The organism is Anaerorhabdus sp. (assembly GCF_036641015.1).
In the GTDB taxonomy this organism is placed as follows: domain Bacteria; phylum Bacillota_I; class Bacilli_A; order Erysipelotrichales; family Erysipelotrichaceae; genus Anaerorhabdus.
On the sequence record NZ_JAVWFO010000003.1, the window covers coordinates 1 to 57,671 of the forward strand.

Consider the following 57,671-nt stretch of genomic DNA (forward strand, 5'->3'; position numbering starts at 1 on the left):
TCCGGATTCTGTAAATCATTTTGTACGCATAGTTTAGTGCAAACACTCATAACTAAATTACGAATAATATATACAGCTTCATGTCCTTCATCTAGGCTTGGAGTGTGTTTAATTGCTTGTCGTAGACACAATCCCTTGAAACAAGATTCGAATTCTAAAATGAAAAAATTATAAGCTTGCTCATCGGGATAATGAGTTATTTGATATTTAAATAAAACTGATATTTCTTGAAGACTAAATACTTGTTTCATAATACAAATTACTACAAGATATGCTAAGTGCTTGTTAGAGTATCTTTTGTTTTGTGGAGCTTCAATAATACCTTGATTAACATAATTATTAATCATTGTTTTCGTGATATAACTGTCTTGTCCAGCTATCATAACAACACCTAGTATTTGTTGTAGGTAATCTACTACTTGATCCATATATAAATTCAAACTTGGCAGTTCGTTCCATCGAGGTAGATGTAAATCGGATATCTCTTTTTCATTTAAGTACATAGTTTGTTACCACCTTTATATATATTATAGTAAACAACATGAAGTATAGTCAAACATTGCTTGGGTAATTATTCTAATTGGTGTATAGTAATTTAAAAGAAGTGAGGGTGAACATGGAAAGATTAACTAAAAAAGAAAATGATAAATATGTTGTCACGGGATTAAATGAGGTGAATGGTAGTTTCTATGGTGATGCGATTGAAAGACTAGCATTGTTTGAAAATATGCTAGAAACTATTGAAACTCAACAACAGGAGTATGATAAACAAATAAATCAATTACGTGATCCCTCTTCTGGTAAAATACATTGGCGCATTAAAGAGTTAATGGGTAAAAAGTTAACAAATAAAGGAATATTACTAGCATTAAAATATCATGGAATAGATGTAGGTGAAGAAGATGAAGCTGAATGAAAAAACATTGAAACAAGAACTTAAGTTTAAAGGCAAACTAATCAATGTAAGGCATGATGAGGTTGAATTACCAAACAATGAAATTGCACTTAGAGAAGTTGTGGAACATCCAGGTGGAGTTGCTGTTGCAATGATTAATAATGAAGGAAAATTCTTTATGGTTGAACAATATCGTTATGCTCAGCAAAAAGTTTTATTGGAATTTCCAGCTGGAAAGATGGAAAAAGGAGAAGACCCATTAGAAACAGCTAAAAGAGAAGTGATAGAAGAAACAGGATATAGTGGAAAAGATTATGTGTATCTAGGAAGAATGGTACCAACAGGAGCATATTTAGAAGAGAAGATTGAAATGTATATGGCAACAACTGATCAATACATGGGTCAAAAGCTGGATGAAGATGAATTTGTTAAGGTAAGTACTAAGTCAATAGATGAACTTGTAGATATGATTATGAATAGAGAAATAGAAGATGGAAAAACAATTGCCATGACATTTATGATTAAGGAAATTATGGCAAGAAATAAAAAATAATGGTACACTAATAGGCAGTCAGTCGCAATTCCCTGACTTAAAATAAAACAAGGAGGATTTTTGTGAACGCAAGATTAAAAAAATTTACGATTATTGCAATGATAGCTGCGCTGTATACGGCGGTGTCACTTGCACTAGCACCAATTACTTACGGAAGCATTCAAGTAAGAGTTGCTGAAGCATTAACATTACTACCGATTATTTACCCGCCGGCAATTTGGGGTGTAACATTAGGGTGCGCTCTAACAAATTTAGTGGGAGCCATGATGGGTATCAATGTTTTGGGATTTATGGATGTATTTGTAGGAACTTTTGCAACATTTCTAGCAGCGGTATGCACTTATAAACTGAGAAAAATTGAATTTAAAGGGTTACCACTTTTAGCGGCAAGTATGCCTGTATTATTTAATGCAGTAATTATTGGATTTGAACTCGCTTTTGTTTATTTTCCACTAGAAAGTATGATGTTTGGATTTATGATTAGTGCAATTGAAGTTGGACTTGGAGAGTTAGTTTCTTGTTTTGTATTTGGAATACCACTTATAAAGATTTTGAATAAAACAAAAATATTTGAAAAAATCTAAATATTACTTACCAGTAAAATGGTTTGTGTAAATAAATCTCATCTATTTGAAAGGTGAGATTTTTTATATGTTTTACCAAACAATAGTTAGATATAAAACTTATAGGATACGACAATAAAAAACCTTGTGTAAAGGATGGTTAGTAACCAACAGGATACACAAGGATGACATGTAATAGTAATTATTAATTTCCATATAGTTGTTCATGGGTATAAATGTTTTTTTCGATTATTTCATGATCAATATTTTGTTTAATAATAGTAGTTCCAGTTATTAGATGAGCATCAATTAATTTTTCATAACCATTATCAACTTGAGTATTTATGGAAGTTGGTTCGCCTAAAGTTGCAATGTTAAATGCTTCAATTATTGCTGTATTAGCTAAGGATCGCAAATCCATATTAATAGTTAAATCTTGAGTGCCATTTACAATTCGTTTAAGTGCGTCTAATTCTGCATCAGTTCCAGTAATAGCAACATGATGTTCTATACCCATTTCGGATACTACATCAGCGCAAGCTCCTGCAAGTTTATCGTTAGGAGCTAAAATGGCATCAACATTTCCATGATTTTCAATTGTTTCTTTCACTATTCGTTTTGCTTCGTCAACAGACCATCCAGGAACGTATTCATTCAAAATAATATTTATATTGTCACCAAGGGGTTCAATATATCTCATTGCTCCTTCATAAAGTGCCTCTGTATTGCTATCACTAGGATCACCCTTAAGAATAATGTAATCACCTTCATATACCAATTCAGATAAATATTGTCCTGCTGCTTGACCGATTCGGTTACTGTCATAACCTACTACTAAATCTATAGGCTGATTCAATATTGTTCTTGAATAACTGATTACAGGAACATTTTTACTTTTAGCATAGCTAATAATTTCTTCGGTATTTGTTGCATCTCTTGGGGCGATAATTAAAACATCAATTCCACTATCAATCATTTCTATACAGTCTTCTGTTTGAGTTAAAGGTTTGTCAGTTTTATTTAAACGAACTTCAATCTTTGCTCCAAGTTCAGAAGCCTTTTCTTCCATGTATTTCTTTTCATTAACCCAACGAGTTGCTTCTCCAACACCCAAAGAAACGCCAATAAAAACTTTTTTATCTTTTTTAGAACAACCACTGAGTGTAAGTATGCAAGACAATACTAATATAGGTATGAGAATTTTTTTTATCATATTTTACCATCTCCATATATTTTAAAGAACTCATCTTGTGGCATTGGTTTTGCGTAATAATAACCTTGAGCTACAGCTAATCCATACTCTTTCATAAGCATAACATTTTCTTCTGTTTCAACACCCTCTACAACAATTTTAATATTTAAATCTCTAGCCATTGTAGTAATAGCTGATAGAATACTTTTTTGTCGATCGCTTTTCTTGGTATTTTGCAAAAATCCTCGATCAAACTTAATGACATCAACCTCAACATCTTTAAGCATATTGAGTGATGAATATCCACTTCCAAAATCGTCCATGGATACGTGTAATCCACTTTCATGTAATTTACGTATAAATTGATCCATTAATTGATAGTTATCAAAAATTACAGTTTCGGTTAATTCAATTTCGATTAAACTAGTTGGAACATTATAATGCTTAATCTTAGCAAGTATGAAATGTATTAAATCAGGATTTATTAAATGCACTCTTGAAAAGTTAATTGATATTGGGACACATTCGATATTGTTATCAAGGCAAGTGCGTAAAAATTTTAAAGTCTTCTCGAAAATAATAAAATCAATATCTTTAATTAAACCTGTTTTTTCTGATAATGATATGAATTCACTTGGTGGTAGTATAGCACCTGATTTTGTACACCATCTTGCTAGTGCTTCAGCACCAACTATCTTATTAGTATTAATATCTACTTTAGGTTGGAAGAATGGTGTAATTTCATCATCTTGAATAGCTTTTTCTATAGAACGTTTAGATTGTTCGTTTTGTATTAATTGTTTATTTAATTCCTTGTCAAAGAAAGCTACTGCTTTGCGATGGGTACCCTTAGTGCTCTTAGATGCCATGTTCGCTTTATCTACCATTAGATTTACATTTTCATCAAAATTAGTAATTTCATAAATACCAGCAGATAAATAAACTAAAATATTATTAACAGTGATTTCTGAACTAAAAATAGAGTTTAAACGAGATTCACTTGCATCAGTTAATAACATAACAAAGTGATCACTGTAGATACGAGCACACAATTCATTCTCTTTTAGTACACTAGCATATAGTTGATGTATTATTGATAGAATTTCATCACCTGTAGAGTAACCATAATAATTATTTATATACTTGAAATTATCGACATCAAATGTAAAGATATAAAACTTTTTATTAGGATTTTTTTGTAAAATATCTAGTAAATTAAATTGGAACTTTGTAAAAGTATCACGCCCTGTAACAGGGTCGATAAAGGCTAAACGAGATAATTTCTTTTCTTGTAATTTACGAGAGTATAGGAAATAAGATGATGATAATAAGAATCCGATAAATAGTACGCATAATACAGCATAGAATATTTTAACAACAGTTTGCACATTTGGTAATACTGCATCTTTTTGAATACTAGATACTAAATACCAATCATAAACTTTATCTAGAGGTGTATAGGTAGCGAATAGTTTAGCGTTCTTATAGTTAAGTTCCATAAACCCAGTTGCGTTATTTTCGATATCAGTCTTTAATGTTTTAGTTTCGTCAGGATTTTTTGGGTAAAGTAATCTAAATAAGTTATCTGATTCAGGGGTGTAGTTTTCATCTTGAGAGCTGATGATAATATAGCCATCTCCATTAATAATGTAGGTATATCCTATATCGGAGTAAAGAGATGCTGCACATAGGTTATACATTTGTTCAATTGAATATTGTCTTTGAATTGTACCAACAATTTCATTATCAATTGTAACAGGTGAACTTATTACGAATATTGGTTCGCCAGTAGCTCTAGATATTAGACGATCAGATATATTACTTTCATCTGCCATGGCTATACGGAAGTAATTCCTTCCTGTTATATCGAGGGTGGCACCGTTAGGGAAATATGCTGTACCATTAGGTAATGAAAAAAACAATTGAAATTCATTCTTTTCATTAGCATATTGTACAAAAACATCTTGTAAAGTACTGTTTTGTTGACTAAATCTTTCGGTTAATTGATTAGCGATAACAGCTAAATTATTAACTTCATTAGATAGATTTAGGTTAATTGCATCTTTATTTTGTTCGACAATTTCAGTTAAATTAGTTTGAATATCAGATTTAAGAAGGTTTTGTGCGTAACTCATTAAGGAAATGATTGTCATAACTAAAACAGTATTAATGAAGATCATTAATAGAAGTGGTATATTTTTAGTTAGCTTTGATTTATGCATATTACGAATAAACTCCTGTGTTTAATTAATTATAGCAAAAAATGATGAAATAAAAAAGTTAAGAGATGTATCGCAATCTTTATGCAAGCTTAAAACCATGATATAATTGATAAGAAATGATGGTGAATTTATGAATAAAGGAATATTTATAACATTTGAAGGACCTGATGGTAGTGGAAAGACTACTGTTTCAACAGGTGTATATAAAAAACTTCAAGCTAATGGAATTGATGCGATTTATACGCGTGAACCAGGTGGAATTGAAATTGCCGAGGAAATACGTAAGATTATTTTAGATCCAAAAAATACTGCGATGGATGCTAAAACAGAAGCTTTGCTTTACGCAGCTAGTCGTCGTCAACATTTAGTTGAAAAAGTAAAACCAGCATTAGATGCAGGTAAAGTAGTAATTTGTGATCGTTTTGTTGATAGTTCATTAGCATATCAAGGGTGTGGACGTCATTTAGGGATAGATGCGGTATGGGCAATTAATAATTTTGCAATTGAAGGATTTATGCCAACCAAAACAATTTATTTGGATTTAAGTGCTGAAGAAGGATTAAAACGAATAGAAAATAGAGAATTCAAGGATCGCCTTGATCAAGAAACTATTCAATTTCATTTGGATGTACAAGCAGGATACAAAGAAATTGTAGAACGCTTTAAAGAACGTATGGTTATAGTAGATGCATCTTTAAGTGTGGAACAAGTTATTGAGAATGCGACAAAGAAAGTGTTGGAAATAATCCATGATCAAGGATAAACTTGAGACTACACAACCCATAGTATTTAAAACACTAAGCAATGCCATAACTAATAGAAAGTTTGCTCATGCTTATCTTTTTACTGGGGTTCGAGGAACTCCTAAAAAAGAAGCGGCAACATGGTTTGCTCAGAATCTGGTGTGTGAACATAAAATAGATGGATTTGCGTGTGAAGTTTGCGATGAATGCAGAAGAATAAGTGAAAATAAATATGCTGATTTAATCTATTTAGATGGAACAGATGCAACAATTAAAAAAGATAGTATCCTACACTTGCAAGAGCAATTTTCTAAAACAGCTCTTGAAAAAAGTGGTAAGAAATTCTATATATTAGATATGGCAGAAAATGCCACAACTGAGGCATTAAATAGTTTATTAAAATTCTTAGAAGAACCTAATGGGCAAGACACTCAAGCGATATTGATAGTTGATAGTATTGATCGATTATTGCCTACAATCATATCAAGGTGCCAAATTATTCCGTTTAAACCGTTAAATGTAGAACACTATTATGAAGATGGAATAGCTAGTGGATTAGATCCATTAGACAGTTATATATTAAGTCATATTGTGAAAGATGTTGATCACATGAAAGATACAAGTGAAACCGAAGAGTATCAAACAGGGAGAGTAGTAGCAGAAAGATTTGTATCGTTATTCGATGTTGATATCCACCGGTTCTTGGTTTGGTTTGAAACGGAGATACTAGGTAGTAAAGAAAAAGACAAAGAAATAGTAAAAATGATGTTAGAAATATTACTTATTTTCTTTAGAGATGTAGTATCGTGTCACGAGGGACAAACAAGTTGGTTTGAAAGAGAAGTAATACGCATTAGAGACAAGAATTATCCAATTGAAAAGATTATATTAATACTTCTAGAGAGTAAAGATAAATGTAATCGTAGTTACAATTTGCAATTAGTCATTGAACAAATGATATATGAGATAAAGGAGGTTATGTAATGGAAGAAACAGTTGTTAGTGAAATAATAGAAAGTTTTAAATATGTAATTTCAATACGTTTTAGAAATGGTAATAAATGTTATTCATTTGGTACTAATGATGAAACAATTGAATATGGAGATTATGTAGTTGTAGAAACAGCAAGAGGAGTTGAATTAGGTGAGGTTGTTAGTTCACTTAGGGAATTCAATCCAGAAGAAATTAGAACGCCACTTAAACCGGTCTTAAATAAGGCTACACCAGAGGACAAAAAACAATATGCTGAAAATATTGAGCTTGCTAAAGAGGCATATAATTATTGTCAAAGTGAAATAACTAATTTGGAATTAGATATGAATTTAATAAGTGCTGAATATACTTTAGATCGTAGTAAAGTGTTATTTGTTTATGTAGCAGATGAAAGAGTAGACTTTAGGGAACTACTTAAACGCTTAGCTGGAGGTTTACATTGTCGTATTGAATTAAGACAAATAGGATCAAGAGATAAAGCTAAAATCATAGGTGGAATTGGTCCTTGTGGAATGGAAACTTGTTGTTCACGATTTATGGAAGAATTTGATGTTGTTTCTATAAACATGGCAAAAAATCAATTGCTAGCATTAAATATTCAGAAATTATCAGGGCAATGTGGAAAACTTATGTGCTGTTTGAAATTTGAAGATGATGCTTATAAAGAATTAAGACAAGGATTACCTAAATTAAATGCTCAAGTAGAGTATGAGGGTTCAACTTATCGAGTAACATCAATGAATGTAATCGCAAAACAAGCTAAATTAGAAAATCGTGAAGCAGTTCAATTTATTTCTTTAGATGATTTAAAAGCAAAAGCTAAAGTAAAGAAAGTTGAACCACCTCAACCTAAGAAAGGGGCTGAATAGCCTTGGTTCATCGTCAAAAAAGTTTTGAAAATGAAATGCCTACATTATATCTAGTTCCTACTCCTATAGGGAATCTAGAAGAGATGACACCACGTGCAATTGAAATATTAAAATCGGTTGATGTAATTGCGTGTGAGGATACAAGAAATTCACTAAAGTTGTTACAACATTTTGATATACATACACGTTTTGTGCAATATCATAACTTTAATGAACAAGAGTCATCGAAGGGGTTATTACAATTTTTAAAACAAGGGAAAAATATTGCGATTATATCAGATGCAGGATATCCATTAATTAGTGATCCAGGACAAGTGATTGTAAATAAAGCGATTGGGCTTGGATATAATGTTGTTCCATTATCAGGGTGCAATGCAATGTTAAATGGATTAGTAGCTTCAGGATTAATTACTCAACCATTTGCATTCATTGGATTTTTGCCTGCTAATCAAAAAGAATGTGTTAAAACATTAAATCAATACAAGGGTTATCCAATGACTTTAATATTTTATGAAGCACCACATCGTATTGAAAAAATGCTGACAAGTGTACTTGAAGTATTTGGAGATAGACAAGTATGTGTAGCGCGAGAATTAACAAAAAAACATGAAGAATTTATACGTGGTCTTTGTAGCGAAGTAATCGAAGAAGTTAAAACTGCCAAAGGTGAAATGGTAGTTGTGATTGAAGGATGTAGTAATGATCCAAAACCTGCTATTGATATGGGCGAAATTGCAAAACTTGTAGAGGAAGCAATTGCAGGAGGATTGAGTAAATCCGATGCGATAAAATCAGTAGCTAAATTAACGGGTATGTCCAAAAATGAGATATATAATTATATCCATCAAAATTAATATAGAAATCATATTATAAAGACTTAAATTCTTATAATATGATTTTTTCTATATTTATCAATAGTTATTGACTGAATAGTAAAGAAAAACCATATTAGTCTATTACTCTAGTTGATAATTGACTATAATAATACGTATAAGAACATAATTTAATCAAAGGAGAATACGATATGTGGGGATTAATTGCAACTTGGAGAATGTCCAAAGATGGTGTTGAAAAAGGCATTGAAACACTTAAGAGAAATGGTTCAGCTGGAGAAGCGATTGAGATTGCAATTCAAGAAGTAGAAAATTATCCGTTATTCAAATCCGTAGGATTTGGTGGTCTTCCTAATGAGGAAATGGAGGTTGAACTAGATGCAGCGTATATGGATGGGGATACTCTTGATGTAGGTTCAATTATGGCAATTAAAGATTTTGCAAATCCTATTAGTATCGCTAAAAAATTAAGTAAAGAAAAAGTGAATTGTGTTTTGGTTTCTAGTGGTGCGGAGAAATATGCACAAAAAGCAGGTTTTGAAAGAAAAAATATGTTAACAAATCGTGCGCAAGCATTCTATAATGAAAAGAAACATCTTATTGATAGAAATGATCTAAAAGCATACGATGGTCATGACACAGTGGGTATGGTATGTTTAGACAATGATAACAAAATAGTTTCTGCAACTAGTACTAGTGGCTTATTCATGAAGAAGAAAGGTCGTGTGGGAGATTCTCCGTTAATTGGATCAGGGTTTTATGCTGATTCTCAAATTGGTGGTGCTACAGCTACAGGGCTTGGGGAAGATTTAATGAAGGGATGTATTTCATATGAGATTGTGCGTTTAATGAAAGATGGTTACTCTCCACAAGAAGCATGTGAAAAAGCAGTATTAGATCTTGATTATGAATTGAGAACTCGAAGAAAAGAAGCGGGAGATTTATCGGTAGTTGCAATGAACTGTAATGGTGAATGGGGAGCAGCGACAAATATTAGTGAATTCTCCTGTGTAGTACAAACGGAAAAAGAAAATCTTGAAGTATATGTTATTAAAAATAATAATGGAATTATTGAAAAGATTGTTGCGGATGAAGCTTGGACAGAAGAATATATGAAAAATGAAATCGGTTATGTCGATGAAGAAAAGTGGGGTAAATAAATGACTACTATTGAAATATGTTGTGGAAGTTATGAAGACTGTTTAGCAGCTTATAAAGGTGGAGCGGAACGCGTAGAATTAAATTGTGCATTACATTTAGGAGGATTAACACCAAGTGTAGGTAGCTTAATTAAATCTAAACAAGATACGAATTTAAAAATCATAACAATGGTTAGACCGCGATCGGCAGGTTTTTGTTATAGTAAGGAAGATATTGAAGTCATGTTGATGGATGCCAAAATTCTATTAGAAAATGGAGCAGATGGAATAGCATTCGGGTTTTTAAATAATGATGGAACAATTGATATTGCTAATACCAAAAAAATGATTGATGTGATTCGTTTGTACCCAAATAAAGAAGTGGTATTTCACCGTGCTTTTGATTGTACCAAGGATCCATATGCTGCAATAGAAACCTGCATTGAACTTGGAATTGATCGCATACTTACTAGTGGGCTACAAGCTAAAGCAGTAGATGGAATAGAATTAATAAAAGATTTAATGCTAAAGTATGGAGAAAAGATTGAAATACTTGCAGGAAGTGGAATAAATAATACAAACGCAAAAAAATTCATTGAAGATTCAAATGTTAAACAAATTCACTCATCTTGTAAAGACTGGAAAATAGATAATACAACAACAATGAATGGTGTAAGTTATGCGTATCATCTGGAGAATGATTATGAAGTCGTGAGTGAAGAAAAGGTAAGGCAATTAATTCAAGGAATATAGTGGAATCGTAATGATTTCACTTTTTGTTTGACAAATACGTAACTAGTTACTATAATATTGGTAACTAGTTACGTATGAGGTGTAAAATGAAATTAAATCAACTTGCAAGAAAATTTGAAAACAATAGACTAAATCAATCAAAAGGGGCTTTTGCACAATTGTGTATAGTTCAAAATTTATTACAAACAATATTTGATAAGAGCTATGGTGTAATAACATTGAAACAATTCATGTTAATGATTATGGTTAAACAAAGTTCAGAGTTTAATGAAGAATTAACGTTAACAGAGTATGGTAAGTTATTAGGGTGTTCAAGACAAAATGTTAAGAAACTAGCAGTTCAACTTGAAAGTAAAAACTTTGTTGTACTCAAGAAAAGTAAGCACGATCCTAGAGCATTAGCAATTGTAGCTAAAAATGAACTTCTTGATTATTTTAAAGAAATTGATGAGATAAACAATAACCAGTTGTTAAAACTATTTTCAGTATTGAGTGATTCTGAACTAACAGAATTATATAAAACGTTGGAAAAACTTCATGAAGGAATAGCGATATTAGATGAAGAGTAAAATTATAGTTACGATGATTTGTATGATAATTATAGGATTTGTAGTAATTAACATACTAGCACAGACTGCAATAAATAAAGTAGAGATTAATGATATTAACTTAGTTGATGTGGCAAATGGTGAATACCAAGGGTATGCAGAGGTGGGACCGGTAAAAGTTGATGCAACAGTACTAGTTGATGATAGTGAGGTTGTTAGTATTGTGCTGAACAAACATTTAAATGGTTTAGGAAAAAAAGCAGAAAGTATTATAACTAAAATTATTGATCAACAGTCAATAAATGTAGATTCAATTTCTGGTGCAACCGCAAGTAGTGTATGCATAAAAAAAGCAATTGAAAATGCAATAGAGGGAGAATAATGAAAAAAGGAATAGTTATTTATGGTTCACAATATGGAGCAACAGAAAAATATGCAAAAGAAATTGCAGGTCAATTAGGGTTTGATTGTGTAAGTCATACAGAAATAAAATCAATTGACTCATATCAAATAGTGATACTTGGTGGTGGACACTATGCAGGAAGTATTACAGGGTTTAAGAAAACATTAGAAAAAATCAACATAGATAACACTGATTTAATTGTATTCACGGTTGGTTTATCTAGTAAAACAGCGGAAAATATAGATGCGATAAATACTGCAGTAAGAAATGTAATTTCAAAAGAAAAAGTAGATGATTCAAGAATATTCTATTATCGCGGGAATATGGATTTTAAAAAACTAAGTATGGTTCATCGCTTAATGATGAAGTTTATGATAGGCCAATGTAAAAAAGTTCCTGAAGCTAATAAAACAGACGATCAAAAAGGAATTGCAAATTTAGAGAAGCAAAGCGTGGACTTTATTAATGTTAATGAAGTGAATGAATTAGTAGAATTAGTAAAAACATTATAAAACCCTCATATAGAGGGTTTTATAATATCTAGTCAATATTTAAAATTTAGATGCAGGTTTGCTTGTTAATTCACCTAGATAACTATTCCATAAATCAACATTGAAATTCATTTCCTTAAGGTTTCCAGTAGAAATAGATTTCATTAGAGTCTCATGTATTCTATTCGTTTTAACTAGATGAAATTTTTCTTTTTTATATTCAGAATCTGTAGTGTAAATAATACTTAATCCATTAGCGTGAATAATTGATACTTTAGGTAAATCGCAATTCAATACATTTAGTTTGTTTTTCTTTGTTTCGCTTATTGCTGGGTCATAACGTTTAAAGAAATTCAATCGATCTTTTTGATTAATAATAACTGTACCAAGCAATGGCACAATTAATTTTCCATTATTATAGAAACTTGTAAGTGAATCAATATTAAGATAAAATGCAGAGTCACCATACATGGTAGTATTTAACATATTTAAAATACTGTCAGTTAGTTTTCTGTCTTCAAATGACTTGTGTAATTCTTCTTTTGTTAAGAAAAATCCAAAAGGTACAAAGTTGTAGGATGCAACAATACCTCTATTAATAAATTTATCTATTAATTTTGGATGATTAAGTAATGTAGCTTGTGCCTCTTTTCGTGAGAAACTTAACTTACGAGCGTTTTTACTCATCATTGAATTGTAGAAAGAAGATAAATAAGTTTTATGTCTTATATAAGTCATTATTGGGGTACCATCTAATTGAACTGAAAATGTAATTAGAAAATGTCCCTTAAGTAATAGAAAAGAATTAGTGATAGTGTCATCGATTGTCCACAAATTAAAATCGCCAACACGTTGCATAAGTTCAATAGCACGTAAAAAATTCAAACAGAAATCATCATTCGCAGAGTCTAGATAGTCATAGTTAATTAAGTGATTAAAAGACATCTTAGGATAATGGAAAGCACTTAATATTTCAACTTTAGGGAAAATTTCAAAGTAAAATTTATTATAAAATGGAGTAGTGCTATAAAATTCTAGATTTTCATTTTTATAGGTAGTCAAGTAATCTGAACCTAAAATGCAGTACATATTTTGTGTGGCTTTAGCGCCAAGATAACAATGTTCTGTAGTAGGATAATCATTGTTGCGATTATTTACATATGCAAAGTCTTGGTCAAGTGCATATTCAACAGCACAAGTAAGAAACTCTTCTAAATCATTTTTAGTAGAAAAGTTATAAATTATAGGAAAAATATTTTGAAATTTAAAGTAACAATTGTATTCAAAAGTCGCATCAGCTATAAGTTTAGCAACGCGATAACTAAATTCACTTTTTTCTTTTTCAAAGGGCAGCCGATTTCCTGATAAGATTTTACTTAAGCCACTAGGTGACATATCCATTTTCAAAGCAAAATCAGACTTTGAAATCTGAGTTATATTAATTAACTCATCTAATAAATGTCCAGTTTTCATGTTTCTCCTTTAATTATATATAACTTATCTTTATGCCATAATTATATAACATTTTCACTGAAAATAAATTATTATATGAAACTCATGAAAATGTTTTAAAATAGTAAATCGTTTAAAAGTATAGTAAAATTAAATAGATTTATTATAAATGTTAGTCGATAAATCATATGGGGAAGATAAATTATGTATTTAAATGAAAAAGGTATTGCAAAAGATAAAATGAATGCTATAATGATAACAGTTATCAATAAGGAGGTGAAATTATGGTCTATAGACAAACTAAGCAAAGAGAAGAAGTTTTACAAATAGTTCAAGGTGTTAATAAACACATGACAGCAGAAGAAGTTTTTCAAGAAATTTCAAAAAATAACCCGAATATGGGTATCGCAACAGTTTATCGCAACTTGAATCGTTTAGTAGAAATGAACATTATCGCTAGGATAGTAGATAAAGAAATTTGTTACTATGATGGCAATAGCGTTCCTCACTATCATTTGCATTGTGCTCAATGTGGTAAATTTCAAGATGCACCAGTTCAGTATAATAAGCAATTGGATACTGATTTAGAAAAACAGCTTGGTATTGAAATACTTGGCCATAATGTAACCTTTGAATGCATATGTGAAGAATGCACAAAGAAAACTAAAAAAAATTAGGAGGAAAACACACATGGAATTAAAAGGATCTAAAACAGAACAAAACTTACAAACTGCATTTGCTGGAGAAAGCCAAGCTAGAAACAAATATACATTCTTTGCTGCTACAGCACGCAAAGAAGGAATGGAACAAATTGCTTCAATTTTTGAAGAAACAGCACGTAACGAACAAGAACATGCTCGTTTATGGTTCCAAGCATTACATGGTGATAAAATGCCAGATGGTGCAGAAAGTTTAAAACTTGCTGCTGAAGGTGAACATTATGAATGGACTGATATGTATGCAGAATTTGCTGCTACAGCTCGTGAAGAAGGTTTCACTAGAATTGCTGCTCAAATGGACATGGTAGCTAAAATTGAAAAAGAACATGAAGAAAGATATTTAGCTCTTCTTAAGAACGTTGAAGATAATACAGTGTTCAGCAAAACAGAAGATGTTGCTTGGCAATGTGAAATCTGCGGATACACAATGGTAGGAAAAAATGCTCCAGGAGCTTGTCCTCTTTGCGGATATCCAAAGTCATTCTTTGAAGTTAAAAAAACTAATTATTAAGATTTAAATCAAACCTCGTAAAGATATCTATGTAAAGAGAATTTCTTACGAGGTTTTATTATGCTTATTGAGATAGTCAATAAAAGTATAAAGTGATATAATTCAATATATCAAACTATTTATGAGGTGATGATATTGAACGAGATAGTTGTTGAATTGAAAACTAAAGTAATGACCAACAATTTTTTATCACGCGAAGAACATCTAGAAACTTGTAATACTTTACTTAAATATGTTTTAGAAGAAAATAATAATGATGACATTGCATTTGCATATCTTGCACTAGCAAGCTATTACGCTAACATTGCACATGATACAAATGAATTAAATTATTATATGAAAAAAGCTAAAACGGTTTTATCTATGGAACCCAGTGAAAACTTAATAATGTACTATACACTAAAAGCATTAAATGATGGTACAACATTTGATTTGTTAGGTAGGCTTGATTCATATCTTGAAATAATAAGAATTGCAGGTATTCTAGGAATTGAGAGTAGAGCGTATTTTGCATATGGAAATATTGCAGAGTTGTTTAGGCTATGTCAAGATTATGAAACAGCACTTGATTATAGTATTGGAACTTATGAAAAATATAAGTCTTACACAGAGGATTACACAAATAACAAAGTAATAACATTAACGAACATCGTTGAGCTATTAAATTATATTGGCAAGATAGATGATGTTCCTTTTTACATCGAAGAAATTGAAAAGTTAAATTGGAATTCAAAAGTATATCCAATTTTATTAAATATTTGTTACTTAAGATTATATTCAATGTCAAATGATAGTGATAAATCAATTAAATTGAATAATAATTTACTTAATATTCTTTCCGATTTTTCTTCAAGTAAGAGTTTTAAATATGATTGTTTAGCAATCATGGTTGATGCAATGATGCACGTATGTGCGTATGATGAAGTAAACAAATTAATTGTTTACATGGAAGAACTATTTAAGTGCGATGATAAAAGTGAATGGATGCAAATTCAAAAACTAAAAATAGAATATTATGAAAAAACACATAATGATGAAGCATTAAAATATCAATATTTAAAATTCTTAAAAGCATACGAAATAGTTGAAAGCGAAAATAATTTAACTAAGATTGCAGGCATACGAGCACATATAGAAATTCAAAATATTATTAAGAGTGAAGAGAAGTTAATTGATGATAATGCATCGCTGAAGAATGATTCAATGATGGATGTAATGACACAAATATATAATAGAAGATATTTAAATACATTTATTGCAAGTTTGTCTAATGGTAAAATTAAAACTGTTGGATTCGCAATTTTTGATGTAGATTATTTTAAAGAGTATAACGATACATATGGTCATTTATCAGGTGACAAGGTATTGATTGAAATCGCTAATATTTTAAGGAATACTGACAATAATAATATTAAGCCATGTCGTTTTGGTGGGGATGAGTTTATTTGTATATTTATTGATATGAGAGATGAAGAAGTTGAAGCATATATTAAAAAAGTATTGAAGGAACTAAATGAAAAAGCATTACCACACGAATCTAGTAAGTGTTCAAATCATGTAACATTATCTATTGGTTATGGAGTTAGCTCTGTTAATAAAAATCTAAATATAAAAGATCTATTAATGGAGATAGATAATGTTTTATATAACTCAAAGCGTAAAGGTAGAAATACATATACTAAATATGTAAGTGAGGAGTGCAATCATGAGTAAAGTAAATATTCATACAAAACTTCTCGAATATTATTTGCGTATAGATGATAATAAATCAAAAGATTATGAACAAATGAAAATTGATGCAGAGGAATTGTTGAAAAAAGCTTATCAATTGGATGTTCAACATGGACTAGCATACGCCTTTATTCATTTGGCGATTTATTACATAGCTTATCGTAAATTTGATTCTGCTGAGTTTAATTTAAAAAAAGCACATGCAATTTGTGAGAAGAATAATTTTAATGATTTATTAATTCTTTGTTATCGAAACGAAGGCGTATTATGTCAACTTAAAGGTGATAACTTTGGAGCGACTAATGCTTATGATGCAACTTTAGCAATTGCCGAAGAAGAAAATGATTCTGCTACTATTGGAGTTCTATACAATAATATGGCTTACATATTAATGCAATTAAAAGATTTAGAATTTGCCAAAGATTACTTTATAAAAGCATTGGACAAAGTAAGTAAAGTTGATAATCAAGAAATGAACATACTTCAAATATATTTAAACTTAGTAAGAGTAAGTTGTGATATGGATGATGTTGATGGTGCTCGTGAGTATTATGAAAAGGCAAAAAAAATAGAAACTGAAAATAGCTACATAAAATTTATGATGATTACATCGCTTATTAGAATTTATGTTTTAGAAAATAATATTGATGAAATTGAAAAGTTATTAGCTTTCTGTAAATATAAGGCAGAAATATTTGAAGGTAATAAAAATATATTTATTTCGGAATTAATTTTTTTAGCGGAAAGTTTACTGTTAACAGATTTAAGAGAAGAGTGTCGTTCTATACTTACTGATTTGTTTGATGTTATAGATAACGATGATTTGCATTTAAAACTAAGTTATCAAAAATTATTGGTTGATTTTGAAGAAAAATACGATGAAGTGCGAATGGAGACTAGTGCAAATTATTATTATTCACTTATGACTCGTGAGAAACAAGATAATAATAGTATTGCCGAGACATTAAGAAATAGGATTAAACTATTTGAAGTTAGTCAAAAACATTCATTACTTGTAAGGGAAAATGAAAATCTTGAAAAAGAAGCACATTTGGATGAGCTAACAGGGTTATATAATCGCCGGTATTGTGAAAAGCTATTGTTGAAAATCGAAAGTGATAAGAGATTTAAGACTTTTGGCTGTATCATGATCGATGTTGATCATTTTAAAGAATATAATGATACATATGGACATTTAATTGGAGATAAAATCTTAAAACTTATTTCTAGTATATTAGAAAGCCATGCATTCGATGGTATAAGTGTTGGTCGGTATGGAGGGGATGAGTATTATTGCTTATGCTCTGGGAAATCAGATGAAGAAATAAATGGATACTTAAGTGCAGTACTTAATGATGTAAGAGAAAGAAATATCGCTCATATAAAAAATGATAGCGAAATAGTGACAATTACAGCAGGTTTCTGTAATGATGATAAATCGGTCATCGATATTAATGAGATCATGAAAAATGCAGATAAAGCATTGTATTTCGCAAAGGAAAATGGGCGTAATCAGTTTGTTAACTACAAAGATATAAAGTAAGAAAAGCAATCCTTTAGGTATTCACTTAAGGGATTGCTTTATTGTTAGATAACATTACTTGAATTTTTTCTAGTTTGATTATAATGTATAAATGTAGAAGCAGTTAACAGTTTCTATAGATGACAAACTGGGCGAGATTGTTTGCTCCATTGACACACTTATCTAATGATAATGTGTGAGTGGAGCAAAACTAAACCTTGTTCCGTGAAGTTAAGATTTCGATATACAGAATTGAGTATAAGTATTACCCAAATACCTAGTTATTAACCAACTCCCCGTAATATGTCTAGCTAATGAATATCTAGACTCTCCCTTTAGATATTCGAATTAATTGTTTAATGATGTCCTAAATACGTTAAATCTTGACTTCATAAATTGGGACAATATCATTAAGATTTCTTTTGACAAATAAGGTTTATAATCTAGGTGCACCTCATAAAAGTATGAGGTGCATTTTTCTATTCAACAGATACAGCAGTTCCAGACGCAGTAACCATTAACATAGCGTTATCTGCTCCTAATACTTCATAATCAAAGTCAACACCTACAACGGCATTTGCTCCAAGCTTGGATGCGTTGGCTTGTAGTTCATCTAATGCTTGTTGGCGAGCTAAGATAAGTTCGTTTTCATACCCTTCTGAACGGCCACCGAAGAAGTTTCTAAATCCTGCTCCAATATCAGTAATGAAATTTACCCCTGTAATAACTTCGCCAAATACGATTCCGTGATATGTTTTAATAATTTTTCCTTCTATTGAAGGAGTAGTTGTTGTAATCATAATAGATACCTCCTACTACTATTGTACTTGATTTATACAAAAAAATACAAAAAGAAAGAGTATATTATATACTCTTTCTAATTAGCAATTAGCAGTTAAATTAGATTTTTGCTACGTTTGTTGCTTGAGGACCACGGTCACTAGTTGTAACGTCGAAGCTTACTGCTTGACCTTCATCTAATGATTTGAATCCTTCAGTTTGAATTGCAGAGAAATGTACGAAGATGTCTTGACCATCATCACCAGTGATGAATCCGTAACCTTTCTCAGCGTTGAACCATTTTACTTTACCTGTACTCATTTTGTACCTCCATAATTTGTATCGCAAATCTTAAAAAAAAACACATCTCAATCAACACTGACCTCGATGCGAAATCTCTGATATTGCTTGAATACTTGTTTATCATAGCATGGTAAAAGACAAGTGTCAAACGAATAAATGCATAAATAAGGGATTTTAGATACATATTGGAACTATTTAGACATAAAAGTAAATAAATAAAAATAAAAAGCATAAATATAACCAAGGAGTATGGAAGAGTATTAGACAGAATAGTAATAAATAGAAGGATACTTAGTAGAATGTCTTTACACAATAAGACTTCAAATATATAATATCGGTACAGGCAAAGAATAGAAGAGTAACTTATTTTAGAAAGCAAGAGAGTATGTGGTAGGTGTAAACATACATGATAGAATAGGTGAACATGGTCTAGGAGCTGTTCATTTGATATGTAAAATGAAACGTATCTTCGCGTTAAGAGGTTGAGTGTATACTAGTAATAGTATAAATTAAGGTGGTACCGCGTGAATGACGTCCTTATTTAATAAGGGCGTTTTTATATTTTAAGGAGGAAAATAAGATGGAAAACAAAGGAAAGTATTATATAACAACGGCGATTGCTTATACTTCAGGTAAACCTCATATAGGAAATGTCTATGAGATAGTTTTAGCTGATGCAATTGCACGCTACAAACGTTTGGTGGGTTTTGATGTACGTTTCCAAACAGGAACTGATGAACATGGACAAAAGATTGAAGACAAAGCTAAGGCAGCAAACAAAACACCTCAAGAGTTTGTGGATGGAGTGGCAGCGATAATTCGCGAACAGTTCGATGGTATGAATGTATCATATGATAAATTCATGAGAACGACAGACCCATATCATGAAAAACAAGTACAAAAAATATTTAAGAAACTTTATGAAAAAGGGGATATTTATAAATCAGAATATGAAGGACTATATTGTAAGGATTGTGAATCCTTCTTTACTGAGTCACAATTAGTAGATGGAAAGTGTCCAGATTGTGGTAGGGCAGTTCAACCAGCAAAAGAAGAAGCCTATTTCTTTAAAATGAGTAAATATGCTGATCGTTTAATGAAGCATATTGAAGATAATCCTCACTTTATTCAACCAGAATCAAGAAAGAATGAAATGGTAAATAACTTTATTAAGCCAGGTCTTCAAGATTTATGTGTTTCTCGTACATCATTTAAATGGGGAATTCCAGTAGACTTTGATCCTAAACATGTTGTTTATGTATGGATTGATGCACTTACAAACTATATTACAGGATTAGGATTTGATTTGGATGGTAACCATGATCCATTGTTTAATCAATACTGGCCTGCAGATGTACATTTAATTGGTAAAGACATATTACGCTTCCATACAATTTATTGGCCAATTATGTTGATGGCTTTAGATATTGAACTTCCTAAACAAGTTTTTGGACATCCTTGGTTACTTGTGGGAGAAGGGAAGATGAGTAAATCAAAAGGTAATGTAATTTATGCAGATGATTTATGTAGATACTTTGGTGTAGATGCGGTTCGTTATATCATGTTACATGAAATGCCATTTGCACAAGATGGTACAGTAACTTATGAGCTAATGATTGAACGTATCAACTCAGATCTTGCGAATATCTTTGGTAATTTAGTAAATAGAACTGTATCAATGACAAATAAATACTTTGGCGGTTTAGTTGAAAATACAAACTGCAAAGGTGATTTTGATGATGAGTTAATTCAAACTGCAAAAGATACTGTTCTAGCAGTAGATAAAAAAATGGATGAATTAAAGGTTGCGGATGCAATAGATGAAGTCATCACATTGTTAAGAAGAAGTAATAAATATATTGATGAAACAACACCATGGTCATTAGGCAAAGATGAAGCTCAACATGAACGTTTAAAAACAGTGTTATATAATTTGTTAGAAAGTATTCGCTATGCAGCTATTCTATTGAAACCATTCTTACCAGAAACTGCAGAAAAGGTACTTGATCAATTAAATACTCAAAAACGTGATTACGATTCAATTCAAGAGTTTGGATTATTGGAAAGTGGTATCCATGTAACAGATAAACCAGAAATCTTATTTGCTCGTCTTGATGAAAAAGAAACACTTGAGAAGATTGAAGCTGAAACGGTAAAACCACAAGTTAAAGTTTCTAAACTACCAGAAATTACAATTGATGATTTTGCTAAAATTGAAATGGTAGTTGGACAAGTAATTTCATGTGAAAAACATCCAAAGGCGGATAAACTACTTGTATCGCAAATTGATATTGGTGGAGAAGTAAGACAAATTGTATCGGGAATTGCACTAAGTTATACACCGGAAACAATGGTAGGCAAAAAAGTAGTAGTTATTATTAACTTAAAACCTGCAAACTTAAGAGGTGTAGAGTCACAAGGTATGATACTTGCGGGCGCAACAGATAAACAAATAGAAGTACTAAACATTCAAGATTTACCAATTGGAACACAAGTAAAGTAAAGCCTGACAAAATCAGGCTTTCATTATATAAAAGGGGAATAGTTATGAAAACATGTGCAGTAGTAGGAGCAGGACTTAGAGGACAATTTGCTTATCCTCCATACGTGAAAGAATATGGAGGTTTAAAGTTTGTGGCAGTGGCGGATTTAATACCAGGTAGAATTGAATCTTTTAAAAAAGAATATAACATAAGTGATGATATGTGTTTTGAAACAGCGGAGGAATTACTTCAACAACCTAAACTTGCGGATGCGATAATAATCGCAACAATGGATCAAGACCATTATCAAGAAGCAATTTCCGCAATTAAACTTGGTTATGATATTTTATTAGAAAAACCGATATCACCTAGTTTAAAAGAATGTTTAGAAATTGAAAGATTAGCTAAAGAATACAATACAAAAATTATTGTGTGTCATGTTTTACGTTATACTCCATTTTATAAAAAATTAAAAGAATTATTAGATAATAAAATACTTGGGCAAATTATAAATGTGGAAGCAATGGAAAATGTAGGACATTGGCATCAAGCCCATTCATTTGTAAGAGGTAATTGGCGCAATGAAGCAACATCGTCACCAATGATTTTACAAAAATGTTGTCATGATTTAGATATCTATACTTGGTTGATAAACAGTGAAGCTGAGTATTTATCAAGCTTTGGTGATTTAGCTTATTTTAATGAAAGTAATGCACCTAAAGATTCTCCAAAATGTTGTTTAGATAATTGCCCAAATAGAAATAATTGCAGATATGATGTTTATAAAACATATCTAACTGATGATATTGGCTGGCCAACTAATGCAATAGGTACTGATATGAGTATTGAAGGTCGTACTAAGAGTCTAAGAGAAACATCTTATGGTAATTGTGTATTTCATTCAGATAATACAGTTGTTGATCATCAAACGATTAACATAAAATATAAAAATGGTGTAACAATGGTATTCACAATGACAGCATTTACTGAAGACTGTAATCGTACTTTAAGAATTATGGGTACAAAGGGTGAAATCAAAGCGGATATGAATAAGAATTATATAGAATTTATAGATTTCTTAGAGGGCAGGAAAGAAGTGTTTGAAATTGAGAAACAAAGTAAAGGACATGGCGGTGGAGATTTTGGTATCATGCATGACTTTATTGGATTACTCAATGATGAAATGAAAAATACAAATCCAATTACAGGATCAGTCCATTCTCATATATTAGCTTTTGCAGCTGATGAGTCAAGAAATACAAACAAGACAATTAACATAGATGAATTCGTTAAGAAGAATATCTAGAATTCTAATCAAATAAGAATTATTACAAATCCTATTTGAAGAGATTTGAATGATTAGTGGTTAGTATATTTTGTAAAGGAAAGAAGGTAAAATTGTGAAAATATTAGAAACAGATAGATTGCTTATACGTCCATGGGTAATGACTGATTTAAATGATTTTTATGAGTTTGCATCGATGGATGATATAGGAATACATGCAGGTTGGAAAAAACATGAATCAATTGAAACAACTACAACGGTATTAAGAAATTTTATTGAAAACAATCAGGAATATGCAATAGTAAATAAATCTAATAATAAAGTGATTGGATCAATTGCAGCATATAATAATAAATTAGATGTTTACAAACAAATGGATCAAAGAAATATAGAATACTGCTTAAATAAAAATTATTGGGGACAAGGGTTTATGGCTGAAGCAATAAACAGTCTTCATGATTATTTATTTAATGATGTAGGGGTTGATTGTATTTGGGTAGAACATTTTGTTGAGAATAAACGTTCTATGAATGTTATTTTAAAAACAGGATATCAATTTATAGGCGATTCAATTTTTGCATCTGAGAAACTTAATAAAGAATTTAATTGTCATCAATATATTCTTACAAAAGAAGAGTACAAAAAAACAAATGGCATTAAGAAAGAATTTCCAATCCTAGAATTTGATGAAGATCAAGATGCATTTATTAACCCAAGTTTTTTGCAAAATAATTATTTGAAATTTCCACCAAGATTAGTAGTTTGTTTTTTTCACGATGTGATTGATCGACTAGTTGAACAAGGGAAACTTACAAGTTTTGAAGTTATAGAGGGTGAAAATAAAGTTTATATCTACAAGTTTGTAGATGATGATTGTTTAGTGGTTAAAGGATATGTAGGCGGGGCAGGATGTGGTGGAGAGTTAGAAGAGTGTATCGCTCTAGGCTCATCACAAATAACATTTTGTGGTGGTGCAGGATCACTTCATCCTGATATTACAGTAGGTAAAATTGTATTAATTGATTCAGCAATTCGAGATGAAGGATTGTCATATCATTATATGAAACCAAGTAGAGAAGTACATGCTGATCCAAATTTATTAAAATTTACACAAAACTATTTGGATAAAAAGAATATAAGCTATGTCACAGGTAAAGTATGGACAACGGATGCTTTTTATCGTGAGACTAAAGAAAAAATTAAACTAAGAACTTTAGAAAACTGCTTAATGGTTGAAATGGAACAAGCTGGATTATTAGCGCTTACTCATTTTAGAAAAGTAAATTATGCGGCATTAATTTATGGTGGTGATGACCTAACTAAAAATGAATGGGATAATAGGGATTGGAAGTCTAGAAAAGATGTGAGAGAAAATTTGCTATATCTATGTAAAGATCTCTCAGAAGAAATGGATAAAAATTTCAAGAGGTAATATAATGGCAATGTGGAATTTGTGGCATGGATGTCATAAAAAAAGTGAAGGATGTTTGAATTGCTACATGTTTCGTGGTGATTTTAAACGTGGAAATAATCCGGAAGATATCCATAAAACTAATTCTTTCTATGCGCCAATTGCTAAAAATCGTAAGGGCGAATATAAAATTAAAAAAGGTTCCATGATATGGACTTGTTTTACATCTGATTTCTTTTTAGAGGAAGCGGATGAATGGCGAGATGAAGCATGGGAAATAATAAAGGAAAGAAGCGATTGTGAGTTTTTCTTTATCACTAAACGCCCAGAAAGAATTAAAGACCATCTTCCAAATGATTGGTTAGATGGATACGATAATGTATGGATTGGGGTAACATGTGAGACGCAGAAAAGAGCAGACGAAAGATTACCTATATTTAAAACGTTACCAATAAAGAAAAAGAATATTATTTGTGAACCGATGTTAGAAAAAGTAGATTTTAGTAAATACTTAGATGATGATATTTATCAGCTTGTATGTGGGGGAGAGTCAGGTAGTAATGCAAGACCTTGTTATTATGATTGGATACTGGATTTAAAAAGACAATGTGAAGAATCTGGCGTTAATTTTTGGTTTAAACAGACAGGCTACAGATTTGTAAAAGATGGAAAGATGTATTTAGTTCCAAGAAAATTTCAGCATCAACAAGCTAGAAAAGCTAATTTGTAAAGCCGACAGAAATGTTGGTTTTATTTTTCAATTAAATATGACAATAGATGTCAAGATATGTGTATAATAATTGAAAAGAGGTAAAGTTATGTCGGCTGAAAGATTATTTAAGATTTTGAATCGTTTAATTGATAAAAACACATGTACAGCACAAGAACTAGCTGAAGAACTAGAGGTTTCAGTACGAACTATTTATCGTGATATTGATACATTAACATTATCTGGAGTTCCGCTAATTACAACTCAGGGTAAAGGTGGAGGTATCACTTTGCTGGATAATCATATTTTAAATAAAACCATGTTAACATCTTTTGAACAGGATCAAATAATAACTGCGTTGCAAGGTATGCAAGGGGCAACTGCCCATTCAAATGAATTAATATTAAAACTAAAAAACTTATTTCATAAAGAAACAAGTGATTGGATTGAAGTTAGTTTGAATGAATGGGGAATGACAAATAATTACTTTGAAATATTAAAAGAAGCAATATTAAAAAAACAGGTAGTTGAATTAACTTATTGGGGAACAAGTGGAAATAAAACTGTGCGTAAAATTAAACCAGCAAAATTAGTTTTTAAAGGTAGGGGTTGGTATGTTCAGGGGTATTGTTTAACTAGGAATGACTATCGTATATTTAAATTAGTAAGAATAGAAAAAATAGAAGTTTTAGACGAAACATTTACAGAACAATTGAATCCACCAAGTATTGAAAGTATAGATATAACTCATAATAAAAAAGTAATACTAAGTTTTGATTATCGAGTACAGAATAGGGTTGTTGAGGAATTTGATAATAATCAAATAAAGTATTTGGAAAATGAGATAGTGGTAGAAACATCTTTTCCTGTTGATATGTGGCTAAAAGAATACATATTATCATTTGGATCAGCAGTAAGAGTTATTGAACCAATGCAAATGAAACTAGAAGTGGAAAAAGAAATAAAAAAAATGATGAAACTTATTAATAACTGACAAAAGATGTCTAGTTTAGTAGTAGATAATAGAACTACGAAAAGGAGATATAAAAATGAAAATATGTCAAAGTTGTGGAATGCCACTAAATGAAGATTTGTTTGGAAAGAATAGTGATGGTACTAATAACGAAGATTACTGTTTGTATTGTTATGAGGATGGAAGGTTTACGGTAGATTGTACAATTGCTGAAATGATTGATTTCTGTATTCCTCATATGGAGGGAATGAGTGAGGATGAGGCAAGAAAAATGATGAATGAGATGTTGCCTCAATTAAAAAGATGGAAAAAAGCGTAGATTATAAAAAACTGGAAAAAGAATACTACATTCCATCTACGACACCGAGTATCATTACGATACCGAGTATGAAATTCATTATGATTGATGGCGAAGGAAATCCCAACACATCACAAAGTTATAAGGATGCATTAGAAGCTCTTTATGGATTATCATATTGCATAAAAATGAGTAAGATGAGTGGGAACCAACCAGAAGGATATTTTGACTATGTTGTACCACCACTTGAAGGATATTGGAGCGTAAACGATGGGCATTTCAATGGTATTAATGAGTTAAGAAAAGATAAATTTACCTGGACTTCGTTGATTCGCCAACCTGATTTTGTAACAAAAGAAGTATTTGAAAAAGCTAAAGAACAACTTAAGAAGAAAAAGCCAAATATTGATTTATCAAAGTGTTATTTTGGTGAAGTAGAAGAAGGATTGTGTGCTCAAGTAATGCATATAGGTCCATATGATAATGAACCAGAGACTATCGGAAAACTCGTAAACTTCATTATGCAGGAAGGTTATGAAGAAGACTTCACAACCCGAAGACACCATGAAATTTATTTAGGTGATCCAAGGAAAACGAAACCCGAAAATCTAAAAACAGTTATACGTCATCCAATTAAGGAGATTTAGATTATGTTAATTGAACATATCGATTTAAATCAAATAATATCTGTTGTTGGCAAAGATAAAGCTAAGCTTTTTAAAGAATTAACAGATATGATAAATAAGAAATATAATTTAGAAATTAGTTGGTTTGATGGTGGAAAGAAATGGGTATATGAATGTAAATACAAAAAAGGTAGTAAAACAGTCTGTTCATTTCTACTACGTGATAATACTTTGGGATTTATGATAATCTTTGGTAAAGATGAAAGAGAAAATGTAGAGGTATTACGACCAAATCTTTCAAAAGAAGTTATGAAAGTATATGATGATACAACAGTTTATCATGATGGAAAATGGGTTTTGTTTGAATTAGAAGATAGCTTGTATAATGAGGAACTATTAAAATTGCTTACAATAAAGAGAAAGCCAAAGATTTAGCTTTCTCTATTTTATTTTATTGAATTGGGTAACAAATTTCTGTTACGAATTCATTAGGGTTTTGCGTTTGACTGTAACCTACATGATAGATTGAAAAGTCCGGTCCTGCAATCTCATAATTATGTTCAGAAATCCAGTTAGCGATATGAATACATACCTCAGTAATATTTTCGTATCCTCCAGTAAAAGTTACCGATGCTACTTTAACTGGATCAATTCTCTTGAACTTAATATTCTCTGTATCTTTGTATTGACCAACAACATCCATTCTAATTTCTACATCTACGTCTGTTTCTTTGTATCCATCATCAAAGAATACAGCCATTCCTTTTGAATCGGTTGGATATTGGATATCCATGTTTAGCGAATGTAATTCTTCCATTAAACCTTTCCATAATAATCCTTCGTGTTGGTATGTAGGTATAATTCCTCTTTTACACATCATATTACGTGCGGGTAAATCTTTAACTTCAACTTTATAACTCATCAACATTTCCTCCTGTTTGATTTTGTTTATTGTTTTGGTTAAAGAATCAATTTTTTCAATTAATGATGACTGTTCATCTTTCATTTCTTCTAATTGAGATTGTAGATATTGAACAATGTCATCTCCATCAAGATAAGTAGATAGAATACGTTTTATTTTCGCAGTAGAAAAACCAAGGTAACTTAAATAATGAATATGTAACGCTAATCGTAGTTGTGTGGATTCATAGTAACGGTATCCATTATCTTTTACTACACAAGGTTTTAATAAGTCTTGTTCATCATAAAAACGTAGCATTCTAATGCTGATTCTAGATAGTTTTGAAAAGTCTGATATCTTTAACATGGGAGGACCTCCTCTTGAGCTCATCTTTAGTTTAAAGTATATCATCATGTTAGAGTCAACACTAAAAATTATTTTATTTCTTATAGAGCTAAAATATAAATTTGACAGATATTTTTTTCATCCCACAATTCTGGGAATGCTTCCAATTCTTTAAATCCTAATGTTCTATAAAAATGGTTTGTTTTATCATAGTGAGGATAGACACCTTCCTTGACAGTCTTAACTTGAATAAATGAAAATCCATGGTCTAATGCATATGATTTGAAAACTTCAAACAAGCTAGTTCCTATTCCTTTTCCCATGTAGTTTGAATTAACACCAATTACATAGATTTCAGCAGTATGCTGGCTCGTAGCTTTTAAGGAGATAAAAGCTACAGGTTTCTGGTTATCTAGGTATGTCCATAATGGGTATTTTCTATTGTTAGTAGCATATTCATCAATAGCTTCGGGAATACCAAACCAATCAGGTAATTCATTAAGAATTAGTCTAGTGATTTCTTCTTTACTATTAGAATCTTCAATTAATTTAATCACATATTTTCTCCATTTGTATTTGCGTTAAGATTTTATCTGCCTCTTCTTTACCGATGCAGTTTTCGATTATCTTGCAAGCAAATTCAATCGCAGCACCTAAGCCTACTCCGGTAATAATATTGCCGTCTTGGACAACTGTATCATCAATTAAATTTGCACCAATACATTTATCTTTAAATGTAGGGAAGCAAGTTGCATTTTTATTTTGCAATAGACCTAGTTGGCCAAGGATACTTGGTGCAGCACAAATAGCACAAATAAGTTTGTTTTGTTCGTTATGCTTTTTAATAATTGTTTTTAGTCTTTCGTTATCTTGTAAGTTTTTTGTTCCAGGCATTCCTCCTGGCAGTACTAATACATCGTATTCATGGAAATTAGTATCAATAAAACAATCATCTGCAGTAATAGTTACATTGTGAGAACTTTTAACTTCCAAGGTATCATTCATTGAAATGATATCAATTTCCATATTCGCTCTGCGTAATAAATCAACAACAAGTAATGCTTCACATTCTTCAAATCCATTGGCACAAAATATAGCTGTTTTCATTGGGTATCTCCTCGTTTCTAAACAACGTTGTATTTTAGTTCTTTTGTTTGGTTGATAAGTAATATGAGCATTGTCCAATATACTCATAAATTCATCAAAAGTATTGATAGTGGAATCTTTTAACTCATACTCTACTTCATAGTCAGTTATTCCATTATACTCATTCTTATCTATACATAACTCAGCATGAGATAGTTGTACAAGGTGGCGATAGGTATGTAGTTCACCTACACATCTTGGATTAACAATGTCATACTTTACAAAACATTCTTGTATTAATGGTTCATTAATATCGAATCTAGAAATAGGAAATTCTATTTCTTGATGACCATTACTTTGTTTAATTTTAAGTGTAAATATAAACTTATTATCTATTTTGCGAATACGACAGCCCATACGCCTTTCTTTAAGAGATGGGGTGGTATCAAAATAGTAATTAGTTTGTGAGATCAACTCGTGATTAGGATAACTATCGAGAAGAAGATTAAACTCTTCTTCAGTTAATAATACTTTGTATTCAATCTCTAATTTTGATTGCATTTAATCACTTCCTTCTATGATATAATATCACATATAAGGAAGTGATTTCATGAAGTCTTTTGTTGTGGTGCATCGGCCCGACTCTCAATCAGAGGAACTAGCTGGATATTTAAGGGATAAACTTAGTAAATATTTACAATACGATGAGGAACATCCAGACTATTGTTTTACAATAGGCGGAGATGGGACTTTTATTTATGCAATTCATCAGTATCATAATCAATTAGATACAATGAGTTTTGTGGGAATACACAGTGGTACTTTAGGTTTTTTTACGGATTATCGTAATAATGATATCGATCAATTAATTAAAGAAGTGGTTGAAAAAGAGGGTAAGATTGTGGAATCACAATTACTAGAGATTTCAATTGATGGTTGTATTGTAGAATATGCGATAAATGAAATGCGTGTAGAAAATAGTATGCGTACGCAAATATTAGATATTTATATTAATAACGAGAAGTTAGAAACATATAGAGGGACTGGGATTTGTGTTTGTACACAACTAGGATCTACTGCATACAATCGTTCGGTACAAGGGGCAGTAATTCAAGAAGGATTACCGGTAATCCAAATAGCAGAGATAGCGGGGATCCATCATCGTGAATTTCAATCGCTTGGATCACCTATTGTTTTAAAAGAGGATAGTGTAGTTAAATTAGTATCTGATAATTTTGAAGGGGCATTATTGTGCACAGATTCAACTTGTCAAAAGTTAGATGGAAAAAAGGAAGTAGTGTGTCGATTAAGTAAAAAGAGTGTTAGAATGATGCGTTATCGTGATGTTTCATATATAGAAAGATTGAAGTCTTTGTTCTAATGATAGGGATAGCGGCGATAAAAGACTATATGCCTTTTGATCAACAAGAGGAAATAACAAAAGAACATATCCTAAAGTGTGCTAGTATGTATGACAATATATTTACTCGTGAGTGTGAAGTGGGGCATATGACGAGCACAGGCTTTGTAATAAACAAAGAACACAATAAAGTTTTAATGGCATTTCATAATATATATCAGTCTTATTCTTGGACAGGCGGTCATAATGATGGAGATGAAGACTGGTTAAGGGTAGCAGAGAAAGAAGTATTGGAAGAAACAGGATTAGCTAGTGCTAAATGCATATCATCAATTATTTCGTTAGATGATTTACCAGTTCAAGAACATATGAAAAGAGGTAAATTAGTTAAGGAACATCGTCATTATAATGTTACATATGTTTTTGAGGCTGATGAAAATGCATCTATATGTATCAAAGAAGATGAAAATAGTGCATTAAAATGGATACCGTTTAATGAAATAGAACAATGGATTAGTGAACAAGAAATGATTCCAGTATATAATAAAATAATCAAGAGAATCGAGCAGTTATAAAACGGCCTTACATTGAATCGAGAAGGCAAAAATGATATGATAGACAGCGAGGTGGGCGTATGAAGAGATGGCATGCATTTTATGAAGCTTTACAATTACCATTGAAAATGCTTTTTCTTGCAATCCTATTTTTAGGGATAGGGAATTTAATAACTAATCAAGTGTTCAGTCCATATTGGACAATTGATAATCAATATGTAATTTTATTTGCAGAAGCAATCACAAGAATAGGAACTTTCTTGGTAGTATATTTTCCGTTTATTTTCTTCTTGCGTTTAGTATCAAGAAAAAGTAATGGTATAACAACAATCCTAATTGGGATTATGGGTTATTTTACATTTATCATTTTTACAATATTCTTTGCAAGTAATACATTACCTAGTGCTGCATTTTCATCGATATTTGGAATATCACTTCCATCATCACAGTTAGCGGCATTTGCAGGAAAAGTACAATACCCTGTACAAACAGGGATGGTAGGTGTAATTTTAATCACAATAACTACAAGAATTGCTTATAAACAATCAAGAAATAAATCAGCTTATGGTTTACTTGCATTTGTTGATCGAGATATGTGGGCAATGATATTGAATTTTATTTATTCAATTGCAATGGCATTTATTATTTGTTTTGTATGGCAATATTTATTTCAAAGTATTGATCAAATATCTAGATTTATTGCGAGTGATATTTCTAATCCTATCAATATATTTATTTATGGGGTTGCAGATAGAGTATTCTCAGTGTTTGGATTAGGATCTTTTATTAGACAACCGTTCTGGTTTGGTAATCTTGGGGGTTCTTGGATTAACCTAGTGGGAGAAAGCGTTGCGGGTGATGTTGGTATTTGGACAACAATGGTATCTCAAAACTTAGTTCCAGCTACAGCAGGAAGATTTATAACACCGTATTATGTATTAAATATATTTGCAGTTCCAGGTATGATTTGGGCGTTCTATGCTACATATACTGATAAAGTGGAAAAGCGTAGAATCAGATTATTCTTTGTTCTTGCGACAATATTGTCAATCTTTGCAGGTACATTGTTACCGCTAGAAATAATGCTTCTATTATTGTGTCCTTTATTATTTTTATTTCATGTTACATATACTGGAATTTTATTTGGATTATTCCAAGCATTAAAAGTAGCATTAGGATTTAGTTATTTTGGTAATGTTAATGTTGGCTTACCTGGTAATTTACTGGAATTTATGAATTTTGCACGTAATCCTAATTATAGTCATGTAATCTTAACGATATGTGTCGTTGGTGTAATTAGCTTGATTATCTATTTCTTAATTACTCGTTTATACTTTAAATATTTAGCTATTGATTTATTTAATAACGGTACGAGTAGAAATATTATTGATAAAACAATTGATGCGATGGGTGGGACATCTAATATAAAGATGTTACATGCTTCGGTTAATAGATTAACTATCCAAGTTTTTGATCCAAGCATCTTAAAGTTATCGATTCTAGCTGATTTAGGAGCGACCCGAATAGTAGAGACTAGAGCAGGATATTCTATCGATTATGGTTCAGGTTCGACCATGATAAAACGAGGAATTGAAAAGCAATTAAGAGCTGTTCAAAAGAGCGCATAAACCATCAGAGATGATGGTTTTATTTTAAAAGTTGCATAATATTGTTGTGCAATGTAAACTAATTAAATGCAAAGTGAGGCCATAGTTATGAAAGAAAAAACAGGAATATTACCTATAATAACAATAATTTTACGTTATATTGCAACGGCGGTATGCATAGCTATAGGGATATTTATTAGTACTGGTGGTACAAATTCAATGGTGGGGGCAACGATGGCGTTTGTTTGTGCAATCATGATTTGTCCTTTATTAGATACAGTAATGAAATTAATGAACTTACATTATGAGACATCTTTAAAGGCGCTAGTAGTTATAATTATGGTAATTGTAGATATTATATTTTCTAAGAGTACATATTGGTTCTGGATTAATATTGGAGTTTCTCTTGTATTAATCATATTATTTGGATTTTTATCTAATATTAAAAAAGTAATTAAACCATCGTTTGATGATGACGACGACGATGATGAAGAAGAGGAAGACCAATATATTGAACAACCTCGCTATAGTAACTATGTTTCTAAAAAAGAAGTAGTTGAGCCTAAAAAAGAAAAACCATTATTAGAAAAATTGTCTATTTTTGAGGAAGAAGAACCTGTTCGTTCTCCTAAGAAAATAGAATCATTAAATAGCCCAGAGTTATGTTACGAATATATTATGAATCATGGTTATGGCCAAGGATTTGATGAATGGGTAATTAAGGATAATATGGCACTGGTACTTGCTGCATTAGCTCCAAATGAAAAAATATTATTCTGTTTTATGGGGAATCATCAATATAAATCAGAGTTTGATCACCTAGGCGCTTTTGGCTATGCATTGACCAATCGCCGATTAATATTCGCTAGAAAAGGTGAAAATGGTCAAACTATTCAAGCTATGGCACTTCCTAAGATGGAACGTGTAACACTTAAAAAGGGTTTAGTAGATAGTGTAATGACAGTTGAGACAGCTAAAGCTACTGTGGCAATTGGCATGGATAATGATAGTTGTCGTAAGATTGCAGCTAGAATTCATCGTTTTATAGAGGAAATCAAACGTTTAAAAGAAAGACAACATATTCAACATTAAAACAAGCGATTTTAATGTGCTAATAACTAAATGAGAATATATAAGCAGATGTGCCAATTAAAGACTGATAAGGGCTAAGAATTTTGACATCAAAGTATTGATTTGGTATAATGTAAAAGCGCGAAAAGGAGAAGTAAACATGAAAAAATTCATTTTTACACTCTGTTTATTGGTGAGTTTTATTGGCTTAACAGGCTTTAAAGCAGAAGAGTTTTCCATTGAAAATTTAGATCAATATAACAAAGAGTTTAAAACCGAAGAAATTGAAGTGTGTTCAACTTCTTCAACAAAAACGTATATGCCGTACACAGCAATTACAGCAACTGGTTCAAAACAGTATAAGTATATTCAAGAACATATGACTGTAGATCAAACTACTGGTATGTTATATGATGAGGATGGATTTATCGGAGCAGCACTTGGGTATAGTTTTGGTGAGATTGGTACGCGTTACTATTTCACTCTTGATTCAGGTATTATCCTTCCAATTGTAAAAATAGATGCGAAAGCTTCACAGGATGCACCTAACGGGTGTTCACATTCAGCTGATGCTAGTGTAATTGAATTTGTAATAGATTCTAGTGTTGCTACTGAATACTTCGGTGCTGGGCCAACGGGACTTGTAAATCAAGGAAATTTCAATAACGATTCTAGATTAAAGGGTAACATCGAGAAGATTGAAAAAGTATTAAGTGAAAAGATTGAAGAAGGTGTCTACTATGAAACTACAGTAGATACACAAGAAATAGAAAAAAATATCATTGGGCAGGCGGATACAGAACTTGCACTTGAAGGTGGAATCAAATAAGTAGAGTTACTAAATTCTACTTTTTTTTATGAAAAAACGAACAAATATATCAAAAATACCTCATCTAACCACAATATAACCGTAAAATTGGTAACATAGATGTAACCAAATGCATTATTCCAACAATAAAAGTAAAAAATCAGGGAGATAGATATGAAGTTAATAAAAAAATTGTTATTTAAAAGCACTCGCAACATAGGAAGTGCATTTTTAATATCGCTAATAGTAGGGATAGTTATTCTACTTATTTCGATTTTCGGCAAGAATGATAGTAATGAATCATTAGAAGTATTCTTCATTGTGTTAAATATTTTTGTAATTTATGTTTGTTTAATTACATTAGTATTATTTATTGCATCAGGAAGTCGTTATTTAATAGCTATCAATAGATTTAAAAAAGGCATTCAAGAAGATGACATTTATGTAGAAGATGAAGATTTTGAGAAGTTACACCAAAGAGTTTATATATCTAAAAACTATATACTGCATACGCAAATGTCAGCTGGATTTGTACTACATCGCTCTTGGGTAACATCTTGTAAAGAAAAAACAATCTTTAGAGGGAACATATGTGTTCCTGTTATCGAGTTTATTGCAAAGAATAAAACATATTTAATTTCTTATACTAGAAATAAAAAAGATGATCGTGACCTTGTTATGACCGTATTAAAAACAAAGCTTGATGCAAGTTGTATTGATTATGATAATGAGATAAAATCGCAAGAAAATACAAATCATTCGACAATAAACTTTAAAGAGAAACAAGGTGGTTTAAATTTAATTGGATTTATTGCAATATCGTCGGTATTATTCCTGATATTTGGATTTGGATATTCAATTATTCGTGGAAATAAACCAAATTATAGTAAGCCAATAATAAGCAATGATGATAATACAAATACTCACGAAGAATCGTCAATTTATAGAGCGGTAGATTTTACTGAAAATGGTGAAATTGAGCTTAATTATGAAATAGAAGATGGAGTAACAGTTTTATACTTTTATAATAATTCTGATTATGTGTTTAAAGCTAATGCAACCATTGCATTTGGCAATGATGTTATGGAAGATGTAGAAACTTACTGGATAAGACCACAAGGATTTGATTATATAGATCTTGAAAATGTTGGAGATCCTACTGAATATCGTTTCAATACTGAACTGTATCGTGAGATTATAACACCAGCATCTATTGACTACTTAATTTATCCATCGAGTTTATTGGATACTTACGCATACGATATAGTAATTGATGGTGATAATAGTTTAGAGAATGTAATAGATATCGCGATTGATCAAGCTATTTATACAGAAATGGAAGAATTGAGCGCATTAACCTTGTTAGTTCATTCAATGGATATTGATACATTTATGACAGAAAATCCACCGGAAGACTTAAGTACATTAATTTACATAGTTGAAATTGATGTACCAACACAAACAGTAGTAATTTATGAGGCAACTGGGGATGAACCAAAAGAGTTAGAAAAATTTAATTATGAGGAGAAATATTATGAACGATAGTACATATTTTGAAGAGTATTCAATCCAAAAGCATTTAGTGAAATGCTTTGTATGGATGGCATTTGGATTTACATCGATTTTATTCTTTAGTTTAGTAGTAATTGGTAATACGATGAAATTAGATTTAACAAAGTATTCTTCTTTAATTGTAGGGGCGTTAATCACATTAATTGTTATATCAGTAATTGGTATATTCTTAAATATTCCATCATTTGATATCTATGTATGTTATGCAGGGGTATTTATTTTCTTAATTATTACAGCATATGATGTACAAAAGATTAAACAAAATTATGAAATTGCACGACAAGATGATGAAATGCTAGGTAAACTAGCAATCTATGGTGCGTTTGAATTATATTTAGATTTTATTAATATCTTCTTATATGTTCTACGTATCTTAGGTAAAAGAAAGTAATTGTCGGGTTAATTTGATAATAAAAAAAGGGAGAAAAAACATGAAAAAATTATTAGTAAGTTTATTAGCATTAGTTCTTATTGCAGGTTGTAGTTCAAAACCAGCAGAAACACCAGAACCAACTGCAACACCTGAAGAAACACCAGCAGAAACACCAGAAACAGAAGCAGAAACAGCTTATGAATTAGGCGTTTGGGAAGATACAAACTTTTCAAGTAAGACATTAAATATGCGTTTAACATTACCAGAGGGATGGACAGTTGAAAGTTCAGATTATCAACAAGCAGTTCTTGATGCAGGTGCTGAAGTAATGGATACCGATAAAGAAGATTTACAAGAAACATATTTGGAGTTTTTCTTAAAAGGACCAGACCAAGCATCTAGTATTCAAGGTATGTCACAGTATGTAGGGCCAGCAGGAAAAACATTTACACTAGGTTTATTAACTGAAACACTTAAGAGTCAACTTACTTCAGTAGAAGATTTTACTTATGAAGTTAAAGATGAAGGTACTGTAACAATTGGTGGAGAAGAATATGGATTTCTATATTTAGAAGAAACAAATTATGCACTTCATCAAAAGGTTTACTTTAGAGTAGTTGGTGAATATTTGTTCAATCTTACTGTAAGTACTTCACTTGAAGGCTTAGAAGTTACAGATGCATTTATTAGCAGTATTCAAACATACTAAGGTAATGAATATGATTAAAAAAATTGCACTAGTAGCACTATCGCTAATCTTACTTAGTGGATGTAGTGGTGCTGGAAAGAAACCTACTTTAGTAAATCAAAAAGAAGATGATGAAGCATATTCAATGTTGATGCAAGCTAACTTACTATCCGATGATGCATTTGCACCAACTGAAGTGGAAACAATAAAAATGATTGCATATATACCAGAAACAGCTAATTCGAATAGCTATGGTGATGGAATATATACTTATTCAAGTGGTATTAGTTTTACAGTTAGTTTAAATGATTATTTATTTGATTATGGAAAATATGCTGATGAAGCGATATTGGATTATAAAACGGATGTAGAGGATACATATGATTTGCTAGAAACCGTTTCAATTTCAGATATTACTTTTAATGAAGATCGTACTATTGCGTATTTTGATGCAGTACAATTGATAGAAAACTATGAATATGAAGCAACTGGACAATATACATTTATTTATCTACAAGAAGTTGGACCTAATCAACGTATATCTGTTCGAGTTACTATTGATTTAGCTGAGTGCGATAAATTTACTTCAGATATTTTAAATCAAATTGAAGAGTATTATGGCTTTATAATGAATTTTAATCAAGATGAAATTAAAGCAGCACAAGATGAGTATAACAATAATTTACCAGATGTTAGAAAAATTAGTGCTGGTGGAGTTAAATTTGAATTACCACGCTTTTATGAAGAAGATTATGCAGAAACAGATTATGCAGAAGATTACTATGCATATGGTTTAAACGGAGATGCATATGATGCTGAAAATAATATTTCATTCAATGTATTAGCTCAAGAAGAGTTAGTAGTAAATGAAGAAGATTTAATTTCAGTAGTTAATGAATTGTTTGTTGATGAACCATTGAAAGCGGAAGTAGGGAAATCTGATTTTCAATCAGCAGGAAAAGTAATAGTAAGTGTTAAATTGTCTTCAGATGATTTAATACGCCAAGGTTATATCGTTTATGCGGATGATTTACTAGTGTATGTTTATACTGATGGTAGTGGTTCGATAAGTGATGAACAATTGGAAGTAGTACACCATTTTATCGATACAATGGAGAATGCATACTAGTTAAAAATTTAATAAACTTGACAAACAGTTGAGTCATGATAAACTATGAATGTAAAAATAAAACTTGCCTGTTGCTGATGGTATGTGAGCACACAATGTAACAGGAATAACAAGTCAGGTCGACCATCTGGGCAATTCAATATCTTTTGGATTGCCTTTTGTTTATACTAGTGCGTAGGAGGTAAAAGTATATGGATGCTTATCGTGGATTTAAAGGTGGAAAATGGCAAGAATCAATTGATGTTAGAGACTTTATTCTTTCGAATTACAAAGAATATAGAGGTGATGATCAATTCTTAAAAGATGCGACAGATCGTACTAATAAATTGATGGAAGAAGTGAATGTACTTCTAAAAAAAGAACATGAAAACAATGGTGTTTTAAGTGTTGATACAGAAGTAATAACTTCACTTACTAATTTCAAACCTGGATATATTAATAAAGAATTAGAAATTATTGTAGGATTACAAACAGATGAACCACTAAAACGTGGAATTAATCCATTTGGTGGTATGCGTATGGCTAGAAGTGCAGTAGAGTCATATGGCTATAAAGTGTCTGATGATATTGAAGAACAATTTAAATATAAAACAACTCATAATGATGGGGTTTTTAGAGCTTATACTGATGAAATGCGTACAGCACGTAAAGTAGGACTAATTACAGGACTTCCTGATGCCTATGGTAGAGGTCGAATTATTGGCGATTATCGTAGAGTTGCGTTGTATGGTATTGATCACTTGATTGATGAAAAGAAAAAAGATAAAAATCTTCTTGGTCAACAATCTTTAGGGCAAGATGAAATTCGTCAATTAGAGGAACTATTCCAACAAATTACTTTCTTAGGCAAACTAAAAGAAATGGCACAAATGCATGGATTTGATATCTCAAAGCCAGCTACTAATGCAAAAGAAGCTATTCAATGGACATATTTTGCATATCTTGGTGCAATTAAAGAACAAAATGGTGCAGCAATGTCATTGGGTAGAGTAAGCACTTTCTTTGATATTTATTTTGAAAGAGATATTGAAGAAGGCATTTTAACTGAAGTTGAAGCACAGGAATTGATGGATCAATTTGTAATTAAATTGCGTTTAGCACGTCACTTAAGAACACCAGATTACAATGAATTATTTGGCGGTGATCCAATGTGGATTACTGAGGTATTGGGTGGTATGGCTACTGATGGTAGAAGTTTGGTTACTAAATCATCATTTAGAATGTTACATACACTTATTACTTTAGGTTCTGCTCCTGAGCCAAACTTAACTATTTTATGGTCACAAAAATTACCAGAAGGATTCAAAAACTTTTGTAGTAAAATATCGATTTTAACAGATTCAATTCAATATGAAAATGATGATGTAATGCGTCCAATTTATGGAGATGATTACGCTATTGCTTGTTGTGTATCGGCAATGAAAATAGGTAAACAAATGCAATTTTTTGGAGCACGATGCAACCTACCTAAGTTATTATTACTGGCTTTAAATGGTGGTATTGAAGAGAAAAAAGGTCTTGAACTTGGACCGAAAATGGATTCTGTTAAAGATAATGAACAATTAAACTATGATGAAGTTGTTAAACGTTTAGATGAGTATATGTCATGGCTTGCTGGCTTGTATGTAAATACAATGAATATTATCCACTATATGCATGATAAATATGCTTATGAGAAAACACAAATGGCATTGCATGATACAGAAGTAGAACGTTTTATGGCGTTTGGAGTGGCTGGTTTATCAGTTATTGCTGATTCATTGAGTGCAATTAAATATGCTAAAGTTACACCTATCAAAGGTGAAACAGGTATCATTGAAGACTTTACTATTGAGGGCGATTTCCCTAAATATGGTAATGATGATGATCGCGTAGATATAATCGCAAAAGATATCGTTGAAAAGTTTATAACTGAATTAAGAAAACATAAGACATATAGAAATGCAATTCATACATTATCAGTATTAACAATTACATCAAATGTAGTATATGGTAAGAAAACTGGTTCTACACCTGATGGAAGAAAAGCAGGGGAAGCTTTTGCGCCTGGTGCAAATCCTATGCATAATCGTGAAACAAGTGGTGCTGTTGCGGCACTTAATAGCGTTGCTAAGATTCCATATGAAGCTTGTCGTGATGGTATTTCAAATACGTTCTCAATTGTACCAAGTTCTCTTGGTTCAAAAGAAGATGAGCGCATCTGTAATTTGACAAATTTATTGGATGGATATTTTGTGCAAAATGCACATCACTTAAATGTTAATGTATTAAATAAGGAACAATTAATTGATGCATATGAAAATCCTGATAAATACCCTAACTTAACAATACGTGTTTCTGGTTATGCGGTTAATTTTCATCGTCTATCACGCGAACAACAAAAAGAAGTAATTCAACGTACATTCCATACAACATTATGATTGGTAGAATAAATTCATTTCATTCTTTTTCTACAAGTGATGGACCAGGTATTCGAGCTGTAATCTTTATGCAAGGTTGTCCTTTGCGTTGCAAATGTTGTCATAATCCTGAGACTTGGGCAATGCAGGGTGGCAAAGAAATGAGCGTAAATGACCTACTTAATAAAATAAGTAGGGGATTAAGCTATTATAAAACAGGCGGTGTGACTTGTAGTGGTGGTGAAGCTATTCTGCAAGCCCCATTTGTAAGTGAATTGTTCAAACGATGTCATGAAGAGTTAAATCTTCATACTACTCTTGATACAAGTGGTTGCGTTTTAAATGATGATGTTAAAGATTTGTTGAAAAATACAGATTTGGTATTGTTAGATATTAAAATGACTACTGAAGCTAAGTATCAAGATTTTGCAAAAGGTTCATTAAATCAAACCCTACGTTTTTTGGATTATCTAGAAGAGAATAAAATAAAAACATGGATTAGACATGTTGTAATACCTACAGTCAATGACACTGAGGAAGAGACAAAAGCATTGAAAATATTGCTTCAAAACTATACATGTATAGAAAAAGTTGATTTCTTACCATTTCGATCACTTTGTGACTCTAAGTATGAAGAATTAAATATAGATTTTCCATACATTGATATTAAAGATGCGACTGATAAAGATATCGAAAGAATTGAACAGTGGTATAAATAATTTGAGGACTATTCATTTAGAATAGTCTTTTTCTTGTGATGGGTGAAGTGTATAAATATACGAATTCAATAATTAGAGTTATACTAAAAAAGAAAGAAGGATAATTGTATGGAAAGAACACAAGGGAAATTAATACGGCAATATATAGGTATTGGATCTTTAGCGTTTACAGCTGTTTTATACATAGTATCAGGAGTTGCGTTTTTAGTATGGAAAAGTGAAATACCACAAATAGTTAAGTTTGTAATATTTGGTTATTCAATGGTAATGGGAATAACGGGTATACTTGGATGTTTTAGTAATTTTTCATTTTCGAAGTTATTAAGGGGTGCAATGCCAATAGCGTTTGGTTTTATATTTTTAGCATTTATTAATCAATTTTCTACATTATATGCGTTGTTTTTAGGTATTTATATTTTAATAATCGCAATCGTAAAAACAATTGATTACTCAATAAAATGTTCTAATAAAACACCAGGAAGAATTATGGAATTATTAAGTGCTATTGTTATTTATTTATTTGCATTGCCTTTATTATTCGCTCCAGGAATTAATATTAGAAGAGCCTTTTTAATCACTGGATTATTTTGCATATTTTATGGATTATCATTACTAGGTGATTTTATTGTTGAGATTGCGCCAATTAAACAAACAAATCGATTTAAAAAAAGAGTAAGAGTAAATTTGCCAGTATTTATGACAATGTTGATGCCGAAAAAAGCGATTAGTTATGTAAATAAATTATTGGCAGTAGATGAAGATGGAATTATTGAAGAAGATAGTTTTAAGGTAGATACGACACCAGGCATAGAAATATTTGTGCATGTAACGGAAAAAGGATTTGGTACAATTGGACATGCGGACATATGGTTTGAAGGAAGTATATATTGTTATGGTAATTATGATTTTCAATCAAGTAAGTTATTTGGGACAATTGGTGATGGAGTATTATTTACTACAAATGATCGCGATGAGTATATTAAGTTTTGTGCCAAAGAGACGGGAGACTCAATCTTTGCGTTTGGATTGAACATAAATGAAAGTCAAAAAGAAGCGATACGAAAAAGATTAAATGAATTATTTACTCATATATACCCATGGGAAAGTTTATATCAAAAAATGGAGCAAGGTGAAATCAAGTTAGACGAAGTACCTACTGATTATGCAAGTAATCTTTATAAAGCTACGCATGCAAAAATGTATAAGTTTAAAGATACTAGTTTTAAAACATACTTTGTACTTACAACAAATTGTGTAAAACTATCGGACTATGTAATCCGGGCTACAGGTATTGCTGCAGCTAATCCAAATGGAATTATGTCACCTGGAGCATATTATGATTATTTTAATCAACAATATCGTTTGAAGAATTCAATTGTAATATCAAAACAAACCTATCACCACAACGCAACGATTGAACATGAAAAAGCTTTGTAGAGTCAAAGCTTCATTCAACTGATAAAAATAGAACTAAAAGAAATAAACCACACAAATGTGTGGTTTATTCATGTCTAATCATTGCGACTTCTACTACCTACAATCATTAATAATCGTAGCAATTGCATAATAGATACTGATAATGCAGCTACATAAGTTAATGCTGCGGCATTTAATACTTTTTTAGAGCCTTCTATTTCTTCACTATCAAGAATAGAACTATTTTCTAATGCTAGAATAGCACGATGACTAGCGTCATATTCAGTAGGTAGTGTTACTAGTTGGAATAGAACACAGAAGCCAAATAAGAATACTCCAAGATAAGCTAAACTTGTAGATGAGAATAGTAATCCAATTAATACCAAAGGAAATGATAATTGTGATCCAATTTGTGTAACATTTACAATTGCAGCACGAAATTTAATTGGTCCATAATTTCTAGCGTATTGAATAGCGTGACCAGCTTCATGACATGCTACTCCGATTGCAGCTGTGGATGTACTACCATAAACTGAATCAGATAAGCGTATAACGTTTGCTTTAGGGTCGTAATGATCTGTTAAGTTGCCTTGTATGCGTAATATTTGTACATCACTACATCCATTTTCATCTAAAACTTTTCGGCATGCTTCTTCAGCTGTTATGCCTTTACGCGAGTATTGCGTAGAATAGCGTTTGTAAGTTCCGTTAACTCTTGATGATGCCCACAATGAGAAAATCACTGCAGGTAAAATCATGATTATGTAAGTCCAGTCAAATCCGTAATAAAACATGTGATTACCTCCAAAGTTAGTTTATCATAAATCTCAATAATCATAACAAATAATTGTGTGAACATTATGGTATTGATTGAGAAACACCAGGGTATGTGGTAGACTAAAAAAGAGGTGAAAACCATGAATAAAAAAAGAGTTATTCTTGTTAGTGGTATGTCTGGTGCGGGTAAAACAAGCGCTACAAATATCTTAGAAGATATGGGTTACCACTGTATTGACCAATTCCCAGTTCAAATTCTTGCGAATCTTGTGGATGTGATTGAATCTAGTAATGATCCACGATTTGACTATACAGCGCTTGCAACATCGGCAATAGATTTTCCAGAGTTTTTAAGAGCATTTAAAGGTGCTGATATGGATGTTAGGGTATTGTTTTTAGATGCATCTGATGATGTATTATTACATCGTTATAAATCAACACGTAGAACACATCCGTTATTGATTAGTAATACGGTAAATACACTTGAGGAAGCTATTAATGTTGAGCGTCAAATGTTTATTAAGTCAAAAGATAATACATTTGTAACAATAGATACAACATTTACTGACTTTAAGAGTTTAAAGATTAAAATAGAAAGTTATTTTAAGTTAAGAGAAGCGCCAACGTTTTCTATTAGTTTTGTATCCTTTGGATACAAAAATGGTGTACCCATGGATGCAGACTTGATGTTGGATGTAAGGTTTTTACCTAATCCATATTGGGTAGCCGAGTTGAGACCTTATTCTGGTGATGATGAACCGGTATATAAATATGTCATGGATAATGATCAAACGAAAGAGTTTATTAAACGATTAACATCATTTTTAGATTATGCATTTGAAGAATATGTAAAAGAAGGAAAGAATCATTTTACAGTAGCAATAGGTTGTACCGGTGGTCAACACCGTTCTGTAGCAATCACTAACTATCTATTTAACTTATATCGTAGTAAATATAATTGTTATAAGGAACATCGTGATAAACAAGGTTACTATGATGAAAAATAAAAAAGTAGTAGTAATTGGTGGAGGTCATGGACAATCTACCATTTTAAGAGGTATCAAGTATATTGATGATATTGATATCACAGCGATTGTAACAGTTGCGGATGATGGAGGTTCTACAGGTAGATTGCGTCAATACTTTAATGTGCCTGCCATGGGTGATATTCGTGGGGTATTGATTGCACTTGCAGAGAGTGAGTCATTGTTAAGTACTTTAATGGATTATCGTTTTGTTTCGGATGATAAAAATATCAATCCAGAGGAAGATGTTTTAGGACATAACTTAGGGAATCTTATCCTTGTGGCACTTGCTCAATCATGTGGTAACTTTGTAGAAGGCATTGAAATCATATCAAAGGTATTAAATGTACGTGGAGATATCGTACCATCAACATCGCAAGTAATTACTTTATATGCGATTATGGAAGATGGAACAATCGTACGAGGAGAAACAAACATACCAAAGATAAATAATAGAATTAAACATGTTTATTATGATGAACAAGTTAGAGCGAGTGAAAAAGCTGTTAAGGCTATTTTAGAAGCTGATTTAATTATTTATGGAATTGGCTCAGTATATACAAGTATATTGCCGAATATTATTATTCCAGAAATCAAAGAAGCATTGGAAAATACTGCGGGAAGAAAAGTATACTTTTGTAATGCAATGACACAGCCTGGGGAAACAACAAATTATCAAGTAGAGGATCATGTGGATGCATTAATTGATCATGGTACACCAGTGGATGCGATTGTTGTATCGAATGATAAGATACCTGATTTTATTATAAAACGTTATAAAGAAGAAAATAGTACACCAGTAACACTTGTTAGGAATACTCATAATTACGAGGTAATACAGGAGAATTTATTAGATTTCTCTAACAACCTAGTTCGACATGATAGTATGAAAATTAAATCGCTTGTTGAAAGGTTATTGAAGGATGTGGAAAAATAATGTCATTTACAACAGAGGTTAAACAAGAGATAGCGCAAAATGAATTAAAAGATTGTTGTAAAAAAGCAGAGCTTTCAGCCTTGATACAACTATGTTCAACGTTGTCTATTTCAAATAAAGGTTTAACATTACTAATAAAAACAGAGAATGCAACTACCGCAAAACGAACTTGGAAAATGTTGAAGGAATGTTATGGTGTTGAAACGGATTTATCAGTAATGAAAAAAATGAATTTAAAGAAGAACAATATTTATTATATTCGTGTATTAAATAAAGCGAGGGAAATACTAGAAGATTTAGGGTTATACTCTTCTAGAGGTTTGTTATCACATCCTTTACAAAGTATCGTTACAAAGGAGTGTTGTGCTAGAGCGTATTTAGCAGGAGCATTTATGGCTATGGGGAGTGTCAATGCACCACAAAAAACTAGTTATCACTTAGAAATAGGAACTAGTAGTAATGAACATGCGGAATTTATTGTAAAGGTTATGAATCGATTTGAACTTCCAGGTAAAACAATACTGCGTAGAAATCAACATGTTGTATACATTAAGGCAGCGGATAAAATATCAGATTTTTTAAGATTAATAGGAGCTTTTGAATCGTTAATGAAGTTTGAGGATATTCGTATACATCGTGATTTTAAAAATAGTTTAACGCGTTTAGATAACTGCGAAGTAGCAAATGAAGTTAAAAGCCAAAATGCAGCGAAAAAACAACTAGAAGATATTGCGGTGATTGAAGATGCTGGCAAAATGGAACTATTAGATGAACGCTTATTTGAAATTGCTATCTTAAGAAAAGAAAATCCTGAACTTAGCTTAAATGAACTAAGTAAAGAATATGAACGACAAAAAGGGGTAGTCATGAGCAAATCGGGGATGAAGCATCGTTTTACTAAGATCCAAGAATTAGCTGAGAAAATTAAAATGCAAAATAGTGTACATTCACAATAAGTACATTATAATTAAATGGAGGAAAATTTTATGAGACTACTTTATTTTATACTAATGGTATTTACATTCGTTATTTTATTCCAAATATTCTGGCCACTTATATTAGTGTTCGGAGCTTTAATAATTGGCTTTATTGCTTATGTTAACTATAAAGCAAAACGTGCCTATAAAGAGAATAGTGATACATTTTATGAGTCACAAACTGATCAAACTACTTTTCAAAACAATACTTATCAAGAAAGTGATGATTCTAATATCGAAAAACCAATTAATCATGGAAGTGTGATTGATGCCGAATATACAGAAAGAAGTCAATCGGATGAGCGAAATTGAGATAGAATTGTATCATGATTTTTTGCCAGTATCCATGGAGCAGTGGGAGAAAATCAAAGATTATTTAAAAATAAAACAATATGAAGAGAGTAATCATAATTTAGTTAATATGATTTTATGGCAAGAATGGTATCCTTTGTTTTGCGTAGAAAATGATCATTATTTACTTCTGCTGGGAATCCATGAGGGCGAACTATTTATCTATATGCCATTATGCAAAGATGAATACTTTGAAGAAGCAATCAGAAAAGCTAAATCTATTTTTGATACATATGGTGTTAAATTTGTATTGAGTTGCTTTACAAAGGAAGCAATGGATAAGGTATTAGAGATTTATCCAGAATATTGTATATGCCCTGCAAGAGAAAGTTTTGACTATGTGTACAAAGTTGAAAAACTTATGAGTTTTGCGGGTAAGAAATTGCAAAAGAAAAGAAATCATTTGAATGCATTCTATAAGGATTATGAGGGAAGATTTCAATACGAGAGTATGAATGAAACAAATGTAATTGAGTGTAAAGAATTTTTAGACAAATGGAAAGCAGAAACAGAGGATGCTTTTTTACAATCAGATCGTAAAGGAACTATGCGTATATTGGATTTATTTAACAGAATAGAATATCGTGGTGGTTGTATACGAATCGATGGCGAAATCCAAGCATTTGCGATTGGATCAGTATTATCGAATCGTATGTGTCAAGAAAATATTGAAAAAGCAAATCCTGAAATAAGAGGATTATATCAAGCGCTTATTAAAGAATTTTTGAGTCATGAGTTTAGTGAATTTGAGTACGTCAATCGTGAAGATGATATGGGGTACGATAATTTACGACAAGCTAAAATGGCTTATTATCCAGAATTCATGATTGAAAAATATCGTTTATGCAGAGAGGGTGAAGCCAGTGATTAAAAAAGCAGAAGTTGGTCAAACAAATACAATTAAGAAAATGTGGAACCAATGTTTTCCGCAAGAAGAAGAATCGTATATCGATTATTATTTTGATGAAGTATATAAACCTGATAATACAATTATTTTAATAGATAATGGTATTGTGCAATCATCTTTACAACGCATTCCACATGAAATGATGTTTAATAATCGTGTAATTCGCACATCGATGATTGTAGGTGTAACAACTCTTCCTCAATATCAAAAGCAAGGCAATATGAAAAAACTTATGAGTGTGGTTATGGATGAGATTGAGCATCAAGAATTAATTACTTTAGTTCAAGCTTACAATCCATCATTATATGAATCATATGGTTTTAAAATGATTTATAATCACAAGGAAGCAACATTCACAAGGAATCTTATTGAAAAAATAAGTAATGATGGTTGTAGCTATGATATTAGAAGTGAAGATATGTTACAACTATATGCAACATTTGTTAAACGGTTTAATGGCTACTACATTAGAGATGTTGAGAACTTTAATCAATTAAAAAAAGAAATAAGTGCACAACGTGGAAAAATCTTAGGTTACTATAATGAGAAAGGTCAACTACAAGCATATGCAACTTGTTTATTTACAAATAAAGAAGTTGTTATGGAAGAAATTATATACTTAAATAGTTTGGCTTTAACTAAATTAATAAACTTAGGATTACAAATACGCTCAGTTGTTAAAGTACATACAAGTGAGGTTGAAGATTTACGTATTATTTACCCAGGTGTTGAGGTTATTGATTATGGATTTACGATGGCAAGAGTAAATGATTACGATTTATTTAATCGCTTATATCAAGTACAATCTAAAACTATAGAAGAAGCATTTACTTCTAGTGGTAAGCCATTATATATGAATGAATTTTATTAGAAACAGTATTTTGTTATACTGTTTTTATTTTCTTGCTTGGGTATAATTAATAATGTAATTAGTGGAGGCAAAGTATGAAATATGATTTTGAAACAATAGTAAACCGAAGTAAGACAGGTTCATTAAAATGGAGTAGTGCTGAAAGACAATTGGGAAAAGCATGCACAATTCCACCATTATCAACTGCTGACATGGAGTTTGTGGCATGCCCTAGTGTTGAAAAGGCATTGATTAATGCAATTACTAATCAATGTGTTTTTGGATATACGGGGCAACCTGATGGCTATAGTGATGTTGTGATAGATTGGTTTAAAAAAGAACATACAGCCGACATTGAACCTGAATGGATATTTCAAACTTCTGGTGTAATTCAAGCTATTCATCATATTGTCACATGTTTTACAAATGAAGGTGATGGAATAATTGTACAAACACCGGTTTATCATCAGTTTATGAACATCATTAATCATACAAAACGAACGATCTTGGAAAATCCTTTGAAGATAGTTGATGGAAAATATTGTATGGATTATAAAGATTTAGAAGAAAAAGCTAAACAAGCAAAAATGATACTTCTATGCAGTCCACATAATCCTGTTGGAAGAGTATGGGATTATGAGGAGTTAATTAAAATTAAAGATATTGCGATTAAAAATAATCTAATCATTGTAGCGGATGAAATTCATTTTGATTTTACACATGGAAAAAAACATACTGTTTTTACTACGCTAGATAAAGATCATACAATACTTTGTACCTCACCAAGTAAAACATTTAATTTGGCAGGTTTAAATTTCGCTAATATAATTATTCCAAACAAAGATATAAGAGAAAAGTTACAAAAACATATGGATAATGAGGATATTCATATGCAAACATATTTTGGCTACTATGCGACAATGGGTGCTTATAGTGATTCAGGTAGCGAATGGAAGAATGAATTAAATGAAACAATTGAAAATAATTTTGTGCTAGTCAAAGCGTTTTTTAATGAAAAGTATCCAACATGTTATGTTTCGCCATTAGAGGGAACATATTTAGCGTGGATTGATTTAAGTTCATTTGGGTATAAAGAAAATGAAATACTTGATAAGTTAGTTTCAAAAGAAATATTTGTTGATAAAGGATCTTCTTTTGGAACTAATGGAGAATGTTTTATAAGGGTGAATTTAGCTTGCCCAACCGTGATAATTAAAGAAGTTTTAAAGCGTTTTGAAACATGTTTAATGAATAAATAATCAATTAATAACGAAGGTTAAATAAAGAATGAAATTTGATAAAAAATTTATTCGTAATATGTAAGCGCTTTATATCGATAATATGGCTATTTATCGGCATTATTTGAATAATTATTAGTTTTTTCACAATTGACAATTAGGGTCTAAAAAGACTATAATTTGTATGCATCATAGAGGAGGTCAATTAAAATGGCAGATGTTAAAGTAGCAATTAATGGTTTCGGTCGTATTGGACGTTTAGCGTTCAGACAAATGTTTGGAGCAGCAGGGTATGAAGTTGTAGCAATCAACGACTTAACAGATCCAAAAATGCTTGCACACTTATTAAAATATGATTCAGCACAAGGTCGTTACGATGGCCACACAGTTGTAGCTGGTGAAGCATCAATTACAGTTGATGGTAAAGAAATTAAGATTTTCAAAGAAGCAGACGCTTCTAAACTTCCTTGGGGAGATTTAGGTGTTGATGTAGTTCTTGAATGTACAGGATTCTACTTATCAAAAGCAAAAGCAGAAGCTCATATCACTGCTGGTGCTAAAAAAGTTGTTATCTCAGCTCCTGCTGGAAATGATTTACCAACAGTAGTATTTGGAGTAAACGAAGGTATTCTTACTGCTGAAGATACAATTATCTCAGCTGCATCTTGTACTACAAACTGCTTAGCTCCTATGGCTAACACATTAAACAAATTTGCACCTATTCAAAGTGGTATCATGACTACAGTTCATGCTTACACAGGTGACCAAATGGTTCTTGATGGACCTCATCGTAAAGGTGATTTACGTCGTGCTCGTGCTGCAGCTTGCAACATCGTTCCTAACTCAACTGGAGCAGCTAAAGCTATCGGTCTAGTAATTCCTGAATTAAACGGAAAACTTATCGGTTCTGCACAACGTGTACCAGTTCCTACAGGTTCAACTACAATTTTAGTAGCTGTTGTTAAAGGAACTGACGTTACTAAAGAAGGAATCAACGCTGCTATGAAAGCTGCTGCTAGTGATTCATTCGGTTACACAGAAGAAGAATTAGTATCAAGTGATATCATCGGTGAATCTCATGGTTCATTATTCGATGCTACACAAACAATGGTAACTAAAGTTAATGATGATACATTCCAAGTACAAGTAGTTTCTTGGTATGACAATGAAAACAGTTACACTAGCCAAATGGTTAGAACAATCAAATACTTCGCAAACATTAAATAAGTATTGGTACATTGAAACCGATAGAGAAATCTATCGGTTTTTCTATGCCTTAGAGGATAGAAAAGCCTTAATCAAGGGAACTAAAGGTTTGCTAAATAGATAAAAAGCAAGTAAAATAGAGTTGGTCGAAAGACGCATAAGATTAAGGAGTGACAGTTATGGTAAATAAGTTGCCTGAGAAGCTTCTCTTATTAAGAAAACATTTTGGTTTTTCACAACAAGAGATTGCTGATAAAATGGGTGTTAATGTTACTGAATATATGGGTTGGGAAAATGGTAGAACAATTTGTAATTTAGCACAGTTCAAATTGCTAGCTAATATTTTTCAAGTATCACTAGATGATATGCTTAAGAATACTACGGATATACCTTTGCCAAATCTATCGTTAGAAGATAGTATTCAAATTCCATTTATGAAGGATAGTGAAAGTTCTAATGTCGATATACCTTACATGGTTCAACCACAAAAGGAAAAACCAGTGCCGGTAAGTCAACATACAACTCAAATTAAACGTGTAAGTGAAGTTAAGGAAAAGGAAAAACCTGTTAATACAATTCATCGTGTTGATATAAATCAAAAACCAGTGAAAAAAAGTAAAAATAATAAGAAGTTGTATACAATCATTGGTGGAGTAATTGGCGCAATTGTTTTAATTGGAGCTATATTTTTCTTTTTAAATATGAATAAGGGTAATGATGGATTAAATCTTAAATTATCTCAAACTGATCGTTTAGCAACTACAGAAAAGTTCACTATTTATATTGCTGATAATCAATCAGCTAAAATGGTTGGGCAAGGTATTACTTTGAATGACTTTACTGATTTAGTGAAGATTAGTGCATATAAAGATTCAGTAGTTGGATTAAAATCTGATGGCACAGTTGTAGCGGCAGGCAGTAATTCATATGGGCAACTCGATGTTAAAGATATTAAAGATGCTACCGATGTATCAATTGGTTCTAAACATACTGTTGCAGCATTAAAAGATGGTAAAGTAACATGCGTTGGTGATAAAAATGCATGTGATGTTGAATCATGGGAAAATATTGTAGATGTAGAAGCTGGTAATGGTTTTACATTGGGTATTGATTCAGCTGGCAACGTAAAAGTTGCTGGCGCAGTAAATTCATCATCAACAATTGAATCTCAAAAGAGTGTAAAATCAATTGCGATTGGTGAAAATGAAATTGCCTTTTTAAATACATCAGGATCAGTAACAATGGTTTCTTATTCAGGAGCTACTACAACAAATACATCGACACTAAAAAATATTACTGAAGTAGCGGTAGGAAATGGTTTTGTCGCAGGACTAGGTAGTGATGGTAAAGTTCAAATTGTCACTACTAAAGAAGATTTAAGTAAGGCTGTTTCAGAGTGGACTGGAATTTCATGTATTGCAGCTTATAACAATACAATAGTAGGTTTCACATCTACTGGAAAAATGGTTGGTGCTGGTGATAACCAATACAACCAATATGTAAATGAAGCAGAAACTACTACAAAGGAACAATTGGAACAAGTTAAGAGTTTACAAACAACAATTGAAAAATCAAAATTAAACTTAACATGGGATAAAGTTGAGGGTGCTGATTATTATGAAGTATCAATTAACACAAATCCTGTTTATACAGCAAAATCAGTTGAAAACAAGTTATCAATTGATTTAAATAAATTAACAGATGGTAGTCACTATACCATTTCAATTACTGCATGTTCAAATGCGGATAAAGAACTAAACTCACAAGTATATACGGTTGATTATGCATATACTGCACCTACACCAGAGCCAACAGTTGAACCAACATACACATTAACAATCAAATACGTATATGATGATGATGTTAACTCTAAGATATCTCAAGACTATGTTATGACTTATAAAGAGGGTGAAAGTTATCGTGTAGAGAGTCCAAATATTCCAGGATATGATGCATTAAGAACGTTAGTGGAAGGCACAATGGGTGCTAAAAACGAAGAAATCACAGTTCGTTATAAAGCAAAAGCAGCTACTCCTTCTCCTACACCTACACCATTTCCAGATAATGATGGATGTGTAGCGAGTGGTGGTACATTTGATGCGGCAACAGGAAACTGTGCGTGTCCAGAAGGTTCTCAACTTGCGCCTGATAAAAAAGCATGTGTAAAAGTGGGGGAATAGTTATATGGATAAAATATGGTATGTAAGAAGTTCTAAAAGAAAAGGTGGACCTTTTACTGAAGAAGAACTTATACGTTTAATACGTCAAGAAATTATTGATGAAGAATATGAAATATGGAATCCAGAAATGAAAGCGTGGATGCGCTTAGTTGATAGTGTTTATTGTTTCTATATTCCTGAAAGAGAAGAATAAGAGTGAGCAATCACTCTTTTCTAATGCATCGATATACTTGTCTAAATATGAAGTTACATGTAAAATATATGACAGGTGAAGAAGATGAAAAAAATTAAAGAAATAAATTGGGAAAAAGTATTATTTATATTTGTAATGGCGAGTTTAGTTATATCAACTGTATTCATTGGATTTAAGATGGTTGTTGCGCCAGTATCGCTTGATACTGGTATGGAATATACTCGTGTGAAATCTGACTATACATTGATGTTTTTTCAATGTTTACTAGGAATTGTAGCAATGGTATTGCCAAGTATATTTGAGAAACAGTTTAAAGTAATTATTCCAAGTTATATGTTGGTACTTTATGTAATATTCTTATATTGTGCTATTTTCCTAGGTGAGGTAAGAAGTTATTATTATACTGTTAATCATTGGGACACTATTCTACATACATTTAGTGGGGGAATGCTAGGAGCTTTAGGCTTCTCATTTGTTTCTTTATTAAATCAAAGTAATAAAGTGCCAATGAATTTATCACCATTATTTGTAGCTATATTTGCATTTTGTTTTGCTGTTACAATGGGTGTTGTTTGGGAAATCTATGAATTTACATTTGATGGAATATTGCATCTAAATATGCAAAAATTCATGTTAGAAAATGGAACACAATTAATTGGTAGAGCTGCGTTAGCTGACACAATGAAAGATTTAATTGTAGATGCTGCAGGAGCGCTAGTGGTATCAATAGTTGGATATATATCTATGAAGACACAATCCGACTGGTTACAAAAAATTCAATTTAAACGTGCACATACAAAATAACCTTGTGCCAAAAAATAAAGTAGGATATACTACCTATAGAAACTGATGACTAGAATAGTAGGGTTAAAACAATCAATAGAGATAACTGGGTTGGTGGAACAGTTAGTGAGTATTAATTCGAAATGCCTCTAGGAAGGTTTATCCGATAAGTAGGATAAAACGTTTACTCGCGTTAAGAGATTGAGAAGTAAGAAAAGTGGAACCACGCAATGGCGTCTTTTTATAGGATGCCATTTTTATTTTGTAAGGAGGAAGAAAATATGCGATTATATAACACTAGAACATTAAAAATTGAAGAATTTAAACCATTAGTTGAAGGTGAAGTAAGTATGTATGTATGTGGACCTACAGTCTATAATCATATACATATTGGTAATGCTAGACCGATTATTGTTTTTGATACACTAAGACGTGTTTTTGAAGCGGAAGGATATAAGGTTAAATATGTTTCAAACTATACTGATGTGGATGATAAGATCATTAATAAAGCTCATGAGGAACATAAACATGAGGCTGAGATTACAGAAGAATATATTCAAGCGTACAATGATATTCGACATAAATTAAATGCTCATGATTTATATAGAACACCACGAGTTACTGAAACAATGGATGAAATAATTAAATTTATAGATGATCTAATTGAGTCAGGGCATGCATATGAAGCAGATGGAGATGTATTCTTTAGGGTTAACAGTGTAGATACTTATGGAGAAATATCACATCAAAATATTGATGATTTACAAGTTGGCGCAAGAATCGAAGAGAATGATAAAAAAGAATCACCACTAGATTTTGCTTTATGGAAAAAAACAGATATGGGCATTAAGTGGAATACTAAATGGGGTGAAGGAAGACCAGGATGGCATACGGAGTGTGTTGTCATGATTAATAAAGAATTTGGTAAAGATTTAATTGATATACATGGTGGAGGAATGGATTTAAAATTCCCACATCATGAAAATGAAGTTGCGCAATGCCGTGCGTTGCATAATACAACTCTAGCAAATTATTGGCTACATAATGGGATGATAAACATTGATGGTGTAAAGATGAGTAAATCATTAGGTAACTTTACATTAGCGAAAGATGTAATAAGTCATTCTAGTCCTGAACTTGTACGTTGGGTTATGTTGTCTGTTCATTATCGTATGGAGTTAAACTTTAGTGATGAAGTTTTTGAAACAGCACAAAAAGAATTAGATAAAGTATTAAATCCACTTAAACAAGCAATGGTAAAACTTGAATTACTAAATGAAAAAATTGGTACTGATTATGATCAAGATTTCTTTAGACAGTTTTTAGATGCTATGGATGATGATTTAAATACACCAAATGCATATGCAGTTATTTTTGAAACAGTTAAGAAATTGAATCAAACTCTACGTGTTAAAGAAATTGATAGTGTTGAGGTTAGTAAATATATCGTTACGGTTGAAAAGATGTTGGATGTATTGGGTATTGGTTATAACCGTATTACATTAACTGATGATGATAGAATGATCTTTAATGATTGGAATAGCGCAAAAGCAGAGAAGGATTTCGAAAAAGCTGATAAATATAGAAATATATTGATTGAAAGAGGAATACTGTAATGAAGACTAATGAAATCTCAGGGAGTACTCTTGCGTACTTAGGAGATGCTGTTTGGTCACTTTATGTAAGAGAATATTTAGTAGAAAAAGGATATAATCGTGCGAATGATCTACAAACTAAAAGTGTTAGATTTGTAAGTGCAAAAGCACAATCTAGTTTTTATCATAAATTACTGGATGAAGGATTCTTTCTTGCGGATGAATTAGATATATTTAAAAGAGGAAGAAATTATAAAAGTGATAGTGTTCCAAAGAATACAGACGTAACAACCTATAGAACTTCTACTGGGTTTGAAGCTGTGTTGGGATATTGGTATGTAGAAAAAAAGAATGATCGTCTTAATGAGTGTTGGGACAAAGTTAGGACATTTGTGGAGGTGTAATATGGCACAATATGTATACGGGAAAAACGTGATTCAACAAATACTTCGTGATAATAAGAAGATAGATGTATTGTATGTATCTGATAATCAGAAAGATATTGAACAAACAGCTAGAAAAAAAGGAATCCGAATTGAAAAAGCAGATCGTAAATATCTTGATAAATTATCAAATAATGGTAATCATCAAGGTGTTGTAGCTAAGGTTGAGGAATATAAGACAGTGTCTATTGATGAGATGCTTAAACGTATTCCTGAGGATAAATTAGGGTTTCTTGTCTTGTTGGATGAACTAGAAGATCCACATAATTTAGGAGCTATTTTAAGGACAGCTGATGCAGTTGGAGCAGATGGCATAATCATTAAGAAGAACAATGCAGTTGGTTTAACAGCGACCGTTGCAAAGGTATCTGCTGGAGCTATCGAAACTGTTCCTGTAGCGGATGTTACTAACTTAACTCAAACTCTTAAACAATTAAAAGAAAAGGGTTATTGGGTTGTGGGAACTGACATGAAGAATGCTCAAGATTATCGTCAACCAAAGTATGATACCCCAATCGTACTTGTTATTGGGAATGAGGGTAAAGGTATTTCGCGTCTTGTAAAAGAGGAATGTGATTTTTTAGTTCAGTTACCAATGGTAGGAGAAATATCATCACTAAATGCTTCAGTAGCATGTGGTATATTAATGTACGAGGTATATAATAAACGTTTCCCTTTATAAAGGAGAAATTTTATGTGGCAAACCTATCCGGATGATTTTGAATTATTGTATTATTGTCGCCAACATGATGACTGGGCATTTGAAATGATGTTACGGAAATATGAAGCGTTTTCAAGAAAAATTGTTAAGGAATGCATAGACACAAATAGTGGGTTAAATATATTTAAAGATGATTTTTTGATTGAAACATGGTTAATGTTAGTAGAAGCAATTGCGCTATATAGGGAAAAAGATAAATGTAGTTTTGGAACATTTTATTATAAATGCGCAATAAGCAAAGTTAAATCTCTAGTAAGACATCATTTGCGTGAAAAGAACTTATCTAACATTAACGCGTTATCATTGGATACAATAGTGGGTGATGATAGTGAGAAAGGTTATGTACTACAGGTGGCATCTGCTAATTCGTGTAGTAATCCAATTTATGCACTTGAATACAAAGAAACATGTCTTAGAGTTAAAGAGACACTTTCTAATTTAAAACCGCAGGATAAACAAG

General features: G+C 31.5%; 61 protein-coding genes and 2 other annotated features (1 of these 63 running past the window's edge). Of the genes, 51 read left to right on the forward strand and 10 right to left on the reverse strand.

Annotated elements, in window-relative coordinates; all coding sequences use genetic code 11:
- The coding region (locus tag RR430_RS00790; RefSeq protein ID WP_332508555.1) for a DUF1836 domain-containing protein at positions 1 to 503 on the reverse strand (503 nt) is incomplete at its 3' end.
- 113 nt (positions 504 to 616) lie between these two features.
- Here RR430_RS00790 and RR430_RS00795 point away from each other — a divergent pair.
- The 3 genes from RR430_RS00795 to RR430_RS00805 all read left to right on the forward strand — a co-directional run bounded on the left by RR430_RS00795 (position 617) and on the right by RR430_RS00805 (position 2,032).
- Positions 617 to 916, forward strand: coding sequence for a hypothetical protein (locus RR430_RS00795; RefSeq protein ID WP_332487085.1), 300 nt, complete (start codon positions 617 to 619; stop codon positions 914 to 916).
- Positions 903 to 1,448: an NUDIX hydrolase gene (locus RR430_RS00800; RefSeq protein ID WP_332487087.1), complete on the forward strand. Its 546-nt coding sequence runs from the start codon at positions 903 to 905 to the stop codon at positions 1,446 to 1,448. The genes RR430_RS00795 and RR430_RS00800 overlap by 14 nt, the downstream gene beginning before the upstream one ends.
- 62 nt (positions 1,449 to 1,510) lie before the next feature.
- Positions 1,511 to 2,032, forward strand: coding sequence for a QueT transporter family protein (locus RR430_RS00805; RefSeq protein ID WP_332487089.1), 522 nt, complete (start codon positions 1,511 to 1,513; stop codon positions 2,030 to 2,032).
- A 184-nt stretch (positions 2,033 to 2,216) separates the two neighbouring features.
- On the opposite strand, the gene RR430_RS00810 is transcribed toward RR430_RS00805, so the two are convergent.
- Both RR430_RS00810 and RR430_RS00815 read right to left on the reverse strand, forming a co-directional pair.
- Entirely contained in the window at positions 2,217 to 3,224 is a 1,008-nt protein-coding gene (locus RR430_RS00810; RefSeq protein WP_332487091.1) for a sugar ABC transporter substrate-binding protein, read from the reverse strand.
- Positions 3,221 to 5,425 carry a bifunctional diguanylate cyclase/phosphodiesterase gene (locus RR430_RS00815; protein WP_332487092.1) on the reverse strand — a complete coding sequence of 735 codons (2,205 nt, stop codon included), beginning with the start codon at positions 5,423 to 5,425 and terminating at the stop codon, positions 3,221 to 3,223. Before RR430_RS00815 ends, RR430_RS00810 begins: the two co-directional genes overlap by 4 nt.
- Before the next feature lie 130 nt (positions 5,426 to 5,555).
- On the opposite strand from RR430_RS00815, the gene tmk reads away from it, so the two are divergent.
- The 9 genes from tmk to RR430_RS00860 all read left to right on the forward strand — a co-directional run bounded on the left by tmk (position 5,556) and on the right by RR430_RS00860 (position 12,218).
- Positions 5,556 to 6,188, forward strand: coding sequence for a dTMP kinase (gene tmk, locus RR430_RS00820; protein ID WP_332487094.1), 633 nt, complete (start codon positions 5,556 to 5,558; stop codon positions 6,186 to 6,188).
- A complete protein-coding gene (locus RR430_RS00825) occupies positions 6,175 to 7,152 on the forward strand; it encodes a DNA polymerase III subunit delta (RefSeq protein WP_332487096.1) in 978 nt (325 codons plus the stop codon). Before tmk ends, RR430_RS00825 begins: the two co-directional genes overlap by 14 nt.
- Complete coding sequence (locus tag RR430_RS00830; protein WP_332487097.1) at positions 7,152 to 8,030, forward strand: PSP1 domain-containing protein; 879 nt, start codon at positions 7,152 to 7,154, stop codon at positions 8,028 to 8,030. The genes RR430_RS00825 and RR430_RS00830 overlap by 1 nt, the downstream gene beginning before the upstream one ends.
- A gap of 35 nt (positions 8,031 to 8,065) precedes the next feature.
- On the forward strand, positions 8,066 to 8,884 hold the full coding sequence (gene rsmI / locus RR430_RS00835; protein WP_332487145.1) for a 16S rRNA (cytidine(1402)-2'-O)-methyltransferase: 819 nt from the start codon (positions 8,066 to 8,068) through the stop codon (positions 8,882 to 8,884).
- 170 nt (positions 8,885 to 9,054) lie between these two features.
- Positions 9,055 to 10,023 carry a N(4)-(beta-N-acetylglucosaminyl)-L-asparaginase gene (locus tag RR430_RS00840; RefSeq protein WP_332487098.1) on the forward strand — a complete coding sequence of 323 codons (969 nt, stop codon included), beginning with the start codon at positions 9,055 to 9,057 and terminating at the stop codon, positions 10,021 to 10,023.
- Complete coding sequence (locus tag RR430_RS00845; RefSeq protein ID WP_332487100.1) at positions 10,024 to 10,755, forward strand: copper homeostasis protein CutC; 732 nt, start codon at positions 10,024 to 10,026, stop codon at positions 10,753 to 10,755.
- 86 nt (positions 10,756 to 10,841) lie between these two features.
- Positions 10,842 to 11,324 carry a MarR family winged helix-turn-helix transcriptional regulator gene (locus tag RR430_RS00850; protein ID WP_332487101.1) on the forward strand — a complete coding sequence of 161 codons (483 nt, stop codon included), beginning with the start codon at positions 10,842 to 10,844 and terminating at the stop codon, positions 11,322 to 11,324.
- Positions 11,314 to 11,685, forward strand: a complete 372-nt coding sequence (locus RR430_RS00855) for an FMN-binding protein (RefSeq protein WP_332508556.1) — start codon at positions 11,314 to 11,316, stop codon at positions 11,683 to 11,685. The genes RR430_RS00850 and RR430_RS00855 overlap by 11 nt, the downstream gene beginning before the upstream one ends.
- Positions 11,685 to 12,218 (forward strand): flavodoxin domain-containing protein, encoded by a 534-nt coding sequence (locus tag RR430_RS00860; RefSeq protein WP_332487103.1) that lies wholly within the window; start codon positions 11,685 to 11,687, stop codon positions 12,216 to 12,218. Before RR430_RS00855 ends, RR430_RS00860 begins: the two co-directional genes overlap by 1 nt.
- 39 nt (positions 12,219 to 12,257) lie before the next feature.
- On the opposite strand, the gene RR430_RS00865 is transcribed toward RR430_RS00860, so the two are convergent.
- Positions 12,258 to 13,670 carry a helix-turn-helix domain-containing protein gene (locus RR430_RS00865; protein WP_332487104.1) on the reverse strand — a complete coding sequence of 471 codons (1,413 nt, stop codon included), beginning with the start codon at positions 13,668 to 13,670 and terminating at the stop codon, positions 12,258 to 12,260.
- A 263-nt stretch (positions 13,671 to 13,933) separates the two neighbouring features.
- Here RR430_RS00865 and RR430_RS00870 point away from each other — a divergent pair, with 263 nt between their 5' ends.
- The 4 genes from RR430_RS00870 to RR430_RS00885 all read left to right on the forward strand — a co-directional run bounded on the left by RR430_RS00870 (position 13,934) and on the right by RR430_RS00885 (position 18,153).
- Positions 13,934 to 14,326, forward strand: a complete 393-nt coding sequence (locus RR430_RS00870) for a Fur family transcriptional regulator (RefSeq protein ID WP_332487105.1) — start codon at positions 13,934 to 13,936, stop codon at positions 14,324 to 14,326.
- A 13-nt stretch (positions 14,327 to 14,339) separates the two neighbouring features.
- Positions 14,340 to 14,879: a rubrerythrin gene (gene rbr / locus RR430_RS00875; RefSeq protein ID WP_332487106.1), complete on the forward strand. Its 540-nt coding sequence runs from the start codon at positions 14,340 to 14,342 to the stop codon at positions 14,877 to 14,879.
- Between the two features lie 135 nt (positions 14,880 to 15,014).
- Complete coding sequence (locus tag RR430_RS00880) at positions 15,015 to 16,592, forward strand: diguanylate cyclase (protein WP_332487108.1); 1,578 nt, start codon at positions 15,015 to 15,017, stop codon at positions 16,590 to 16,592.
- The gene (locus tag RR430_RS00885) at positions 16,585 to 18,153 is read left to right on the forward strand and encodes a GGDEF domain-containing protein (RefSeq protein ID WP_332487109.1); all 1,569 of its coding nucleotides are present in this window, start codon (positions 16,585 to 16,587) and stop codon (positions 18,151 to 18,153) included. The genes RR430_RS00880 and RR430_RS00885 overlap by 8 nt, the downstream gene beginning before the upstream one ends.
- A 458-nt stretch (positions 18,154 to 18,611) precedes the next feature.
- Here RR430_RS00885 and RR430_RS00890 read toward each other — a convergent pair whose 3' ends face one another.
- Together RR430_RS00890 and RR430_RS00895 are read right to left on the reverse strand one after the other, a co-directional pair.
- Positions 18,612 to 18,932 carry a putative heavy metal-binding protein gene (locus RR430_RS00890; protein ID WP_332487110.1) on the reverse strand — a complete coding sequence of 107 codons (321 nt, stop codon included), beginning with the start codon at positions 18,930 to 18,932 and terminating at the stop codon, positions 18,612 to 18,614.
- A 100-nt stretch (positions 18,933 to 19,032) separates the two neighbouring features.
- Complete coding sequence (locus RR430_RS00895) at positions 19,033 to 19,233, reverse strand: cold-shock protein (protein ID WP_332487111.1); 201 nt, start codon at positions 19,231 to 19,233, stop codon at positions 19,033 to 19,035.
- 319 nt (positions 19,234 to 19,552) lie between these two features.
- Positions 19,553 to 19,757 (forward strand) — a binding site (T-box leader).
- Between the two features lie 2 nt (positions 19,758 to 19,759).
- On the opposite strand from RR430_RS00895, the gene metG reads away from it, so the two are divergent.
- From metG to RR430_RS00935, 8 genes are all read left to right on the forward strand, one after another.
- Positions 19,760 to 21,718 carry a methionine--tRNA ligase gene (metG, locus tag RR430_RS00900; protein ID WP_442878266.1) on the forward strand — a complete coding sequence of 653 codons (1,959 nt, stop codon included), beginning with the start codon at positions 19,760 to 19,762 and terminating at the stop codon, positions 21,716 to 21,718.
- 44 nt (positions 21,719 to 21,762) lie between these two features.
- Entirely contained in the window at positions 21,763 to 23,004 is a 1,242-nt protein-coding gene (locus RR430_RS00905; RefSeq protein ID WP_332487113.1) for a Gfo/Idh/MocA family protein, read from the forward strand.
- Positions 23,005 to 23,098: 94 nt separating this feature from the next.
- Positions 23,099 to 24,415 (forward strand): GNAT family N-acetyltransferase, encoded by a 1,317-nt coding sequence (locus RR430_RS00910; RefSeq protein WP_332487114.1) that lies wholly within the window; start codon positions 23,099 to 23,101, stop codon positions 24,413 to 24,415.
- A gap of 4 nt (positions 24,416 to 24,419) precedes the next feature.
- Positions 24,420 to 25,124, forward strand: a complete 705-nt coding sequence (locus RR430_RS00915) for a DUF5131 family protein (RefSeq protein WP_332487115.1) — start codon at positions 24,420 to 24,422, stop codon at positions 25,122 to 25,124.
- An 88-nt stretch (positions 25,125 to 25,212) separates the two neighbouring features.
- Positions 25,213 to 26,097: a helix-turn-helix transcriptional regulator gene (locus tag RR430_RS00920; protein WP_332487116.1), complete on the forward strand. Its 885-nt coding sequence runs from the start codon at positions 25,213 to 25,215 to the stop codon at positions 26,095 to 26,097.
- Between the two features lie 55 nt (positions 26,098 to 26,152).
- A complete protein-coding gene (locus tag RR430_RS00925) occupies positions 26,153 to 26,395 on the forward strand; it encodes a zinc ribbon domain-containing protein (protein WP_332487117.1) in 243 nt (80 codons plus the stop codon).
- Positions 26,380 to 27,021, forward strand: a complete 642-nt coding sequence (locus tag RR430_RS00930; protein WP_332487118.1) for a GyrI-like domain-containing protein — start codon at positions 26,380 to 26,382, stop codon at positions 27,019 to 27,021. Before RR430_RS00925 ends, RR430_RS00930 begins: the two co-directional genes overlap by 16 nt.
- A 3-nt stretch (positions 27,022 to 27,024) precedes the next feature.
- On the forward strand, positions 27,025 to 27,435 hold the full coding sequence (locus tag RR430_RS00935) for a DUF3788 domain-containing protein (protein WP_332487119.1): 411 nt from the start codon (positions 27,025 to 27,027) through the stop codon (positions 27,433 to 27,435).
- Between the two features lie 16 nt (positions 27,436 to 27,451).
- On the opposite strand, the gene RR430_RS00940 is transcribed toward RR430_RS00935, so the two are convergent.
- From RR430_RS00940 to RR430_RS00950, 3 genes are all read right to left on the reverse strand, one after another.
- Positions 27,452 to 28,267, reverse strand: a complete 816-nt coding sequence (locus RR430_RS00940) for a MerR family transcriptional regulator (protein WP_332487120.1) — start codon at positions 28,265 to 28,267, stop codon at positions 27,452 to 27,454.
- A gap of 80 nt (positions 28,268 to 28,347) precedes the next feature.
- The gene (locus tag RR430_RS00945; RefSeq protein ID WP_332487121.1) at positions 28,348 to 28,803 is read right to left on the reverse strand and encodes a GNAT family N-acetyltransferase; all 456 of its coding nucleotides are present in this window, start codon (positions 28,801 to 28,803) and stop codon (positions 28,348 to 28,350) included.
- Positions 28,796 to 29,893 (reverse strand): DJ-1 family glyoxalase III, encoded by a 1,098-nt coding sequence (locus RR430_RS00950; RefSeq protein WP_332487122.1) that lies wholly within the window; start codon positions 29,891 to 29,893, stop codon positions 28,796 to 28,798. Before RR430_RS00950 ends, RR430_RS00945 begins: the two co-directional genes overlap by 8 nt.
- Positions 29,894 to 29,942: 49 nt before the next feature.
- Here RR430_RS00950 and RR430_RS00955 point away from each other — a divergent pair, with 49 nt between their 5' ends.
- The 12 genes from RR430_RS00955 (at position 29,943) to RR430_RS01010 (ending at position 43,049) form a co-directional block, all read left to right on the forward strand.
- A complete protein-coding gene (locus tag RR430_RS00955) occupies positions 29,943 to 30,713 on the forward strand; it encodes an NAD kinase (protein ID WP_332487123.1) in 771 nt (256 codons plus the stop codon).
- Entirely contained in the window at positions 30,713 to 31,267 is a 555-nt protein-coding gene (locus RR430_RS00960; RefSeq protein WP_332487124.1) for an NUDIX hydrolase, read from the forward strand. Before RR430_RS00955 ends, RR430_RS00960 begins: the two co-directional genes overlap by 1 nt.
- A 59-nt stretch (positions 31,268 to 31,326) precedes the next feature.
- Positions 31,327 to 32,874, forward strand: coding sequence for a hypothetical protein (locus tag RR430_RS00965; protein WP_332487126.1), 1,548 nt, complete (start codon positions 31,327 to 31,329; stop codon positions 32,872 to 32,874).
- An 87-nt stretch (positions 32,875 to 32,961) separates the two neighbouring features.
- Positions 32,962 to 33,945 (forward strand): PH domain-containing protein, encoded by a 984-nt coding sequence (locus tag RR430_RS00970; RefSeq protein WP_332508558.1) that lies wholly within the window; start codon positions 32,962 to 32,964, stop codon positions 33,943 to 33,945.
- Between the two features lie 139 nt (positions 33,946 to 34,084).
- Positions 34,085 to 34,753 carry a hypothetical protein gene (locus RR430_RS00975; RefSeq protein ID WP_332487128.1) on the forward strand — a complete coding sequence of 223 codons (669 nt, stop codon included), beginning with the start codon at positions 34,085 to 34,087 and terminating at the stop codon, positions 34,751 to 34,753.
- Positions 34,754 to 34,906: 153 nt separating this feature from the next.
- A complete protein-coding gene (locus tag RR430_RS00980) occupies positions 34,907 to 36,277 on the forward strand; it encodes a hypothetical protein (RefSeq protein WP_332487129.1) in 1,371 nt (456 codons plus the stop codon).
- The gene (locus RR430_RS00985) at positions 36,267 to 36,695 is read left to right on the forward strand and encodes a Bax inhibitor-1/YccA family protein (protein WP_332487130.1); all 429 of its coding nucleotides are present in this window, start codon (positions 36,267 to 36,269) and stop codon (positions 36,693 to 36,695) included. The genes RR430_RS00980 and RR430_RS00985 overlap by 11 nt, the downstream gene beginning before the upstream one ends.
- A 40-nt stretch (positions 36,696 to 36,735) precedes the next feature.
- On the forward strand, positions 36,736 to 37,386 hold the full coding sequence (locus tag RR430_RS00990) for a hypothetical protein (RefSeq protein WP_332487131.1): 651 nt from the start codon (positions 36,736 to 36,738) through the stop codon (positions 37,384 to 37,386).
- Between the two features lie 10 nt (positions 37,387 to 37,396).
- Positions 37,397 to 38,494, forward strand: coding sequence for a hypothetical protein (locus RR430_RS00995; RefSeq protein WP_332487132.1), 1,098 nt, complete (start codon positions 37,397 to 37,399; stop codon positions 38,492 to 38,494).
- Positions 38,495 to 38,685: 191 nt separating this feature from the next.
- Positions 38,686 to 40,914 carry a formate C-acetyltransferase gene (gene pflB / locus RR430_RS01000; protein WP_332487133.1) on the forward strand — a complete coding sequence of 743 codons (2,229 nt, stop codon included), beginning with the start codon at positions 38,686 to 38,688 and terminating at the stop codon, positions 40,912 to 40,914.
- On the forward strand, positions 40,911 to 41,612 hold the full coding sequence (gene pflA, locus RR430_RS01005; RefSeq protein WP_332487134.1) for a pyruvate formate-lyase-activating protein: 702 nt from the start codon (positions 40,911 to 40,913) through the stop codon (positions 41,610 to 41,612). Before pflB ends, pflA begins: the two co-directional genes overlap by 4 nt.
- A 108-nt stretch (positions 41,613 to 41,720) precedes the next feature.
- Positions 41,721 to 43,049, forward strand: coding sequence for an HdeD family acid-resistance protein (locus tag RR430_RS01010; protein WP_332487135.1), 1,329 nt, complete (start codon positions 41,721 to 41,723; stop codon positions 43,047 to 43,049).
- A gap of 74 nt (positions 43,050 to 43,123) precedes the next feature.
- On the opposite strand, the gene RR430_RS01015 is transcribed toward RR430_RS01010, so the two are convergent.
- Positions 43,124 to 43,822, reverse strand: coding sequence for a zinc metallopeptidase (locus RR430_RS01015; RefSeq protein ID WP_332487136.1), 699 nt, complete (start codon positions 43,820 to 43,822; stop codon positions 43,124 to 43,126).
- A gap of 123 nt (positions 43,823 to 43,945) precedes the next feature.
- On the opposite strand from RR430_RS01015, the gene rapZ reads away from it, so the two are divergent.
- The 15 genes from rapZ to RR430_RS01090 all read left to right on the forward strand — a co-directional run.
- On the forward strand, positions 43,946 to 44,812 hold the full coding sequence (gene rapZ / locus RR430_RS01020; protein ID WP_332487137.1) for an RNase adapter RapZ: 867 nt from the start codon (positions 43,946 to 43,948) through the stop codon (positions 44,810 to 44,812).
- On the forward strand, positions 44,802 to 45,767 hold the full coding sequence (locus tag RR430_RS01025) for a gluconeogenesis factor YvcK family protein (protein WP_332487138.1): 966 nt from the start codon (positions 44,802 to 44,804) through the stop codon (positions 45,765 to 45,767). Before rapZ ends, RR430_RS01025 begins: the two co-directional genes overlap by 11 nt.
- Entirely contained in the window at positions 45,767 to 46,723 is a 957-nt protein-coding gene (gene whiA / locus RR430_RS01030) for a DNA-binding protein WhiA (protein WP_332487139.1), read from the forward strand. Before RR430_RS01025 ends, whiA begins: the two co-directional genes overlap by 1 nt.
- 30 nt (positions 46,724 to 46,753) lie before the next feature.
- Positions 46,754 to 47,056 carry a hypothetical protein gene (locus RR430_RS01035; protein ID WP_332487140.1) on the forward strand — a complete coding sequence of 101 codons (303 nt, stop codon included), beginning with the start codon at positions 46,754 to 46,756 and terminating at the stop codon, positions 47,054 to 47,056.
- The gene (locus tag RR430_RS01040; protein ID WP_332487141.1) at positions 47,043 to 47,966 is read left to right on the forward strand and encodes a DUF2156 domain-containing protein; all 924 of its coding nucleotides are present in this window, start codon (positions 47,043 to 47,045) and stop codon (positions 47,964 to 47,966) included. The genes RR430_RS01035 and RR430_RS01040 overlap by 14 nt, the downstream gene beginning before the upstream one ends.
- A complete protein-coding gene (locus RR430_RS01045) occupies positions 47,959 to 48,873 on the forward strand; it encodes a GNAT family N-acetyltransferase (RefSeq protein WP_332487142.1) in 915 nt (304 codons plus the stop codon). Before RR430_RS01040 ends, RR430_RS01045 begins: the two co-directional genes overlap by 8 nt.
- Before the next feature lie 74 nt (positions 48,874 to 48,947).
- Positions 48,948 to 50,111 carry a MalY/PatB family protein gene (locus RR430_RS01050; protein ID WP_332487143.1) on the forward strand — a complete coding sequence of 388 codons (1,164 nt, stop codon included), beginning with the start codon at positions 48,948 to 48,950 and terminating at the stop codon, positions 50,109 to 50,111.
- Positions 50,112 to 50,300: 189 nt separating this feature from the next.
- Entirely contained in the window at positions 50,301 to 51,317 is a 1,017-nt protein-coding gene (gene gap / locus RR430_RS01055; RefSeq protein ID WP_332508560.1) for a type I glyceraldehyde-3-phosphate dehydrogenase, read from the forward strand.
- A 158-nt stretch (positions 51,318 to 51,475) separates the two neighbouring features.
- Entirely contained in the window at positions 51,476 to 53,476 is a 2,001-nt protein-coding gene (locus RR430_RS01060; RefSeq protein ID WP_332488617.1) for a helix-turn-helix domain-containing protein, read from the forward strand.
- A gap of 4 nt (positions 53,477 to 53,480) precedes the next feature.
- A complete protein-coding gene (locus tag RR430_RS01065; RefSeq protein ID WP_332488616.1) occupies positions 53,481 to 53,669 on the forward strand; it encodes a GYF domain-containing protein in 189 nt (62 codons plus the stop codon).
- Between the two features lie 84 nt (positions 53,670 to 53,753).
- On the forward strand, positions 53,754 to 54,473 hold the full coding sequence (locus tag RR430_RS01070) for a hypothetical protein (protein WP_332488615.1): 720 nt from the start codon (positions 53,754 to 53,756) through the stop codon (positions 54,471 to 54,473).
- Positions 54,474 to 54,509: 36 nt separating this feature from the next.
- Positions 54,510 to 54,696: a binding site (T-box leader), on the forward strand.
- A 37-nt stretch (positions 54,697 to 54,733) separates the two neighbouring features.
- On the forward strand, positions 54,734 to 56,068 hold the full coding sequence (gene cysS / locus RR430_RS01075) for a cysteine--tRNA ligase (protein WP_332488613.1): 1,335 nt from the start codon (positions 54,734 to 54,736) through the stop codon (positions 56,066 to 56,068).
- Positions 56,068 to 56,451: a Mini-ribonuclease 3 gene (locus RR430_RS01080; RefSeq protein WP_332488612.1), complete on the forward strand. Its 384-nt coding sequence runs from the start codon at positions 56,068 to 56,070 to the stop codon at positions 56,449 to 56,451. The genes cysS and RR430_RS01080 overlap by 1 nt, the downstream gene beginning before the upstream one ends.
- A 1-nt stretch (position 56,452) precedes the next feature.
- Complete coding sequence (rlmB, locus tag RR430_RS01085; protein WP_332488611.1) at positions 56,453 to 57,172, forward strand: 23S rRNA (guanosine(2251)-2'-O)-methyltransferase RlmB; 720 nt, start codon at positions 56,453 to 56,455, stop codon at positions 57,170 to 57,172.
- 12 nt (positions 57,173 to 57,184) lie between these two features.
- Positions 57,185 to 57,671 carry the 5' portion of a sigma-70 family RNA polymerase sigma factor gene (locus RR430_RS01090; protein ID WP_332488609.1) on the forward strand. 137 nt of this gene lie beyond the right edge of the window, so 487 of the gene's 624 nt are visible here — the first part of the coding sequence; the start codon lies at positions 57,185 to 57,187; the stop codon falls past the right edge of the window.

Excerpts from the sequence above, each read along its gene's own strand:
- RR430_RS00795 (WP_332487085.1), top strand. The coding sequence starts at position 617 with ATGGAAAGATTAACTAAAAAAGAAAATGATAAATATGTTGTCACGGGA.
- RR430_RS01060 (WP_332488617.1), top strand. The coding sequence starts at position 51,476 with ATGGTAAATAAGTTGCCTGAGAAGCTTCTCTTATTAAGAAAACATTTT.
- whiA (WP_332487139.1), top strand. The coding sequence starts at position 45,767 with ATGTCATTTACAACAGAGGTTAAACAAGAGATAGCGCAAAATGAATTA.
- RR430_RS00810 (WP_332487091.1), bottom strand. The coding sequence starts at position 3,224 with ATGATAAAAAAAATTCTCATACCTATATTAGTATTGTCTTGCATACTT.
- RR430_RS00965 (WP_332487126.1), top strand. The coding sequence starts at position 31,327 with ATGAAGAGATGGCATGCATTTTATGAAGCTTTACAATTACCATTGAAA.
- RR430_RS01010 (WP_332487135.1), top strand. The coding sequence starts at position 41,721 with ATGGAAAGAACACAAGGGAAATTAATACGGCAATATATAGGTATTGGA.
- rapZ (WP_332487137.1), top strand. The coding sequence starts at position 43,946 with ATGAATAAAAAAAGAGTTATTCTTGTTAGTGGTATGTCTGGTGCGGGT.
- RR430_RS00960 (WP_332487124.1), top strand. The coding sequence starts at position 30,713 with ATGATAGGGATAGCGGCGATAAAAGACTATATGCCTTTTGATCAACAA.
- RR430_RS00895 (WP_332487111.1), bottom strand. The coding sequence starts at position 19,233 with ATGAGTACAGGTAAAGTAAAATGGTTCAACGCTGAGAAAGGTTACGGA.
- RR430_RS00920 (WP_332487116.1), top strand. The coding sequence starts at position 25,213 with ATGTCGGCTGAAAGATTATTTAAGATTTTGAATCGTTTAATTGATAAA.
- pflA (WP_332487134.1), top strand. The coding sequence starts at position 40,911 with ATGATTGGTAGAATAAATTCATTTCATTCTTTTTCTACAAGTGATGGA.
- RR430_RS00865 (WP_332487104.1), bottom strand. The coding sequence starts at position 13,670 with ATGAAAACTGGACATTTATTAGATGAGTTAATTAATATAACTCAGATT.
- rbr (WP_332487106.1), top strand. The coding sequence starts at position 14,340 with ATGGAATTAAAAGGATCTAAAACAGAACAAAACTTACAAACTGCATTT.
- RR430_RS00850 (WP_332487101.1), top strand. The coding sequence starts at position 10,842 with ATGAAATTAAATCAACTTGCAAGAAAATTTGAAAACAATAGACTAAAT.
- RR430_RS00815 (WP_332487092.1), bottom strand. The coding sequence starts at position 5,425 with ATGCATAAATCAAAGCTAACTAAAAATATACCACTTCTATTAATGATC.
- RR430_RS00985 (WP_332487130.1), top strand. The coding sequence starts at position 36,267 with ATGAACGATAGTACATATTTTGAAGAGTATTCAATCCAAAAGCATTTA.
- RR430_RS00890 (WP_332487110.1), bottom strand. The coding sequence starts at position 18,932 with ATGATTACAACAACTACTCCTTCAATAGAAGGAAAAATTATTAAAACA.
- RR430_RS00940 (WP_332487120.1), bottom strand. The coding sequence starts at position 28,267 with ATGTTAAAGATATCAGACTTTTCAAAACTATCTAGAATCAGCATTAGA.
- RR430_RS00860 (WP_332487103.1), top strand. The coding sequence starts at position 11,685 with ATGAAAAAAGGAATAGTTATTTATGGTTCACAATATGGAGCAACAGAA.
- RR430_RS00990 (WP_332487131.1), top strand. The coding sequence starts at position 36,736 with ATGAAAAAATTATTAGTAAGTTTATTAGCATTAGTTCTTATTGCAGGT.
- RR430_RS00870 (WP_332487105.1), top strand. The coding sequence starts at position 13,934 with ATGGTCTATAGACAAACTAAGCAAAGAGAAGAAGTTTTACAAATAGTT.
- RR430_RS00995 (WP_332487132.1), top strand. The coding sequence starts at position 37,397 with ATGATTAAAAAAATTGCACTAGTAGCACTATCGCTAATCTTACTTAGT.
- RR430_RS01080 (WP_332488612.1), top strand. The coding sequence starts at position 56,068 with ATGAAGACTAATGAAATCTCAGGGAGTACTCTTGCGTACTTAGGAGAT.
- rsmI (WP_332487145.1), top strand. The coding sequence starts at position 8,066 with ATGCCTACATTATATCTAGTTCCTACTCCTATAGGGAATCTAGAAGAG.
- RR430_RS00845 (WP_332487100.1), top strand. The coding sequence starts at position 10,024 with ATGACTACTATTGAAATATGTTGTGGAAGTTATGAAGACTGTTTAGCA.
- RR430_RS00855 (WP_332508556.1), top strand. The coding sequence starts at position 11,314 with ATGAAGAGTAAAATTATAGTTACGATGATTTGTATGATAATTATAGGA.
- RR430_RS00800 (WP_332487087.1), top strand. The coding sequence starts at position 903 with ATGAAGCTGAATGAAAAAACATTGAAACAAGAACTTAAGTTTAAAGGC.
- RR430_RS00885 (WP_332487109.1), top strand. The coding sequence starts at position 16,585 with ATGAGTAAAGTAAATATTCATACAAAACTTCTCGAATATTATTTGCGT.
- RR430_RS00925 (WP_332487117.1), top strand. The coding sequence starts at position 26,153 with ATGAAAATATGTCAAAGTTGTGGAATGCCACTAAATGAAGATTTGTTT.
- pflB (WP_332487133.1), top strand. The coding sequence starts at position 38,686 with ATGGATGCTTATCGTGGATTTAAAGGTGGAAAATGGCAAGAATCAATT.
- RR430_RS00955 (WP_332487123.1), top strand. The coding sequence starts at position 29,943 with ATGAAGTCTTTTGTTGTGGTGCATCGGCCCGACTCTCAATCAGAGGAA.
- RR430_RS00930 (WP_332487118.1), top strand. The coding sequence starts at position 26,380 with ATGGAAAAAAGCGTAGATTATAAAAAACTGGAAAAAGAATACTACATT.
- RR430_RS00830 (WP_332487097.1), top strand. The coding sequence starts at position 7,152 with ATGGAAGAAACAGTTGTTAGTGAAATAATAGAAAGTTTTAAATATGTA.
- RR430_RS00825 (WP_332487096.1), top strand. The coding sequence starts at position 6,175 with ATGATCAAGGATAAACTTGAGACTACACAACCCATAGTATTTAAAACA.
- cysS (WP_332488613.1), top strand. The coding sequence starts at position 54,734 with ATGCGATTATATAACACTAGAACATTAAAAATTGAAGAATTTAAACCA.
- RR430_RS00935 (WP_332487119.1), top strand. The coding sequence starts at position 27,025 with ATGTTAATTGAACATATCGATTTAAATCAAATAATATCTGTTGTTGGC.
- RR430_RS00915 (WP_332487115.1), top strand. The coding sequence starts at position 24,420 with ATGGCAATGTGGAATTTGTGGCATGGATGTCATAAAAAAAGTGAAGGA.
- RR430_RS00840 (WP_332487098.1), top strand. The coding sequence starts at position 9,055 with ATGTGGGGATTAATTGCAACTTGGAGAATGTCCAAAGATGGTGTTGAA.
- RR430_RS00975 (WP_332487128.1), top strand. The coding sequence starts at position 34,085 with ATGAAAAAATTCATTTTTACACTCTGTTTATTGGTGAGTTTTATTGGC.
- RR430_RS00980 (WP_332487129.1), top strand. The coding sequence starts at position 34,907 with ATGAAGTTAATAAAAAAATTGTTATTTAAAAGCACTCGCAACATAGGA.
- RR430_RS00970 (WP_332508558.1), top strand. The coding sequence starts at position 32,962 with ATGAAAGAAAAAACAGGAATATTACCTATAATAACAATAATTTTACGT.
- gap (WP_332508560.1), top strand. The coding sequence starts at position 50,301 with ATGGCAGATGTTAAAGTAGCAATTAATGGTTTCGGTCGTATTGGACGT.
- RR430_RS01015 (WP_332487136.1), bottom strand. The coding sequence starts at position 43,822 with ATGTTTTATTACGGATTTGACTGGACTTACATAATCATGATTTTACCT.
- RR430_RS00905 (WP_332487113.1), top strand. The coding sequence starts at position 21,763 with ATGAAAACATGTGCAGTAGTAGGAGCAGGACTTAGAGGACAATTTGCT.
- tmk (WP_332487094.1), top strand. The coding sequence starts at position 5,556 with ATGAATAAAGGAATATTTATAACATTTGAAGGACCTGATGGTAGTGGA.
- RR430_RS01035 (WP_332487140.1), top strand. The coding sequence starts at position 46,754 with ATGAGACTACTTTATTTTATACTAATGGTATTTACATTCGTTATTTTA.
- RR430_RS01070 (WP_332488615.1), top strand. The coding sequence starts at position 53,754 with ATGAAAAAAATTAAAGAAATAAATTGGGAAAAAGTATTATTTATATTT.
- RR430_RS01040 (WP_332487141.1), top strand. The coding sequence starts at position 47,043 with ATGAGCGAAATTGAGATAGAATTGTATCATGATTTTTTGCCAGTATCC.
- rlmB (WP_332488611.1), top strand. The coding sequence starts at position 56,453 with ATGGCACAATATGTATACGGGAAAAACGTGATTCAACAAATACTTCGT.
- RR430_RS01025 (WP_332487138.1), top strand. The coding sequence starts at position 44,802 with ATGAAAAATAAAAAAGTAGTAGTAATTGGTGGAGGTCATGGACAATCT.
- RR430_RS01065 (WP_332488616.1), top strand. The coding sequence starts at position 53,481 with ATGGATAAAATATGGTATGTAAGAAGTTCTAAAAGAAAAGGTGGACCT.
- RR430_RS01050 (WP_332487143.1), top strand. The coding sequence starts at position 48,948 with ATGAAATATGATTTTGAAACAATAGTAAACCGAAGTAAGACAGGTTCA.
- RR430_RS00950 (WP_332487122.1), bottom strand. The coding sequence starts at position 29,893 with ATGCAATCAAAATTAGAGATTGAATACAAAGTATTATTAACTGAAGAA.